Source organism: Vulcaniibacterium gelatinicum (genome assembly GCF_008033445.1).
Taxonomy (GTDB): domain Bacteria; phylum Pseudomonadota; class Gammaproteobacteria; order Xanthomonadales; family Xanthomonadaceae; genus Vulcaniibacterium_B; species Vulcaniibacterium_B gelatinicum.
Genome location: NZ_VNKO01000006.1, coordinates 56,786 through 106,500 on the forward strand (window position 1 = coordinate 56,786; position 49,715 = coordinate 106,500).

The 49,715-nt window shown below is 71.2% G+C and carries 46 protein-coding genes (1 of these 46 cut by a window edge); 20 read left to right on the plus strand and 26 right to left on the minus strand.

What is annotated here, in order from left to right; all coding sequences use genetic code 11:
- From FPV26_RS05205 to FPV26_RS05255, 11 genes are all read right to left on the minus strand, one after another.
- On the minus strand, positions 1-1,860 hold the 5' portion of the coding sequence (locus FPV26_RS05205) for an efflux RND transporter permease subunit (protein WP_147652660.1). The gene continues 1,323 nt to the left of window position 1, outside the view; only the first 1,860 of its 3,183 coding nucleotides appear in the window; the start codon lies at positions 1,858-1,860; the stop codon falls past the left edge of the window.
- A 10-nt stretch (positions 1,861-1,870) separates the two neighbouring features.
- Entirely contained in the window at positions 1,871-3,124 is a 1,254-nt protein-coding gene (locus FPV26_RS05210) for an efflux RND transporter periplasmic adaptor subunit (protein WP_147652661.1), read from the minus strand.
- Entirely contained in the window at positions 3,121-4,419 is a 1,299-nt protein-coding gene (locus tag FPV26_RS05215; RefSeq protein WP_147652662.1) for a TolC family protein, read from the minus strand. Before FPV26_RS05215 ends, FPV26_RS05210 begins: the two co-directional genes overlap by 4 nt.
- 56 nt (positions 4,420-4,475) lie before the next feature.
- Positions 4,476-4,865: a hypothetical protein gene (locus tag FPV26_RS05220; RefSeq protein ID WP_147652663.1), complete on the minus strand. Its 390-nt coding sequence runs from the start codon at positions 4,863-4,865 to the stop codon at positions 4,476-4,478.
- Between the two features lie 168 nt (positions 4,866-5,033).
- A complete protein-coding gene (locus FPV26_RS05225) occupies positions 5,034-7,115 on the minus strand; it encodes a copper-transporting P-type ATPase (protein WP_147652664.1) in 2,082 nt (693 codons plus the stop codon).
- Positions 7,116-7,256: 141 nt separating this feature from the next.
- Complete coding sequence (locus FPV26_RS05230) at positions 7,257-7,823, minus strand: DUF411 domain-containing protein (protein ID WP_147652665.1); 567 nt, start codon at positions 7,821-7,823, stop codon at positions 7,257-7,259.
- A gap of 10 nt (positions 7,824-7,833) precedes the next feature.
- Positions 7,834-8,352, minus strand: a complete 519-nt coding sequence (locus tag FPV26_RS05235) for a nuclear transport factor 2 family protein (protein WP_147652666.1) — start codon at positions 8,350-8,352, stop codon at positions 7,834-7,836.
- A 17-nt stretch (positions 8,353-8,369) separates the two neighbouring features.
- On the minus strand, positions 8,370-9,167 hold the full coding sequence (locus tag FPV26_RS05240) for a c-type cytochrome (RefSeq protein WP_147652667.1): 798 nt from the start codon (positions 9,165-9,167) through the stop codon (positions 8,370-8,372).
- A 15-nt stretch (positions 9,168-9,182) separates the two neighbouring features.
- A complete protein-coding gene (locus tag FPV26_RS05245; protein ID WP_147652668.1) occupies positions 9,183-10,082 on the minus strand; it encodes a copper resistance protein B in 900 nt (299 codons plus the stop codon).
- Positions 10,079-11,935, minus strand: a complete 1,857-nt coding sequence (locus FPV26_RS05250) for a copper resistance system multicopper oxidase (RefSeq protein ID WP_147652669.1) — start codon at positions 11,933-11,935, stop codon at positions 10,079-10,081. Before FPV26_RS05250 ends, FPV26_RS05245 begins: the two co-directional genes overlap by 4 nt.
- Positions 11,936-12,059: 124 nt before the next feature.
- Positions 12,060-12,488 (minus strand): CopL family metal-binding regulatory protein, encoded by a 429-nt coding sequence (locus FPV26_RS05255; protein WP_147652670.1) that lies wholly within the window; start codon positions 12,486-12,488, stop codon positions 12,060-12,062.
- A gap of 192 nt (positions 12,489-12,680) precedes the next feature.
- Between FPV26_RS05255 and FPV26_RS12620 the strand changes: the two genes are divergently transcribed.
- Genes FPV26_RS12620 through polX form a run of 3 tightly spaced genes read left to right on the plus strand, consistent with a single transcriptional unit; the run spans position 12,681 to position 15,216 of the window.
- Complete coding sequence (locus FPV26_RS12620; RefSeq protein WP_181952560.1) at positions 12,681-13,145, plus strand: host attachment protein; 465 nt, start codon at positions 12,681-12,683, stop codon at positions 13,143-13,145.
- 39 nt (positions 13,146-13,184) lie between these two features.
- Positions 13,185-13,433 (plus strand): hypothetical protein, encoded by a 249-nt coding sequence (locus FPV26_RS05265; protein ID WP_147652672.1) that lies wholly within the window; start codon positions 13,185-13,187, stop codon positions 13,431-13,433.
- Between the two features lie 31 nt (positions 13,434-13,464).
- Entirely contained in the window at positions 13,465-15,216 is a 1,752-nt protein-coding gene (gene polX / locus FPV26_RS05270; protein WP_147652673.1) for a DNA polymerase/3'-5' exonuclease PolX, read from the plus strand.
- Between the two features lie 23 nt (positions 15,217-15,239).
- Here polX and FPV26_RS05275 read toward each other — a convergent pair whose 3' ends face one another.
- Together FPV26_RS05275 and FPV26_RS05280 are read right to left on the minus strand one after the other, a co-directional pair.
- On the minus strand, positions 15,240-16,673 hold the full coding sequence (locus FPV26_RS05275) for an RtcB family protein (RefSeq protein WP_147652674.1): 1,434 nt from the start codon (positions 16,671-16,673) through the stop codon (positions 15,240-15,242).
- 7 nt (positions 16,674-16,680) lie between these two features.
- Positions 16,681-17,106: an archease gene (locus tag FPV26_RS05280; protein ID WP_147652675.1), complete on the minus strand. Its 426-nt coding sequence runs from the start codon at positions 17,104-17,106 to the stop codon at positions 16,681-16,683.
- Between the two features lie 15 nt (positions 17,107-17,121).
- Here FPV26_RS05280 and FPV26_RS05285 point away from each other — a divergent pair, with 15 nt between their 5' ends.
- The 4 genes from FPV26_RS05285 to FPV26_RS05300 all read left to right on the plus strand — a co-directional run bounded on the left by FPV26_RS05285 (position 17,122) and on the right by FPV26_RS05300 (position 20,389).
- Positions 17,122-17,316, plus strand: coding sequence for a hypothetical protein (locus tag FPV26_RS05285; RefSeq protein ID WP_147652676.1), 195 nt, complete (start codon positions 17,122-17,124; stop codon positions 17,314-17,316).
- A gap of 72 nt (positions 17,317-17,388) precedes the next feature.
- Entirely contained in the window at positions 17,389-18,507 is a 1,119-nt protein-coding gene (locus tag FPV26_RS05290; RefSeq protein ID WP_181952561.1) for a sensor domain-containing diguanylate cyclase, read from the plus strand.
- Between the two features lie 98 nt (positions 18,508-18,605).
- Positions 18,606-19,610 (plus strand): L,D-transpeptidase family protein, encoded by a 1,005-nt coding sequence (locus FPV26_RS05295; RefSeq protein ID WP_181952562.1) that lies wholly within the window; start codon positions 18,606-18,608, stop codon positions 19,608-19,610.
- A gap of 32 nt (positions 19,611-19,642) precedes the next feature.
- Complete coding sequence (locus tag FPV26_RS05300) at positions 19,643-20,389, plus strand: murein L,D-transpeptidase catalytic domain family protein (protein WP_147652678.1); 747 nt, start codon at positions 19,643-19,645, stop codon at positions 20,387-20,389.
- Here FPV26_RS05300 and FPV26_RS05305 read toward each other — a convergent pair.
- Both FPV26_RS05305 and FPV26_RS05310 read right to left on the minus strand, forming a co-directional pair.
- Positions 20,386-20,949, minus strand: coding sequence for a cytochrome b (locus FPV26_RS05305; RefSeq protein WP_147652679.1), 564 nt, complete (start codon positions 20,947-20,949; stop codon positions 20,386-20,388). The two genes, FPV26_RS05300 and FPV26_RS05305, sit on opposite strands and share 4 nt — an antisense overlap.
- 121 nt (positions 20,950-21,070) lie before the next feature.
- Positions 21,071-22,387 carry an alpha/beta fold hydrolase gene (locus FPV26_RS05310; protein WP_246109214.1) on the minus strand — a complete coding sequence of 439 codons (1,317 nt, stop codon included), beginning with the start codon at positions 22,385-22,387 and terminating at the stop codon, positions 21,071-21,073.
- Between the two features lie 150 nt (positions 22,388-22,537).
- Here FPV26_RS05310 and FPV26_RS05315 point away from each other — a divergent pair, with 150 nt between their 5' ends.
- Positions 22,538-25,072, plus strand: coding sequence for a cation-translocating P-type ATPase (locus FPV26_RS05315; protein WP_147652680.1), 2,535 nt, complete (start codon positions 22,538-22,540; stop codon positions 25,070-25,072).
- A gap of 65 nt (positions 25,073-25,137) precedes the next feature.
- A complete protein-coding gene (locus tag FPV26_RS05320; protein WP_147652681.1) occupies positions 25,138-25,497 on the plus strand; it encodes a hypothetical protein in 360 nt (119 codons plus the stop codon).
- 32 nt (positions 25,498-25,529) lie between these two features.
- On the opposite strand, the gene FPV26_RS05325 is transcribed toward FPV26_RS05320, so the two are convergent.
- Positions 25,530-26,303: an SDR family NAD(P)-dependent oxidoreductase gene (locus FPV26_RS05325; protein WP_147652682.1), complete on the minus strand. Its 774-nt coding sequence runs from the start codon at positions 26,301-26,303 to the stop codon at positions 25,530-25,532.
- A 232-nt stretch (positions 26,304-26,535) separates the two neighbouring features.
- Between FPV26_RS05325 and FPV26_RS05330 the strand changes: the two genes are divergently transcribed.
- Together FPV26_RS05330 and FPV26_RS05335 are read left to right on the plus strand one after the other, a co-directional pair.
- A complete protein-coding gene (locus FPV26_RS05330) occupies positions 26,536-26,850 on the plus strand; it encodes an ElaB/YgaM/YqjD family protein (RefSeq protein ID WP_181952563.1) in 315 nt (104 codons plus the stop codon).
- A 135-nt stretch (positions 26,851-26,985) separates the two neighbouring features.
- Complete coding sequence (locus FPV26_RS05335) at positions 26,986-27,702, plus strand: helix-turn-helix domain-containing protein (RefSeq protein ID WP_181952564.1); 717 nt, start codon at positions 26,986-26,988, stop codon at positions 27,700-27,702.
- Here FPV26_RS05335 and FPV26_RS05340 read toward each other — a convergent pair.
- From FPV26_RS05340 to FPV26_RS05375, 8 genes are all read right to left on the minus strand, one after another.
- Positions 27,699-29,675: a PAS domain S-box protein gene (locus FPV26_RS05340; protein ID WP_147652685.1), complete on the minus strand. Its 1,977-nt coding sequence runs from the start codon at positions 29,673-29,675 to the stop codon at positions 27,699-27,701. The genes FPV26_RS05335 and FPV26_RS05340 overlap by 4 nt on opposite strands.
- 9 nt (positions 29,676-29,684) lie before the next feature.
- Positions 29,685-30,434 (minus strand): response regulator, encoded by a 750-nt coding sequence (locus FPV26_RS05345; protein WP_147652686.1) that lies wholly within the window; start codon positions 30,432-30,434, stop codon positions 29,685-29,687.
- Positions 30,435-30,536: 102 nt separating this feature from the next.
- Positions 30,537-31,109, minus strand: coding sequence for a hypothetical protein (locus FPV26_RS05350; protein WP_147652687.1), 573 nt, complete (start codon positions 31,107-31,109; stop codon positions 30,537-30,539).
- A gap of 73 nt (positions 31,110-31,182) precedes the next feature.
- A complete protein-coding gene (gene crcB / locus FPV26_RS05355) occupies positions 31,183-31,587 on the minus strand; it encodes a fluoride efflux transporter CrcB (RefSeq protein ID WP_147652688.1) in 405 nt (134 codons plus the stop codon).
- A 25-nt stretch (positions 31,588-31,612) separates the two neighbouring features.
- Complete coding sequence (locus tag FPV26_RS05360) at positions 31,613-32,965, minus strand: replication-associated recombination protein A (RefSeq protein ID WP_147652689.1); 1,353 nt, start codon at positions 32,963-32,965, stop codon at positions 31,613-31,615.
- Positions 32,966-33,170: 205 nt separating this feature from the next.
- On the minus strand, positions 33,171-33,794 hold the full coding sequence (gene lolA / locus FPV26_RS05365) for an outer membrane lipoprotein periplasmic chaperone LolA (RefSeq protein ID WP_246109215.1): 624 nt from the start codon (positions 33,792-33,794) through the stop codon (positions 33,171-33,173).
- A gap of 87 nt (positions 33,795-33,881) precedes the next feature.
- Positions 33,882-36,188 (minus strand): DNA translocase FtsK, encoded by a 2,307-nt coding sequence (locus tag FPV26_RS05370; RefSeq protein ID WP_246109216.1) that lies wholly within the window; start codon positions 36,186-36,188, stop codon positions 33,882-33,884.
- A 173-nt stretch (positions 36,189-36,361) separates the two neighbouring features.
- Positions 36,362-37,435, minus strand: a complete 1,074-nt coding sequence (locus FPV26_RS05375; RefSeq protein WP_246109217.1) for an alanine dehydrogenase — start codon at positions 37,433-37,435, stop codon at positions 36,362-36,364.
- 242 nt (positions 37,436-37,677) lie between these two features.
- Between FPV26_RS05375 and trxB the strand changes: the two genes are divergently transcribed.
- From trxB to infA, 4 genes are all read left to right on the plus strand, one after another.
- Complete coding sequence (gene trxB, locus FPV26_RS05380; protein WP_147652692.1) at positions 37,678-38,631, plus strand: thioredoxin-disulfide reductase; 954 nt, start codon at positions 37,678-37,680, stop codon at positions 38,629-38,631.
- 140 nt (positions 38,632-38,771) lie between these two features.
- Positions 38,772-39,899 (plus strand): GNAT family N-acetyltransferase, encoded by a 1,128-nt coding sequence (locus FPV26_RS05385; protein WP_147652693.1) that lies wholly within the window; start codon positions 38,772-38,774, stop codon positions 39,897-39,899.
- Between the two features lie 4 nt (positions 39,900-39,903).
- Positions 39,904-40,641, plus strand: a complete 738-nt coding sequence (gene aat / locus FPV26_RS05390) for a leucyl/phenylalanyl-tRNA--protein transferase (protein ID WP_147652694.1) — start codon at positions 39,904-39,906, stop codon at positions 40,639-40,641.
- Between the two features lie 92 nt (positions 40,642-40,733).
- Positions 40,734-40,952 (plus strand): translation initiation factor IF-1, encoded by a 219-nt coding sequence (gene infA, locus FPV26_RS05395; protein WP_147652695.1) that lies wholly within the window; start codon positions 40,734-40,736, stop codon positions 40,950-40,952.
- A 69-nt stretch (positions 40,953-41,021) separates the two neighbouring features.
- On the opposite strand, the gene clpA is transcribed toward infA, so the two are convergent.
- Positions 41,022-43,301, minus strand: coding sequence for an ATP-dependent Clp protease ATP-binding subunit ClpA (gene clpA / locus FPV26_RS05400; RefSeq protein ID WP_147652696.1), 2,280 nt, complete (start codon positions 43,299-43,301; stop codon positions 41,022-41,024).
- Positions 43,302-43,396: 95 nt separating this feature from the next.
- Entirely contained in the window at positions 43,397-43,717 is a 321-nt protein-coding gene (gene clpS, locus FPV26_RS05405) for an ATP-dependent Clp protease adapter ClpS (RefSeq protein ID WP_147652697.1), read from the minus strand.
- Positions 43,718-43,823: 106 nt separating this feature from the next.
- On the opposite strand from clpS, the gene FPV26_RS05410 reads away from it, so the two are divergent.
- The 5 genes from FPV26_RS05410 to acnA all read left to right on the plus strand — a co-directional run bounded on the left by FPV26_RS05410 (position 43,824) and on the right by acnA (position 49,422).
- A complete protein-coding gene (locus FPV26_RS05410; protein ID WP_147652698.1) occupies positions 43,824-44,306 on the plus strand; it encodes a hypothetical protein in 483 nt (160 codons plus the stop codon).
- 1 nt (position 44,307) lies between these two features.
- Positions 44,308-44,772, plus strand: coding sequence for an NUDIX hydrolase (locus FPV26_RS05415; RefSeq protein WP_147652699.1), 465 nt, complete (start codon positions 44,308-44,310; stop codon positions 44,770-44,772).
- Positions 44,769-45,890, plus strand: coding sequence for a tRNA 2-thiouridine(34) synthase MnmA (mnmA, locus tag FPV26_RS05420; protein ID WP_147652700.1), 1,122 nt, complete (start codon positions 44,769-44,771; stop codon positions 45,888-45,890). The genes FPV26_RS05415 and mnmA overlap by 4 nt, the downstream gene beginning before the upstream one ends.
- A gap of 5 nt (positions 45,891-45,895) precedes the next feature.
- On the plus strand, positions 45,896-46,495 hold the full coding sequence (gene hflD, locus FPV26_RS05425; protein WP_425473061.1) for a high frequency lysogenization protein HflD: 600 nt from the start codon (positions 45,896-45,898) through the stop codon (positions 46,493-46,495).
- Positions 46,496-46,659: 164 nt separating this feature from the next.
- Positions 46,660-49,422, plus strand: a complete 2,763-nt coding sequence (acnA, locus tag FPV26_RS05430; protein WP_147652702.1) for an aconitate hydratase AcnA — start codon at positions 46,660-46,662, stop codon at positions 49,420-49,422.
- Positions 49,423-49,715 lie beyond the last annotated feature (293 nt).

Genomic DNA, 49,715 nt, shown 5'->3' on the forward strand with positions numbered 1-49,715 from the left:
CATCGGGTCGGTCGCCACCTCGGCGGTACCGAGTTTGCCGAACACGCGCTCCACTTCCGGGAACTGCTTGATACGCGCTTCCAGCGTGGCCTGCATGGTGATCGCCTGCTCCAGGCTGGTGCCGGGGATGCGCAGCGCATGCAGGGCGATGTCGCCCTCGTCCAGGGACGGGATGAACTCCGAGCCCAGGCGCGTGGCCAGCAGTGCACACAAAGCGACGCCGGCCAACGCTCCGCCGATCACCCAAGCTCTCCGACGCAACGCCCATGCCAGCGCCGGTGCATAGACACGCCGTGCCCACTGCATCACGCGCGTGTCCTTTTCCTCGACCTTGCCGCGCAGGAACAGGGCGACGGCTGCCGGTACGAATGTCAGCGACAGCGCCATGGCGCCGGTCAGCGCCAGCACCACCGTGATCGCCATCGGATGGAACATTTTTCCTTCGACGCCGGTGAGCGCGAAGATCGGCAGGTAAACCGCAGTGATGATGCCCAGGCCGAACAGGCTTGGCCGGATCACTTCGGCCGTGGCCGAGGCAGCAGCATCGAGCCGCTCCTCTTCGGTCAGTACCCGACCGAAGCGGTGCTGCAACTCACCGAACCGGCGCAGGCAGTTCTCGATGATGATGACCGCGCCGTCGACGATCAGGCCGAAGTCGAGTGCGCCCAGGCTCATCAGGTTGCCCGAGACGCCTCCGCGGACCATGCCGGTCACGGTGAACAGCATCGCCAGCGGAATCACCGCGGCGGTAATCAGGGCCGCGCGGAAGTTGCCCAGCAGCAGGAACAGCACCACGATCACCAGCAGCGCGCCTTCGACCAGGTTTTTCGCCACCGTCTTGATCGTGCGATCCACCAGCGCGGTACGGTCGTAGACCGGGTTCGCCGACACGCCGGGCGGCAGGCTCTTGTTGGCCTCGGCCAGCTTGGCGGCGGCCGCCTGGGCAACCTCACGGCTGTTGGCGCCGATCAGCATGAACACCGTGCCCAACACGACTTCGCGACCGTTCTGCGTGGCCGCACCATTACGCAGCTCGGGACCTTCACCGACTTCCGCCACGTCGCGCACGCGGATCGGTACGCCGTCTCGGCGGTCGAGCACGATGTCGCGGATAGCGTCGAGGTCGGCGACCTGGCCGGGTGCGCGCACCAGGAACTGCTGGCCGTTGCGTTCGATGTAGCCTGCGCCGACGTTCTGATTATTCGCCGCCACGGCCGCGACTACGTCGTGCAGCGTGAACCCCAGCGCGACCAGCTTGGCCGGATCGGGCGTGATGTGGATCTGTCGGGCGAAGCCGCCGATGGTGTTGACCTCAGTGACGCCCGGCGTGTTGCGCAGCTGCGGCCGGACCACCCAGTCCTGCAGGGTGCGCAGGTCGGTCGCGTTCCACGGCGTGCCGTCCTGCTTGCGGGCGTCCGGCTTCGCATCGACCGTGTACATGAAGATCTCGCCCATGCCGGTGGCAATGGGCCCCATCTCAGGTTCAAGCCCGTCTGGAAGCTGCGATCTGATCTGCTGCAGGCGCTCCGCCACCTGCTGGCGGGCAAAGTAGAGATCGGTTCCATCCTCGAACACGACGGTGACCTGCGACAGGCCGTAACGCGAGATGGAGCGCGTGTAGTCCAGGCGCGGCAGACCGGCCAGTGCGGTCTCGATCGGAAACGTCACGCGCTGCTCAGACTCCAGCGGCGAGTAACCCGGAGCCTCGGTGTTGATCTGCACCTGGACATTGGTGATGTCCGGCGTGGCGTCGATCGGTAGTTTGGTGAAGCTCCATGCGCCGATCGCGACCAGGGCCAGTGTCAGCGCCAGCATGAGCCAGCGGTGCGCGATGGCGAATCGGATGATTCTCTCGAGCATCGAGGCGTCCTCAGTGGTCGTGGGAGGCACCGGACTTTTCGATGTCCGCCTTCACCAGGTAGCTTTGTTCGACGACGACCTGGTCGCCGACATTCAATCCGGACAGCACTTCGACGCGTTCCGCATCGCGATTGCCCAGCTCCACAGGGCGCACTTCGTAGGTGTCGCCAACGCGGACAAACACCACATCCCAATCGCGGAAGGTCTGCAACGCGGCCAGTGGCACCACGAGCTTCGCGGGCTGCTGATCGACGGTGATGCGCGCCTTCACTGCAGAGCCGGGCCGCCACAGACCGTCGGTGTTGGCGATCGTGGCGCGGGCGACGGTGCTCTGGCTGGCCGTGGCGGTGCCCGGCAGCACACGTTCGAGCGTGGTCTGTGCGGTCGCGCCATCGCTCATGCGGGTGACGGTGACCGGCACACCGGGGCGGATGTGTTGGGCATCGGCACCGAAGATGTGCAGGTCGACCCAGAGCAAGGACAGATCCGCGACCTCGAACAGCGGCGCGCCCTCGGTGGCGACCGACCCCACGGCTGCGTTGCGTGCCAGCACCACGCCAGTGATCGGCGCGGTCACCGTGTAGGTAGTCAGGCTCAGGTTGCTCTCGATCGTGGCGAGCGTCTGGCCGACACGGACCGTGTCGCCGACGTTGGCGTTGAGGCGGCGCACCGGACCGGGAAAACGCGCCGCCACCTTGGCGATGCGGCCTTCGACCGGGGTCAGCAGGCCCTGAACCTCGTGCTCATCGGCGATCACCCCAGGCGCGGCGGGCGCGACGCGGATACCGGCGTCCTGCGCCACCTTCGCGGCAATCTGCGTGCGGCCCTCGTAGCTGGGGTACGCCCAGCGCAGGGCCGCGCCGTTGATCCGGGCAATGACTTCGACATCGAAGGAGTGCGGCTCGCCGACGATGGTGGATGCCATCAGGCTGCCGTCGGCTTGTGGTTTCAGCGTGTGATTCTCAGCGACATTGCCCAGGCGCTTGAGCCGCACCTCGACCGAGCCGGCCGACGGCGGCAAGGGCTTGCCGTCGCGGTACAACCAAGCCTGGTATTTCGGCGGCGTGCCGTCCTCGGCGATGACCAGTTCGACGGCAAAGCCGTTCTGTTCCAGCAGGCGGCCGCCGTGCTCGCCCTTACGCGGCGCTTCGGCCTTCGCATGTTCGCCGCCTTCGGCATGTTCGGTCCCGGAGGGGGCATCGCCGCCACAGGCGGCCAAGAGGACGGTCAGCGCCAGCACGGCGCTCAGGTGACGGACGTTCACGGCGAGGTTCCTTGTGCGGGGGAAGCGGCCGGGGCGGCGACGAATGCCTGGCCGGTGAGCCGCTGGATTTCGATCAGGGCGTGCTGGGCCTCCAATGCGGCTTCGAGCTGCTGCCTGCGAGTGGCGGTGTGCTCGGACTGCAACTGCGCCCATTCCAGGTAGCTGATGGCGCCGGCGCGGTAGGCGCGTTCCGCAGCGACTTCGGCCTTGGCCAGCTTCGGCAGCACGTCGTCCCGCAGGCGACGAACTTCCAGTTGCGCCGTGCGGTAGCGGCCGTGTGCCTCGGTCAGCGTGGAATACAGCGACAGCCCCTTGGCCTCGCGTTCGATCTCCAGCATCGCCAGCTCGGCTTCGGCCGCGCGGATCTCGGGCTGGGCACGACGTGCTGTGCCCAGCGGCAGCGACAGGCTGCCGACCAGTGCCACGTCGTCGGTGGCCTGCAGCCGCCGCACGCCGACCTGCCAGTCCAGGTCCGGCGACGCGTTCGTCCGCGCCAGTTGCAGGCGGGCCTCGCGGATGCGTTGCTGGTCGGCGAACTGGGCCAGCTCGGGCGTGCGTAGCAGCAACGTCTCCAGGGTGGCGAGGTCGTCGATGGCCGGCAATGCGGTCGGATCCGCGGCGACGATCTCGAACCCGGGGTCGCGCTCGCCCCACAGCGCCGCCAGGTGCTGACGCGCGGCCTGCTCGCGCTGTTCGACGCGGGCACGGTCGAGCTCGGCCCGGGCCAGCGCGGCCTGTGCAGCCAGCACCACCGATTCGGGCGAGGCCCCGGCGTGCAACCGCTGACGGGCGGCGGCGACCGTGCGCTCACGTTGGCCGACGTCTAGTTGGGCGATTTCTCGCTGCCGCCCGGCCGCTACTACCGCCAGGTAACGCCGGGCGACTTCGGCGAGCAAGTCCAGTCGGCGGATTTCGCGCTCGATGGCCAAGGCGTCGATCCGGCTCTGTGCCAGCGTTCGCCGGGCATCGAGCTTGCCGCCGCGCTCGAGCACCGAGGCCAGGCTCAAGGTCAGCTCGGCGGCCTGCGAACCGGTGAAGTCGCCGGTGCCGAAGACGTTCTCGACGGTTGCGCCGGCGACGAGTGCCGGGCGCAATGCCGCCTGATCGCGCTCTGCGGCCAGCACGTCTCCACGCGAACCGAACAGGCGCAGGTCAGGATGGGACTCGGCGACGCGCGCGAAAGCGTCGTCAAGGGTCAGCTTGTTGGGAGATACGGCAGGGCCGGCGGCCGCCGGGGACCAAGCCACGGCACAGGCCGCGACCCAAGCGGCCACGGCCGCGAGTCGCATACGCATGGGAGCGCTCCGAAAGGAACCGGGTAGACGATTCGCCGGCTTCAGCCGGCCGGACGTCAGGCCGCGATCGGAGGCCGGAAGGGAACGTTCGCCGAGAAAGCCGGGGCCAGGAGCGACACCAGCGGCATCTGCACGGCCGCAGGCAGGGCCATGGAAGGGGGTTCGAAGGCCCGCACCAGACCTACGGCATGGCCGCAGCAATGGGCGTAATGCAGCAGGAGATGCAGAGCGTCATTATCGGAGCCGGAGTCAGAATCGCCGGCCTGCTCGCCATCGTGGGGTGCCGCGAAATCCGCGTGCAATCCGGCCGATGCTGCATGGGCAGTGGATTCATGCAGCTCGCCCATCGCGCCAAACACGGGCTGCAGCGCCAGGGACAGTGCAAACGCCAGCAAGAGCAGCGTGCGGAGAGCCGGAAGCCAGCCGTGGCGCGAGCGTTGGATCATGGCTTTTCAGGCTAACCGATTTTCGAATACGGGGCAAATCGTCGCCACGGATCTTCTGCGCCGCACGCTGAAAGCGCCGGGCATGCGGCAGGGGCTTGTCCATCGCTGTGCCGAGCAATCGTTGGACGCGGCATGAGATGGGGGCAGGCTCCTGGGGTCCGTCGGTGCTCAGAACGATACCCTGCCCAGCCGCAGCGCATTGCCCACCACCGACACCGAGCTCAGGCTCATCGCCAGCGCCGCGATCATCGGGCTGAGCAGCAGGCCGGTGAAGGGGTACAGCACGCCGGCGGCGATCGGCACGCCCAGGGCGTTGTAGAGGAAGGCGAAGCCGAGGTTCTGGCGCATGTTGCGCACCGCGGCCGCGGAGATCGCGCGGGCACGGCCGATCGCGCGCAGGTCGCCCTTGACCAGCGTGACCTGGGCGCTGGACATGGCCACGTCGGTGCCGGTGCCCATCGCGATGCCGACGTCGGCCGCGGCCAGCGCCGGGGCGTCGTTGATGCCGTCGCCGGCCATCGCCACGCGCCGGCCCTGCGCCTTCAGCCGCCGCACCAGTTCCACCTTGTCCTGCGGCCGCACCTCGCCATGCACCTCGCCGATGCCGAGCGCCTGTGCCACGGCCCGCGCGGTCGTTTCGCCGTCGCCGGTGGCCATCACCAGGCGCACGCCGGCCGCCTGCAGTTCCTGCACGGCCGGCAACGCGGACGGCTTGATCGGATCGGCGACCGCCACCGCGCCGGCCAGGCGGCCGTCCACGGCCAGGAACATCACCGTCGCGCCCTGCTGGCGCAGCGCCTCGGCGTGTTCAGCCAGATCTCCGAGCCCACCGGCGACTTCGGCGATCAGCGCCGCGCTGCCCAGCAGCAGCTCACGGCCTTCGACCCGGCCACGCACGCCGCGGCCGGTGAGCGAGTCGAAGGCTTCGGCCTTCGCCAGCACGAGTCCGCGCGCGTGCGCTTCGGCGACGATCGCCTCGGCCAGCGGATGCTCGCTGCCCTGGTCGAGGCTGGCCGCCAGGCGCAGCACCTCGTCCGCGGCGAAGCCCGCAACCGGGATCACCTCGCGGAACGCCGGCCGTCCCGCGGTCAGGGTGCCGGTCTTGTCCACCACCAGCGTGTCCACCCTGTGCAGCAGCTCGATCGCCTCGGCGTTGCGGAACAGCACGCCGGCGTGCGCGGCGCGGCCGGTGGCCACCATCACCGACATCGGCGTGGCCAGCCCCAGCGCGCACGGGCAGGCGATGATCAGCACCGAGACCGCGTTGAGCACGGCGTAGGTCCAGGCGTGCTCGGGCGGGCCGAACAGGCCCCAACCCAGGAACGCCAGAAGCGCCACGCCGATCACCGCCAGCACGAACCAGTACGCCACCTGGTCGGCCATGCGCTGCATCGGCGCGCGCGAACGCTGCGCCTGCGCCACCAGTTGCACGATCTGCGCCAGCACGGTCTGCGCGCCGACCTTCTCGGCGCGGATGACGAGGCTGCCGGTGCCGTTCACGGTGGCGCCGATCACCTGGTCGCCCGCGGTCTTCTCCACCGGGATCGGTTCGCCGGTCAGCATGGACTCGTCCACGCTCGAGCGGCCTTCGAGCACGGTGCCGTCCACCGGCACCTTCTCGCCCGGACGTACGCGCAGGCGGTCGCCGACGTGCACGTGCGCCAGCGGGATGTCCTCCTCGCCGCCGTCGTCGCGCAGGCGCCGCGCGGTCTTCGGCGCCAGCCCGAGCAGCGCCCGGATCGCCGCGGAGGTCTGCGAGCGCGCCTTCAGTTCCAGCACCTGCCCGAGCAGGGTCAGCGAGACGATCACCGCCGCGGCCTCGAAATAGACGCCGACCCGGCCATGCTCGTGGAACGAGGCCGGGAACACGCCGGGGGCCACGGTCGCGACCACGCTGTAGCCGAATGCGGCCGCCACGCCGATCCCGATCAGGGTCCACATGTTCGGGTTGCGGTTGCGGATGGACTGCACGCAGCGGACGAAGAACGGCCAGCCCGCCCACAGCACCACCGGCGCGCTCAGCACGAGTTCGAGCCAGGTGCGTACGTGCACCGGCAACGCCGGCAGCCTCGGGCCGAGCATGGCCAGCGCCAGCGCGGCCAGGGTGAACGGCAGCGTCCAGCGGAACCGGCGGCTGAAGTCGCGCAGTTCCGGATTCTCTTCCTCCTCGACGCTAGGCAGCTCCGGCTCCAGCGCCATGCCGCAGATCGGGCAGGTGCCCGGGCCGGGCTGCCGGATCTGCGGATGCATGGGACAGGTGTAGACCGTGCCGGGGCCAGCCGGCGCGGCCGCGGCCGGCGCCGGATGGACCTGCGCCCCGGCGTCGTGCCCGTGACAGGCATGTGCGTGACCGTCGTGCGGATGCCGATGCATGCGGGGCCTTGTCCCGTGTCAGTGGTGCGCGAACGCAGTGGTGTTGCCGGACGGATCCACCAATTCCACCGTGTACGGTTGCACGGTGCCGTCAGGGACTTCCATGCCCGGCGAGCCGAGCGGCATGCCCGGCAGCACCAGGCCCTTCGCCTTCGGCCGCTGCGCCAGCAGGCGTTTGACGTCGCCGGCGGGCACATGGCCTTCGACGAAATAGCCGGCGACCTCGGCCGTGTGGCAGGAGCCCTTGCCGTAGGGGATGCCCAGGCGCTGCTTCACCAGGCCCAGGTCATCCATCTCGCGCACCTCGACCGGGAAGCCGGCCTGGCGCATGTGCTCCACCCACAGGCCGCAACAGCCGCAGGTCGGACTCTTGTGCACGACGACCAGGGGCAGCGCCGGGCTCGCGGGTGCGGCCGCCACCTGCGTGGCAGGGACCGCCGGCCGGGACGTTGCCGCCGACTGCACCGCGGGCGTGCGGGCCGCCGTCGCATCCTGCGCGACGGGCGCCGGCTCCCGGGCGCAGGCGGTCAGCGCCGCCAGCGAAACGCAGGCGAGCAATGCGCGGGGAATGGTGCTCGAGGTCATCGGATCCTCCTCACTGCCCCTTTTTCGGCCGCGAGGACCAGTGGATGTGCACGATACGCCAGCCCTCCGGCGTGCGCCGCAGCACCATCGTCTCGGTGCTCAGCAGGGTGAGCGGCTTGCCGTCCTTGCTGGCGTGCAGTTCGCTCTCGCTGCCGACCCAGGCCAGATCGCCTTCGACCCGCGCGCGCCGGCGCTTGAGCTGGCTGTGCGCCCCCTTCAGGAACTGCGCGTCGCTGATCGCATGGTGGCCGAGGTATTCGGCGCGGCTGCGTTCGGCGCCGCCGCTTTCGAGGATCAGCACATCGGCGTCGAGCAGCGACTCGACGGTCTTGAAGTCGGCGGCGGCCAGCGCCTTGCCGAACCGTTCGACCACGGCCACGGCCGGCGCCGCGGCCTCCGGCACGTCCGCCTGCGTGGCGGTCGCAGCCTCCGGATGATGCGCGGCATGGGACTGGTCCGTCTGCGCCATCGCGGGCAGGGTCGTGGCGATGGCCAGGGACAGCATCAGGGTGGGAGCGATGGATTTCATGTCGGGCTCCGGTGCGTTCAGTGTTCGTGCTCGTGGTCGTGCGCGGGTTCGGCTTCGGCCGGGGGCGTTTCCGGCGCGGGGTGCGCTTCGACGGTGCCATCGGCATGGCGATGCACGATCGTCTTCCCCTGCTCCGCCTTCGCCGGTGCGCTCCCGGCGTCCGCATGATCGTGCGGCGGCGCGCCGGGTGCATGCGGATGCGCCGCGGCGTCGTCATGCGGCTGCTCCGCCGCACCGCCATCGTGATGATCGCCTTCGCCATGCCCGTGCGGCATGGATTCGCCGCCGCCGTGCGAATGCCCGCCGCTGCGCGCGACCAGCGCCTGGTACTGCGCGGGGTCGAGCTTCGGCAACGCCTGCAGGAAGGCGACCATGTTCCAGATGTACTCGTCCTCCATGCTCCGGCCCCAGGCTGGCATGCCCGAGGCCTTGATGCCGTGCTTGATGACCCAGAACGCCCTGGCCGGATCCACCGTGGTCCGGGTCAGGTCGGGCGGTGCGGGATACAGCCCCTTGCTGAGTTCGGTCCCGGTCAGGCCGGGCTTGAGGTGGCAACCCGTGCACATCGCATCGTAGTTGCCGGCGCCCTGGACGATGCGCGCCGGGTCCTGCAGCGCCGGCACCTGCAGCTTGCCGGCGCGGGCCTCGATCGAGCGGTCGCGCGCGGTCTGCAGCAACGCGTAGACGGGACGCGTGTGCGGGGTGTCGGCGCCCACGTCGTAGATCCCCGACCAGACGAAGCCGGCCACACCCAGCGCCGGGATGCCCGCGAGCAACCCGACCGCCAACAACGTTTTCCTCGTGACGGATGACATGTCGTCTTCTCCTGTTCAAAACCAGATGCGCACGCCCGCCACGATGCGGGTATCGTCGGTGTCCTCGCCATGCGCGGCGCGGAAGTCGGCCGCGTCGCCGAAGACCCGCTCGCGACTCACGCCGACATACGGCGCGAATTCGCGCCGGATCTCGTAGCGCAGGCGCAATCCGGCCTCGACCGTGTTCAGGCCGGAACCGATGCCGCGCTCGGCGTCGTCCTTGCCGTAGAACTCGGCCTCGGCCTGCCATTGCAGGATCAGGCGGTTGGTGAGCAGGGTGTCGTACTCGACCTCGAAGCGCGCCGCCGTCTGGCCGGACTGGCCGAGATACGCGGTGGCTTCGACCTCGAACTTGTACGGCGCCAGGCCCTGCACACCGATCGCAGCGAAGGTCTGTGCATGCCCCTCGCCGAATTCGTGGCGGACGCCGCCGACCACGTCCCACCACGCCGAGATGGGACGCCCGTACAGCACCTCGAGGTCGCCCGCTTCGGTCGCGCCGCCCACGCGCTCGCCCTCGCTGCGCAGCCACAGGCGGTTCCGGTCCGTGCCGATCCAGCCCTGCGCTTCCCAGACGATGCCGGTGCCATCCGCGGCGCTCCACCTCTCCAGGCGGTCGAGCAGGAAGAACCCGTGGATCGTGTCGTCATGCGCCGCATGGCCGCCCGCTGGCTTCACCGCCGCCGCGCGGTCGGCATCAGTCGGTTCCGGGATCGGCGTGCGCGGCTGCCCGGTGTCCGCCTGCGGTGGAGAGTGGTGCGCATGCTCCTGCGCAGGTTGCTGCACGGCAGGCTGCTGGGTCTGGTGATGCGCGTGGTCCTGCGCCGAGGCGCCGAAGGAAAGCAGCAGGCCCGCGGCGAATACGGCACCGCGGGAGACCCGCGCACGCGGGGATTTCGACGGGTGCGGGATCATTCGTCCACCCTCACTTCGCGCATCATTCCGGCCTCCATGTGGTAGAGCAGATGGCAGTGGTAGGCCCAACTGCCGAGCGCGTCGGCGCGCACGCGGTAGCTGCGCCGGCTGCCCGGGGGCATGTCCACGGTGTGCTTGCGGACCAGGAAGTTGCCCTGCTCGTCCTCCAGGTCGCTCCACAGGCCGTGCAGGTGGATCGGGTGCGTCATCATGGTGTCGTTGACGAGCACGATGCGCATGCGCTCGCCGTAGTTGAGCCGCAGCGGCTCCACTTCGGAGAACTTCTGTCCGTTGAAGCCCCACACGAAGCGTTCCATGTGGCCGGTGAGGTGCAGCTCGATCTCCCGGCCCGGCTCGCGGCCGTCGGGGTCGTCGAACGTGCTGCGGAGCATGGCGTAGGTCAGCACCTTGCGGCCGTTGTCGCGCAGGCCGATGCCGGGGTCGTCGAGCTTCGGCACCGGGGCCATGGTCTGCATGTCCACGAACGGGTTGCCGGCTTCGCTGGCCGGGTGCGACTGCATGCCGCCACCATGGCCCGCATGCGGGTCCGCGGCCTGTTGCGCGCCGTGCCCCATGTTCGCGCCGCAGCCGCCTTCCATGCCCTTCATGCCCATGTTCGCGCCGCAGCCGCCCTCCATGCCCTTCCCCGCCGCGGCACCGTGGCCACCATGGCCGCCATGGCCGCCGTGACCCATGTCGTCCATGGTCAGCAGCGGCCGCGGATCCAGCGCCGGCACCGGCGCGCGCAGGCCCTCGCGCACCGCGAGCGTGCCGCTGACGTAGCCGGTGCGGCCCATGTCCTGGGCGAAGATGGTGTAGGCGTCCTGGCCGGAGGGCTCGACGATCACGTCGAAGGTCTCGGCCACGGCGATGCGGAACTCGTCCACCGTCACCGGATGCACGTACTGGCCGTCGGCGGCGACCACGGTCATCTTCAGGCCGGGGATGCGCACGTCGAAATAGGTCATCGCCGAACCGTTGATGAAGCGCAGCCGCACCTTCTCGCCGGACCGGAACAGGCCGGTCCAGTTGCCGAGCGAGGTGGTGCCGTTCATCAGGTAGGTGTAGGTGTGCGCGTTGACGTCCGACAGGTCGGTGGGCGTCATCCGCATTTCGCCCCACGCCTTGCGGTCGGCCAGCGCGGCGGCGAACCCGTCGCGCCGCATGTCGCGCAGGAAGTCGCCGACGGTGCGCTTGGAGTAGTTGTCGTAGTCCGACTTCTTCTTCAGCCGCGAGAACAGCGCCGCCGGATCCAGGTCGGTCCAGTCGCTCAGCATCACCACGTAGTCGCGGTCGTAACTGAAGGGTTCGGGCTCGATCGGATCAATGATCAGCGGGCCGTACAGGCCGGCCTGTTCCTGGAGCCCGGAATGGCTGTGGTACCAGTAGGTGCCGCCCTGGCGGACGTCGAAGCGGTAGTGGTAGGTCTCGCCGCGGTGGATGCCGGAAAAGCTCAGGCCCGGCACGCCGTCCATGTTCGCGGGCAGCAGGATGCCGTGCCAGTGGATCGAGGTGGTGTGGCCGTGGATCGAGCCCGGCGGCAGCGCGTTGGACACGCGCAGGTTGACCGTGGTGCCCTCGCGCCAGCGCAGCAGCGGCGCGGGGATCGAGCCGTTGACGGTGATCGCGGTGCGGGTGCGGCCGGTGAAGTTCACCGGCGTCTCGCCGATCACGAGGTCGAAGTCGGTGCCGGCCAGCACCGTGGATTGGGCGGGCGATTTCAGCGCCCAGCCCGGGCGCGGCCACAGGCCGAGCGCGGTGATCGCGCCGCCGGCGGCCAGCCCCTGCACGAAGCGGCGTCGGGAGGGCTGGAACGCGCCGTCGGCGTCGCGGCCGAATGCGTCGTGGGACATGGAAGTTTCCGGATGAGTGCGTGGAGAAGGCCGGCCCGTGACAGGGCCCGGCGGCAATGCCGGTACGCCGCGAGCGAGCGCCGCGGATGCATGCCGGCCGGCGCCCGATGGCGCCGTGGGACGCTCAGGCGATGGGAGGTCGGATCAGGTGCGGCAGGGGCGGCGCGGCCCGGCCCGGCGGCAGCGGACGGGTGCTGCGCGCGGGCACGAGCACCGTGGCGGCCGGCGCGGGCGGCGGCAGCATCGCCTGGGCAAGGTGGATGCAGGCGCACTGGCAGCTGCCGGGAGCGCAGCAGTCGTCCCCCACGGGCGATTCCGGCTCGGCCGCCATGCGGCCGGACGGGATGGACGCAACATCGGAGGGCGCTGCCGCCTGGGCGGCCTGGTAGCCGTGGCATGGCAGCTCCGCACGGGTCGCCGTCGCCGGGAGCATCGCGGCCTCCGGCGCCTCGTGGAACATCGGCACATGCACCCCCGCCAAGGCCGTGCCCACCCCGTTCAGGACGAGGCACAGGCTCAGCAGCAGGCGCAGCGCGATGGAAACCGGAGACATTTTTCTACTCTACCCGTCTCCGGCGGCCGACGGAATAGGGGAAAGATGAACCGGGGCCGGCTACCGCCGGGCCTGTCCGGGGAGCCGGTTCCGCACCCGCGCCCTGCCGCGTGCGCGGTGTTGACGGAGGTCAACACCACTGCGGTGCCATACTCCATCCTGCATATCGGTCGAACTTCCAGCGAGGGTGTCATGTCCACGACCTGGATCCTGGTGGCAGACCGTGCCAGGGCACGGTTGTTCGCGATGTCGGACGAGGATCGTTCGCTGCACGAGATCGAGGATTTCCTCAATCCCGATGGCCGCGCCGCCGGCCGCGAGATCGAGCAGGACCGGCCGCCGCGCACGCACGACCGCTTCGGCGCCAGCCGCCACGCGATCGAACCGCGCACCACCCTGCGCGAAAAGACCGCGCGGAATTTCGCCCAGACGCTGGATGCCGCGCTCGAACGCGGCCGCGCCGGCCACCGTTACGACCAGCTGGTGCTGATCGCGCCGCCGCAGTTCCTCGGCACGCTCAACAGCGTCCTCGACAAGCAGGTGCGCGCGTGCGTGGCGGCCGAAGTACCCAACGACCTGACCCTGGCCGATGCGGACGCGGTGCTGGAACACCTCCCCGCCCACTTGCGCCCGTCCGGCGCTGCGCGCCGGCACTGAGCGCGGCGCAAGCCACCCGCCCCCTTCAGGAGAACCGCCATGCCCAGGCTCATAGACCGTCGCACCGGCAGACATCTGTGCACGATCACCGAGGAGGAGTTCGTGCAACTGATGTCGCTGTTCGAGGAAACGGTGGGGGAAGGCCCGGCCGACGAGCCGCTGGCGCCGATAGACCCGGACCTGCTGGAGCGCCTGGCCGAGAGCGGTGCGTCCGAACGGGTGCTGGCGGTGGCGCAGCAGATCCTGCAGGGACGCGAGGACTTCGACCTGGGGTGGGAACCCGACTGAGCACCGGTCGGCGCCCGGCGGAGGACGCGCGATGACCGTCCGCAACGCCCAGATCGCCGCCGTCTTCGACGAGATCGCCGACCTGCTCGAATTGCAGGGCGCCAACCCGTTCCGGGTACGCGCCTACCGCAACGCCGCGCGCACGCTCGAGGCCTGGCCCGAGGAAATGGCCGAGTGGGCCACGCAGGGTCGTGACTTCGACGCGCTGCCGGGCATCGGCAAGGACCTCGCCGGCAAGATCGGCGAGATCCTGCAGCGCGGCACCTGCGCCCAGCTCGATCGCCTGCGCGCGCAGTTCCCGCGCGGCATCACCGACCTGCTGCAGGTCCCCGGCCTCGGCCCCCGGCGCGTGCACGCGCTCTACCACGAACTGGGGATCCGCACGCCGGCGCAACTGCTGGACGCGGCGCGCGCGGGCCGCATCCGCACCCTCCCCGGCTTCGGCCAGGCCAGCGAGCGGCGCATCGCCGAGGCCGTGGCCGGCCATCTCGAACGCAGCACGCGCTGGCCGATCGCGCACGTCGCCTCCGACGTCGAGGCCCTGCTCGCACACCTGCGCGCCGCGCCGGGCGTGTCCGAGGCAATGGTGGCCGGCAGCTACCGGCGCCGGCGCGACACCGTCGGCGACGTGGACATCCTGGTGGCGGCACCGCCCGGGCACGCCCTCGCCGACCGGCTGCAGTCCTTCGACCAGGTCGCGCGGGTTCTCGCGCACGGCTCCACCCGCGCCAGCGTGGTGCTCCGCAACGGCCTGCAGGTGGACCTGCGCGTGGTGCGCCCGGAGAGCTTCGGCGCGGCGCTGGTCTATTTCACCGGCTCGAAGGCGCACAACATCGTCCTGCGCGGCATCGCCCGCGCGCGCCGGCTCAAGATCAACGAGTACGGCGTGTACCGCACCGGCGGCCGCGGCGCCGGCACGCGCATCGCCGGCGAGACCGAGGCCTCGGTGTACGCCGCGATCGGCCTGCCGTACATCCCGCCCGAACTGCGCGAGGACCACGGCGAGATCGAGGCCGCGCGCGAAGGCAGGCTGCCCGTGCTGGTCGAACGCGCCGATCTGCGCGGCGACCTGCATGCCCACACCGATGCCAGCGACGGCCACGAGAGCCTGGAACGGATGGCGCAGGCCGCGCGCGAGGCCGGCCTGGAATACCTGGCCATCACCGACCACTCCGCCGGCCTGAAGATCGCGCACGGCCTGGATGCCCGACGCCTGCTCGCGCAGTGCGAGGCGATAGACCGCCTCAACGCCGGGCTGCGCGGCATCACCCTGCTCAAGGGCATCGAGGTCGAGATCCTGCCCGACGGCCGCCTCGACCTGCCCGACGACGTGCTCGCCCGCCTCGACCTGGTGGTCGGCGCCGTGCACAGCGCCTTCGACCTGCCGCGCGCGAAGCAGACCGCCCGCATCCTGCGGGCGATGGACCATCCGCACTTCAGCATCCTCGCCCACCCCAACGGCCGCCTGTTCGGCACCCGCGGCCCCTGCGACGTGGACATGGAACGCATCGTCCGCCACGCCCGCGAACGCGGCTGCGCCCTGGAACTGAACTCGCAACCCGAGCGCCTGGACCTGTTCGACCTGCAGTGCCGGATGGCCAGGGACGCCGGCGTCCCCATCGCCATCTCGAGCGACGCCCATCGCGGCGCCGACTTCCGCTGGCTGCAATACGGCGTGGACCAGGCCCGGCGCGGGTGGCTGGAGAAAGGAGACGTGCTCAACGCGTTGCCGTTGGGGAGGCTGTGGAAATGGCTGGCGGCGACGCGCACGCCTGGCTGCTGAGAATCCGCGTCGCCAGCGCGGACTTACCCCTTCACGCACACCTTGGGCCGCAGGAACGCGACCCGCCGCGCCAGACCCGCGCGCTCGGTGGCATCGGCCACGCGGTGCACGTCCTTGTACGCGCCCGGCGCCTCCTCGGCGATGCCGCGCATGGACGGACTGCGGATGTGGATGCCGGCGCCGGCCAGCTCCTCGATCACCTTGCGGCCCTGCCAGCGGCGCAGCGCCTGGTGGCGGCTCATCTGCCGGCCGGCGCCGTGGCTGGCCGAGGAGAACGAGCGCGCCTCGCTCTCGGGCACGCCGGCGAGCAGGTAGGAACCGGTGCCCATGCTGCCGCCGATGATCACCGGCTGGCCGACGGCGCGGTAACGCTCGGGCAGCGCCGGATGCCCGGGGCCGAACGCGCGGGTGGCGCCCTTGCGGTGCACGAACAGCGTGCGCGGCCGGCCGTCCACCACGTGCCGCTCCTCCTTGCAGGTGTTGTGCGAGACGTCGAACAGCGTCTCCAGCCGGCTGTGCGGGAACACGTGCGCGAACACGCGCCGGGTGAGGTGGGCGAGGATCTGGCGGTTGGCCAGCGCGCAGTTGATGCCGGCGCGCATCGCGCCGAGGTATTGCCCGCCTTCGGGGGAGCGGATCGGCGCGCAGGCCAGTTCGCGGTCGGGCAGCGCGATGCCCAGGCGCCCCGCCGCCTTGGCCAGCGACAGCAGGTAGTCGGTGCCGATCTGGTGGCCGAGCCCGCGCGAGCCGCAATGGATCGAAACCAGCAGCTGCCCCTCCTCGATGCCGAACGCGCGCGCGGCGTCGGCGTCGTGGATGCGGTCCACCACCTGCACCTCGAGATAGTGGTTGCCCGAACCCAGCGTGCCCATCTCGCCCAGCTGGCGTTCCTTGGCCAGGTCGGAGACGTGCTCGGGCCGCGCGTCGTCGGCGCAGCCATGGTCCTCGATGTAGTCCAGGTCCTCCGCCGCGCCGTAGCCGTGTTCCACCGCCCAGCGCGCGCCGCCGCGCAGCACGCGGTCGAGTTCCTGCACCGTCAACCGGATCCGCCCTTCGCTGCCCACGCCGGCGGGAATCTGCCGGGCCAGCGCATTGGCCAGGTCGCGCTCGTGCCCGGCGAGGTCGGTCAGGCGCAGGTCGGTGCGCAGGCAGCGGATGCCGCAGGAGATGTCGAAGCCCACGCCGCCCGCGGAGACGATGCCGCCCTCGTCGGCATCGAATGCGGCCACGCCGCCGATCGGGAAGCCGTAGCCCCAGTGCGCGTCCGGCATCGCCATCGCCGCGCCGACGATGCCCGGCAGGCGTGCGACGTTGCGGATCTGCTCCAGCACCTTGTCGTCCATGTCGGCGAGCAGTTCGCGGTCGCCGTAGAGCACCACCGGCGCGCGCGCCTCGCCGGAGGCGGGCGGGACGGTCCAGGCGCAGCCGTCGAGCGGTTGCAGCGACGAGATGTCCATGGCGACCTCACACGTCCACCACGCAACGGGCCTCCACGCCCTCGGGGCCCGAGCTTACGCGCAGCGCCGTGAGCGTGGCGCCCTTGACCTCCACGCCGCGCTCGATGCCCTCCCGCCAGCGTTCGCCGCGGGCCTGGCCATGCCAGTGCGCGCCGTCGCGGCGCAGGCGGAACTCGCACAGCACCAGCTCGCGGCGCTGCGCCTCGCCGAGCAGATGGTTGAGCCAGGTCGCCAGCGCCAGCTCGGCGTCGTCCTCGTCGAACGCCACCGACAGTGCCTGCTGCGGGCGCACCGTGGCCGGATCGGCCATCAGCGCGAACGTGGCGAGGGCCGCGTTCTCGAACGCCCGCTCGATGTCCTGGCCGCGGCCGATCACGCCGACGTCGGCGTCGTGGTCGAAATAGCCGTAGGCGCGGGTGTCGGGTTTGCTCATCGCGGCTGACCTGCCTTGGCCGGCACCCTGCGGCAAGTGATGTCGACCGATGTTGATCCGGGTCAACGGCAGGCCGTCTGCGGGACCGGCCGGATCGCGCCCGGGGTGCAGCTCGACATGCAGGCGGCCCTCCCGCGGCACATGGACAACGCCATTGCCAAGACCAACATCCTGCCCGGCGGCGATGGGCGTGGCATGGCCGGAACCTGAACCGGGTGCCGCGCCTTCCCCTCCCGACCGGCGGCGCGCAGGGCGACTCGGGCGCAGGCTTATGCTGGCTTCATGGCAGACCGCCCGACCACCGCGATGAACCACCAGCAGCGCCTGCAACGCCTGGTGTGCGCGATCCAGGAGCTGTCCCTGGCCCGCGACCTGGATGCCGTGGCGGCCATCGTGCGCCGTGCCGCGCACGAGCTGACCGGCGCCGACGGCGCCACCTTCGTGCTGCGCGAGGGCGACCAGTGCTTCTACAAGGACGAGGAAGCGATCGCGCCGCTGTGGAAGGGACAGCGCTTCCCGATGGAACGCTGCATCAGCGGCTGGGCGATGCAGCACCGGCAGGCGGTGGTCATCGAGGACATCTACTCCGACGAGCGCATCCCCGCCGACGCCTACCGTCCCACCTTCGTCGCCAGCCTGGTGATGGTGCCGATCCGCACCCTCGATCCCATCGGCGCGATCGGCAACTACTGGGCCACGCCGCACCGGGCCGGGGCGGACGAGGTGGCCGTGCTGCAGGCCCTGGCCGACTCGACCTCGGTGGCGCTCGAAAACGTGCGCATGTACGCCGAGCTGGAGCAGCGCGTGGCGGCTCGCACCGAACAGCTGGCGGAGGTCAACCGGCAGCTGCAGCAGGAGATGGTCGTGTGCCAGAACGTGCAGGAGGAAGAGCGGCGCCTGTCGGTGACCGACGAGCTCACCGGCCTGTGCAACCGGCGCGGGTTCATGACGGTGGCCGAGCGCGAGCTGGAGATCGCACGCCGGCACGGCCGCACCGGCGCGCTCGTCTTCCTCGACCTGGACGGGTTGAAGCTGTGCAACGACACCTACGGGCACGCCGCCGGCGACGCCCAACTGACGGCTGCCGCCGAAGTGCTCCGGGCGGCGTTCCGCCGCACCGATGTGATCGCACGCCTGGGCGGCGACGAATTCATCGTCATGGTGACCGAGGCCCGCGACGGCCTGCAGGCGGTGCTGTCGCGCCTGGCCGCGACCGTGGCCAGGGCCAACCTGCGGCGCGACGGCGGCCCGCCGCTCGCGTTCAGCGTCGGCGCGGTGGCCTTGTCGGGCGACGACGACCTGGAGCAGCTGATGGCACAGGCCGACCGCGCCATGTACGCGGACAAGCTGCGGCGGCGCTCCGCGGCGCACCCCATGATCGTCCGCGCCACCTCGCACTGACGACAGCGTTGCCGGGCTCCTGGCCGTCACCGGCGCAAGCCACCGCTGCGGGCGGTGCTAGTCTCGCGCCGATGCCCGCATGCCATCGCACCGCCGCGATGCCTGTCACGCCGGCCCGCCGCGCATGGCGGTGGTGCTGCGCGGCGCTGCTGCTGGCGGCGCTGTGCGGCGCCATGGCGGCACCACCGCCGCCGGAGCCTGCGCTGCCAGCCGGGGGCTACGTGTGGACGCCCGAGTTCTCGCCGCAGGGCCCGGTCCTGATCGTGATCGGGCTGGCCGAGCAGCGCGCGTACGTGTACCGGAACGGAGTGCGGATCGGAGCGTCGGCGGTGAGCACCGGCCGCCCCGGCTACGAGACGCCCACCGGCGTGTTCAGCATCCTCGAGAAGCGCAGGGAGCATTACTCCAACCTCTACGACGACGCGCCGATGCCGTTCATGCAGCGGCTGACCTGGGACGGGCTGGCGCTGCATGCGGGGGCGTTGCCGGGCCGGCCCGCCTCGCACGGCTGCGTCCGCCTGCCCTACGGCTTCGCCGAGCGGCTGTTCGGGATCACCAGCCGCGGCATGACCGTGGCGATCGTGGACCGGATCGCCACGCCCACCGTCGTCTCCCCGGGATTGTTCGCCACGGCGGCCGCCGCACCACCGGCCGGCACGGCATTCACGTGGACCCCCGAGCGCTCGCCGCAGGGGCCGCTGGCGATCGTGCTGAGCACCCGCGACCGCGAGGTCGTGGTGCTGCGCAATGCGGTCGAGATCGGGCGCGCGCCGGTCACCCTGGAAGACGGCGCGCTCACGCAGCCGCGCGCCTACGTGCTGCTGGCCGGCCCCGCGCCGGGAACCAGCGCCATGTTCCCGGACCGGCCCGCGCTGCGCTGGCTGGAATTGTCCTTCGGCGATGGCCCCCGCGCGGCCGGGGACGGCCTGCACGAGGCGGTCGCCCGCGGCCATCTGCGGGTGGACGGCGCGTTCGCGCGCGTGGTGTACGACGCCCTGGTGCCGGGAACCACGCTGCTGGTCACGGACGAGCCGATCCGGGCAGTGGCAACCTCCAAACTCACCGTGCTCGAGGCCGATGTCCCGCCCGAGCCACAAGACTAGCCTTAACCTACTGATTACATTAATATTTCCTGATGTCGCCGGCCCGCCTGTCGCAGCTCCCGACGCTCATCTTCCTGCTCCTGGCCGTCGCCGCGGCGCCGGCCGTGGACGGCCGCAACCGCGAGTCGGCGCCGGCCCCGATGCCGGCACTGTCGCTGGGCAACGCGCCGCTGCTGTCCCGCCTGCGCCTGGCGGCGCCGCAAGCCACCCCCGAAGCGCTCGCCCTGGCGCTGGAGGCGCGCGCCTGCGCGATCCGCAGCGGCGCCGTGGGCGACGCCGAGCGCCTGGCGGTGATCGACTACTCGCGGCCGTCCACCGAGCCGCGGATGTGGGTCTTCGACCTGCGTCGCGGGCAACTGCTGTACGCCGAACACGTGGCCCATGGCCGCGGCAGCGGCGAGAACCTCGCCACCGCCTTCTCCAACCGCGAAGGCAGCCACCAGTCGAGCCTGGGCCTGTTCGCCACCGCCGACACCTACATCGGCGGCAACGGCTACTCGCTGCGCATGGATGGCCTGGAGCCCGGCATCAACGACGCGGCCCGCGCCCGCGCCATCGTCATGCACGGCGCGCCCTACGTGGATCCCGAACAGGCCCGTCGGCAGGGCCGGCTGGGACGCAGCCTCGGCTGCCCGGCGCTGCGGCCCGCGGTGGCGCGCGAGGTGATCGACACGCTCAAGGGCGGGCAGCTGCTGTTCGCCTACTACCCCGACCGCGCCTGGCTGGAGCGTTCCCGCTTCCTGCGCTGCCGGGACGGCGACCTGGCCGCGGCGCGTTAGCGGCGCGCGGCCCGCGCCGGCAGCATCCGCCGCAGGGTGTCGTCGCGGACCAGATAGTGGTGGAACAGGGCCGCAGCCGCGTGCAGGCCCACCAGCCAGTAGCCCAGCGTGGCGATCGCCTCGTGCAGCTCCTCGGCGCTCTCCGCGAGCGATTCGTCGGCACCGACCAGCCCCGGCAGCGGCGCGCCGAGCAGGGGCAGCCGCACCTGCTCGCCCTCGGCGCTGAGCGTCAGCCAGCCGAGCAGCGGCATCGCGACCATGAACAGGTACAGCGCCAGGTGCATCAGCCCCGCCGCGCGCCGTTGCCAGAGGGCAGGCTCGGGATGGATCCGCGGCGCCGGCCCGCTCAGCCGGATCGCCAGGCGCACGAACACCAGCGCCAGCACGCCCAGCCCGAGCAGGTAGTGCCAGGACTTCAGCGCCTCGCGCGGATCGCTGCCGCGCGGATAGATCCCGCGCAGCTCCATGGTCGCGTACACCGCCACCAGCAACAGCAGCATCAGCCAGTGCATGGCGATGGACAGCGCGCCGTAGCGGTCCTGCGTGTTCCTCCAGTGCATGCCGTTCGTCTCCTCGCGGTCTGGTACGACAGTGTGCCGCAACCGGCATCGGATTGGCCCCGGCACGCCGCGATGCCTCGTCCCGCCGGGCTCGCATCGCGCCCCTGGTGACGCCGGCGCCTCATTGCCGCGGCTGCCGGGCCGCCCGCAAGAACCAGTCGGCCGCGAGTTCGGCGACTCGTTCCAGCGCCCCCGGCTCCTCGAACAGATGCGTGGCGCCGGGAATCACCGTGAGCTCGCCGTGCCTGCCCAGGATGGCCAGCGCCATGCGGTTGAGCGCCAGCACCTCGGTGTCCGCGCCGCCCACCAGCAGCAGCGTCGGCGCGCGCACCCGGGCCAGCACGCCCTCGCCCGCCAGGTCGGGCCGCCCGCCGCGGGACACGACCGCGGCCACTTCCTCCGGTCGCCGCGCCGCGACCATTAGCGCCGCCGCCGCGCCGGTGCTGGAGCCGAACAGCATCATCGGCAGGTCGCGCTGCGCCGATTCGTGCCGTGCCCAGTCCAGTGCGGACTCCAGCCGCTCGGCGAGCAAGGCGATGTCGAAGCGCATCGCGCGGTCGCGGTCCTCCTGCGGGGTGAGCAGGTCGAACAGCAGCGTGGCCAGCCCGTGGCGATTGAGGGTTTCCGCGACCTGGCGGTTGCGCACGCTGTGGCGGCTGCTGCCGCTGCCATGGGCGAAGATCACCAGCCCGCGCGGCGATTCCGGCGAGGTCAGGTCGCCCTCGAGCACCACGCCGCCGCTGCGCAGGCGGACCGCGTAGCTCGGAGGCCGCGACACCCCATGTCCGGGATTGCCGCCCTTGCCGGCGAGTGCCGCGACCACGTCGCGATCCTCCACCGGGCCGAAATCCCGGTAGTACAGGCCCACCGCGTGGAACGGGAACGGCGTGGCCAGGCAGACCACCTCGTCGGCCACGTCTTCGACCCGCGCCAGGCTGTCGTGGGCCGCCACCGGCACCGCGCACACCAGGCGCGCCGGATGCTGCGCACGCGCCGCGCGCAATGCGGCCAGCATGGTCGCGCCGGTGGCCAGGCCGTCGTCCACGACGATCACCGTCCGCCCGGCGAGCGCAATGCCCGGCCGGTCGCCGCTGTAGAGCCGGCGGCGCTCGCGCAGCAGCGCGAGCTGGCGGTCGGCCTCGCGCCGCACGTAGCCGTGGTCGGCGCCGAGCCATTCCGACACCGTGTCGTCCGTGGTGATCTCGCCGCGCTCGTCCACCGCACCGATCGCGAGTTCCGGGTTCCCCGGCGCGCCGAGCTTGTGCACCAGCATCACGTCGAGTTCGCCGTCCAGCGCATCGGCGATGATCCGCGCCATCGGCACGCCGCCGCGCGGGATCCCCAACACCACCGGGCGCATGCCGCGGAAGTGCGCCAGCGCCGCGGCGAGAAGGCGCGCGGCCTCGGCCCGGTCCCGGAACGGCAAGTGCATGTCCATCCGTTGCTTCCGCGAACGGGTTCACCTGCAGGGCATCATTCGCCGGGGAGTCCGGCGGGTCTTGACCTGGATCAACACTCCGCTTCCTCCCTGCCCGCGACAACGCGACAGGTACACCCGCACGGCCAGCGGGATGCCACACTCCGCGCCATGTCCGCAGCCCCTGCTCCGGCCTCCCTCGCTGCCGGCCTCAGCGCCGCGGAGGCCGCGCGCCGGCTGGCGCGCGACGGCCCCAACGTGCTGCCGCAACCGGATCGCCGGCGCTGGCCGCAGGTGCTGGCCAGCGTGCTGCGCGAGCCGATGCTGTTGCTGCTGCTCGCCGCGGTCGCGGTGTACGTGGCGCTCGGCGATCCGGGCGATGCCGTGGCGCTGGCGGTCTCGGTGCTGCTGGTGGTGGCGTTGACGCTGTACCAGGAGCTGCGCGCCGAACGCGCGTTGCAGGCGCTGCGCGAACTCGGTGCGCCGCTGGCGACGGTGCGGCGCGACGGCGTGTGGCAGCGCATGCCGGCCACCCTGCTGGTGGTGGGCGACGTGGTGAGGATCGCCGAAGGCGACCGGATCCCGGCCGACGCGCGCCTGCTCGACAGCGACGACCTGCACGTGGACGAATCGCTGCTCACCGGCGAATCGGCCCCGGTCGCGCACGCGGCCGGCGACGCCGGGACGACCGCGCAGGTGTACGCCGGCACGCTGGTGGTGCGCGGCCAGGGCATGGCGGAGGTGATCGCCACCGGCCCGCACACGGAGATGGGCCGGATCGGCGCCAGCCTCGGCACGTTGCGCAGCGGGCCCACGCCGCTGCAACGCGAGATCCGGCGCCTGGTGGGCTGGTTCGCCACCCTTGCCCTGGCCTCGTGCGTGCTGGTCGCCGTGCTGTACCTGTGGCTGCGCGGCGGCCTGCTGGACGCCCTGCTCGCCGGCATCACCCTGGCGATGTCCAACATCCCCGAGGAGTTCCCGGTGGTGCTCACCGTGTTCCTCGCACTCGGTGCCTGGCGGATGGCGCGGCACCGCGTGCTGGTGCGGCGGCCGCCGGCGATCGAGGCCCTCGGCGCGGTGACGGTGCTGTGCACCGACAAGACCGGCACGCTCACCGAGAACCGCATGGCGCTGGCCAGGCTGCAGCCGCCCCGCGCCGAGCCGCTCGCGCCCGACGCCGGGCTCGATCACGACGCGCGCGCGCTGCTGCAGTGCGCCGCGCTCGCCAGCGACGCCGACGGCCTTGATCCCATGGACCGTGCGATCCACGCCACCGCCGCGGCACGGACGGGAAGCGCCGCGCAGGCGCAGGCCGTGTGCCTCGAGCGCTATCCGGTGGCGCCGGGCCTGCCGGCCTATGCGGCGGCCTGGCGCCTGCCGGACCACGACACAATCCTGGTCGCCTGCAAGGGCGCGCCGGAAACCATCGCCATGCTGTGTGCGCTGGACGATGGCGAGCGGGCGCAGGTCCTCGCCCAGGCCGCCGCCATGGCCACGCAGGGACTGCGCGTGCTCGCGGTGGCGGAGGCACGGGTGGACGCCGACGCCGGGCCGCCCGCGGCCCTGCCGGGGCTGCCGTTCGTCTGGCGCGGCCTGCTCGGCCTGGCCGACCCGCTCCGCGCCGAAGTGCCCGCCGCCGTGGCCGAGGCCCGCGCCGCCGGCGTGCGCGTGATCCTGCTGACCGGCGATCACGTCGAGACCGCACGCGCCATCGCCGCCCAGGCCGGCGTGTCCGAACGCCCCGAGGTCGCGCTCGGCGCCGAACTCGAACGCCTGGACGACGACGGCCTGCATGCGCTGCTCTCGCGGGTGGACGTGTTTGCGCGGGTGCGCCCGGAACACAAGTTGCGCCTGGTGCAGGCGCTGCGGCGGTCCGGCGAAGTGGTGGCGATGACCGGCGACGGCGTCAACGACGCGCCGGCGCTGATGGCCGCGCACGTCGGCGTGGCGATGGGTGGGCGCGGCACCGACGTCGCGCGCGAGGCGGCCTCGATCGTGCTGCTCGACGACGACTTCGTCTCGGTGGTGCGCGCGATCCGGATGGGCCGCACCATCTACGACAACATCCATCGCGCCGCGCGCTACATCATCGCCGTGCACGTGCCGATCACCGGCCTGGCGCTGCTGCCGCTGCTGCTCGGCATGCCGCTGATCCTGCTGCCGCTGCACGTGGTGTTCCTGGAGCTGATCATCGATCCGGTGAGCGCGATCGTGCTCGAACGTGAACCGCCGGCGCCGGACCTGATGCGCCGCCCGCCGCGCGCGCCGGGCCGGCGCCTGGTGGACACGGCCACGTTCCTGGCCAGCCTCGGCTATGGGCTGGCCGTGTTCACCGCCGTCGCCACCGTCTATCTGCTGGGGCGCGGTTTGGCGCTGCCGCCGCCGCAGACGGGAGCGGCCGCGTTCGCGGCGCTGGTGGCGGGCAACCTCGGCCTGGTCCTGGTCCAGCGCGAGACCAGCGGCCCGCCCTGGCGTTCCCTGCTCCGCCCCAACCGCGCCTTCCAAGTCGTTTCGGTGTGCGCACTGGCCATGCTCGCCGTCATCGTCTGCACGGAGACGGCAGGCGCCTGGTTCCGTTTCGCGCCGCCGCCACCGTGGCTGGGCCTGCTCGCCCTGGCCTTGCCATGGCTGGTGCTCGCAGCCCTCTTCGCGGCTGTGCGCCGCTTCCGTGCCGCGACACCAGCAGGCCTGCGACGCACCCGTTGACCCACGTCAATATCGCGGTGCAGCTCCCGCGCTGGAATGGTTCCCGTGCGCGGCATCGAACCTCCATGAGCACCAACGCCGACCTGCTCGCCCACGCCCGGGACGTGGTGGAACGCAGTGCACGAGCGCTGGCGGAACTGCGCCTGCGCCTGCAGGTGTCCACGGCGTCCTCGGGGCCGCAGCATCGCCTGATCGTCGAAGGGGCCGTCCACGACCTCGCCCGGCGCCACGAGACCCTGCTCGGCCTGTACCGGGCGATGGAAGGGGCCGAGCCGGAGCGCCTGCCGGGCGTGTGGCAGGACTTCTTCGCCTGCTACGACGGCTTCCTCGATGCCCTGCGCCAGGCCCGGACGAGCATGGCCCGGGCCGAATCGCTGGCCCGGCACAAGCCCGACGACGGCACGCCCCCCGCCCAGGGGGAATGAGCGGCACCGCCCCGGTCCGCGCCCACAGCCCGTCAGCGCGCGGTATAGCCGCCGTCGATCACCAGCTCGGCGCCGGTGACGAAGCGGGACTCGTCCGAAGCCAGGAACACCACGCCCCACGCGATGTCGTCCGGTTCGCCGACATGGCCCAACGGGTGCAGTTTCCCCAACTCCTCGCGCGCGGCCTCGAGGTCGGTGGCGCCGCTGTCGCGCAGGTGGTTGGCGACCATCGGCGTCCAGATGTATCCGGGGTGCACCGAGTTCACGCGGATGCGGTCGGGCGCGTAGAGCAGCGCATCGGTCTTGCTCATCAACGTGACCGCGCCCTTGGAGGCGTGGTACGGCGGCACGTCCGGCGCACCGACCAGGCCGTAGATGGAAGACAGATTGACGATGCTGCCGCCACCGGCGCGCTGCATGTGCGGCACGGCGTGCTTGGTGCAGAAGAACACGCCCTTGACGTTGACCGCCTGCACCCGGTCCCACTCCTCCTCGCTGAGTTCGTGGGTGGGCTTGTTGGCGCCGGCGACGCCGGCGTTGTTCACCAGCACGTGCACCGCGCCGTAGTGGTTGGCCACGCCCTCGATCGCCGCCCGCACCGAACGCTCGCTGGCCACGTCCACGTGCCAGTAGCGTGCGGAGATGCCGCGCGCCTGCAATTCCTCGGTCAAGCGGCGCCCGGCCTCGTCGAGCACGTCGAACAGCGCCAACTGCGCCCCCTCCTCCCCCAGCCGCTGCGCGCAGGCCCGGCCGATGCCGAGCGCCGCGCCGGTGACGATGCAGGTCTTGCCCTTGACGCGATTCATGTCTGCTTCCTGCCGCGCTGCCGTGCAGCATGCGCCATTAGACGCGCCGGGGGGGCGACGGTATTGACCTGGATCAACGGCGTCGCCGCGCGGCGGAAGCTTGACCACGGTCAATGCGCGCGGCGGCCACAGGTCCAGAGTCGTCGGGGCGTCGAGGCGTCGCCTCGATGCATCGTCCCGCACCCATCGCACCGTCATGTCGAAATCCCTGCCTTCCGCCCATGAGGCCGCCATGAACCTTCCCCCGACGACCGACGGCGCCCGCGTGCGCCAGGACCTGCGCAGCGTCGTGCGCGACATCGAAAGCATCGTCCGCGGCCTGGGCGACGCCACCTCCGACCGCAGCGTCGAGCTGAAGTCGCGTGCGCTCATGGGCCTGGCCGACGCCCGCGACCGGCTCGATGCGATGGAGCACGGCGCCGCGGCCCGCCTGCGCATCGCCGGCCGGCACGGCCGGCAGTACGTGCGCGAGCGGCCATGGCTGCTGGTCGGCGCGGCGGCCGTGGCCGGACTGGCCCTCGCTGCGCTGCTGCGCCACCGCCGCTAGCGGCGGCCCGGGCGGCAATCCACCTCCCGGCGGGACGCCCTGCCGGGTGTTACATGCCGTTACAAATCGTTACCCCGGCAACATCGTGGTGCCGAATGCAGCGTCTAGCCTGCGGCCATGCTTCGGGAGGCCGCCATGCTCGACACCATCACCGCCAGCCGCAACGATGACGTCATCGCCCGGGAGTGGGCGGAAGCGTCCCTGGCCATCGTCGCCAGCCCGCGCCAGCCGGCCATCGAGAGCATGCTGCAGGGCGTGCCCGTGCAGCGCCGCGGCGTGCGCCGCAAGCAGACCCTGTTCTACGCCGGCCAGCCCTGCCATTCGCTGTTCCTGATCCATGCCGGCGTGTTCAAGACCACCGTGCTCAGCGAGGACGGCCGGCGCAAGATCACCGGCTTCCACCTGCGCGGCGACCTGCTCGGCATGGACTCGTTCGGCGCGCCGGTCCACGCCTGCGACGCGGTGGCGCTGGACACCGGCGAGGTCTGGGAGATCCCGCTGGCGACGCTGCGCGACCACGCGCCCGAGCTGCTGCCGCACGTCACCACCATGCTCGCCAGCGAAATTCGCCGCGACTGGAACTGGATGCTCACCCTGGGCACGCTCAACGCGGAGCAGCGCGTGGTCGCGTTCCTGCTCGACTTCGCGGCGCGGGTGGAGGCGCTCGGATTCAGCGCGCGACACCTGCTGCTGCGCATGACCCGCGCCGACATCGGCAACTTCCTCGCGCTGCAGCTGGAAACCGTGACCCGGATCCTGTCGCGGCTCGCCGCGACCGGGCTGATCGTGGTGGACGGCCGCGAAGTCCGGATCGAGGACGCCGGCGCGTTGCGCCGGATGCTGGTGCACTAACCCGCCAGGGTGCGCCGCACTGCGGCAGCGAGCTGCTCGCGCCGGTACGGCTTGCGCAGCAGTTCGAACTGCCCGGCCGCGTCCGCGGCCGGCGCGTCGTAGCCGGAGGTCAGCAGCACGCCCAGGCGCGGCCGCAACGCGCGCGCGGCCTGCGCCAGCTCCACCCCGTTCATCCCGCCGCCGAGCATCACGTCGCTGAACAGCAGCGCGATGCCGTCGTTCGCGGCAAGGTGCTCGAGTGCATCGGCGGCGCTGCCGACCGCGATCACGTGGTAACCCAACGAGTGCAGAAAGGCAGCGGCGATGTTGCGCACCTCCGCCTCGTCCTCGACCACGAGCACAGTCTCCGCCCCGCGCGAGTCCTCGGTCCGCCCTGGCGTCGGCGACGGAGTCGCCTCCCCCGTCGCGACCGGCAGGAACAGTTCGATCCGCGTGCCGTGCCCCGGCTGGCTGTCGATCTGCAGGTGGCCGCCGCTCTGGCGCACGAAGCCGTACACCATGCTCAACCCCAGGCCGCTGCCGCGCCCCATGGCCTTGGTGGTGAAGAACGGCTCGAAGGCGCGGGCGCGCACTTCGGGGGTCATGCCGTGCCCGGTGTCGGCCACGGTGAAGGTCACGTAATGTCCCGGGCGCTGCTCCGGGCGCGTCGGATCGGCGGTGACCCAGCGCTCGGCCGCGCCGATCCGGATCTCCCCGCCGTCGGGCATCGCGTCGCGCGCGTTGAGCGCGAGGTTCACCAGCGCGCTGTCCAGTTGCGACGGGTCGGCGAACACCGCCGGCAGGCCCGACGGACATTCGATCCGCAGCCGAACCCGGTCGCCCAGCGTGCCGCGCAGCAGCCGTTCCAGATCAGCCAGCATCGCCGCCGGATCCAGCGCGCGCGGCGAGAGCCGCTGCCGGCGGGCGAAGGCGAGCAGCTTCGCGGTCAGCTCCGCGCCGCGCTCCACCGAACGCAGCGCGCTGGCGATGATCTCGCGCGCGCCCGGCCGATCCGCGTACTCGGCATCCAGCAGCTGCAGGCTGCCGGACATCACCGTCAGCAGATTGTTGAAGTCGTGCGCCACCCCGCCGGTCATCTGGCCGATCGCATCCAGCCGCTGGGCGTGGGCGAGCTGTTCCTCGGTGCGCCGGCGCTGCACCAGGGCCGCGATCAGGTTCGCCACGGTCTGCAGCAACTGCAGCGCGTCGTGGTCGAAGCGGCGTGGCTGCGCCGCCAGGGCGAACAGCGCGCCCATGGGGCGGTCGCGGTCGAGCAGCGGCACGATCGCGCCGCTCGGCATGTCCGCCGGCCAGCCCGGCGGCGTGTCCACCTCCCCCGCCTGCTGCACCACCAGCGGCCGCTCGCGGGCCAGGGCGAGCCGCAGCGCGCCGCCGGCCAGCGCCTGCCACAGCGGGTCGTCGGGGTCCTGTGTGGCCATGCCGACCGCCGCACGGACTTCCGCCTGATTGCCCCGCAGCAGCGCCACCGCGACGACCGGGATCTCGAGCACCTCGGCCAGCAGGGCGGGCAGGCGCGCGATCACGCCGTCGTCGGCGGTCGAGGCCAGGGCCAGCTGGCCGATGTGCGCCACCACCGCGTCGTAGCGCGCGCGCACCAGCGCCTGGCGCGCGCGCTGGGTTTCGGAGATGTCGCGCACCGAGGCGAGGTAGTGCACGCCCTCCCCGGTTTCCAGCGGGCTCAGCGCGATCTCGACCGGGAACTGCTGGCCGTCGCGCCGTTGCCCGGCCAGTTGCATGTTGAGCCCGCCCATCGGACGCACCCGCGGGCTTTGCATGTAGTGGCCGCGATGCGCCCGGTGCCGCTGGCGCGCGTCCTCCGGCACCAGGTCCTCGATGGCCAGCCCGACCAATCCCTGCGGCGGATAACCGAACAGGCGCTCGGCATTGCCGTTGGCGAGCACGATGCGTCCCTCGCCGTCCACGACGATCAGCGCGTCGGGAACCGACTCGAACAGTTGCGGGAAGATGGCCACGGCCCGGCGTCAGCCCCGCTGCACCGTCGCGGCGAACAGATAGCCCGCGCCGCGCACCGACCTGATCAGCTGCGGCCGCGACGGGTCGAGTTCGATCTTGCGCCGCAACCGCCCGACCTGGACGTCTATGGCGCGGTCGAACGGCCCCGCTTCGCGCCCGTGCATGGCGGTCATCAGCTGGTCGCGGCTGAGCACCTGCCGCGGCCTGTCCAGCAGCACCTGCAGCAGCCTGAACTCGCCCTCGGTGAGGACGATCTCCGCGCCGTCGCGTCCGGTCAGGCGGCGGGTGCCGGGGTGCAGGCGCAGCCCGTCGAAGACGAGGGCCGCTTCCTCGGGCTCGTACGTCGCCACCGCAGGCTGCGCACGCCGCAGGACCGAGCGGATCCGGGCCAGCAGCTCGCGCAGGTCGAACGGCTTGCTGACGTAGTCGTCGGCGCCCAGTTCCAGCCCCACCACCCGTTCGACCGACTCGCCGCGGCCGCTGACGATGATCACCGGGCCGCTCCAGCGCGCGCGCAGCTCGCGCATCAGGGTCAGCCCATCCTCGTCCGGCAACCCCAGGTCGAGCAGCACCACGTCGAAATCCGGGGCGCGCATCGCCGCGCGCAACCGGGCCCCGTCCCCGGCGATGCGGACCTGCAGTCCCTGCGCCTGCAGGTAGCGTGACAGCAGCGCGCCGATCTCCGGATCGTCGTCCACCACCAGCACCCGCGGCGGCTTCGCCGCGGACGGATCGTGCGAATCGGCGATGGCCTGCATGCTCGCGCCGCTCCATTGCGGCCGCTCCGGGGCTCAGGCCCCGGAGCGGTCCATTCCATGCCCGAAGCCCAGTCTAACGCCGGGCGCCCGGCCTGGCGCCGCTCAGCGCCCCTTGCGCCCCAGCCACCACGCGATCGCCGATCCGGCCAGCAGCCAGCCCACGGCCTGTTCGATCAGCGAGCCCAGCGTGAAATCGGTCGGGAACAGGTACCAGTTCCAGTACGGCACGCTGACGTTGAGCCAGGCGAACAGGCCCATGCCGACCGCGATCAGCACGCGCCGGCCGAAGCCCCAGGCGCCGAGCGAGAGCACCCAGGCGGCCAGCAGCGCCGCGATCGTGTCGCTGACGAACTGCTTGATCAGGTTCGGCGTCATGTCCGCCACCGCCGGATTGCCGCCCGGCTGGTAGATCACGAACGCATACGGACTGCTCGCGTACTTCTCGCGGAAGCTCTGCATCGCCGCCTCGTCCTGCCATTGTTCCTGCGGCATGCCGGGCATCATGTACACGCCCTCGCCCTGCTGCTCCACGCCGCTCTGCAGGGCGGAGATCACCGCATCCTGCCCAGCGGCGAACTTCATCCCCATCTCGCCCAGCGGCAGCACCGTATGCGCCACCGCCCCCCACGCGAACATCACGATGCCGCCGATCAGGCCGGCGATCAGGACCCTCATGTGCGTTCTCCCCGGATGCATGCGGCCTTGCGCCGCGGGGCGAGGATGCGCCCGCCCGGGCGCCCGGGCAAGTTCAGAACGGCGGCCGGATCCAGGCCGCCAGCCGGGCCCCCAGCCACACCAGCAGCAGCCCGCCGGCCAGGGTCAGGCCCAGGTAGCCGGCCGCCAGCCCGGCGCGCTGCGAACGCTCCAGCAGCAGGCATTCGATCATCAGCGCCGACCAGGTGGTGAGCGCGCCCAGCACGCCAACGATCAGGAACGCGCGCCAGTACAGCGCCGCCGACCCGCGGCCCTCGAGCCAGATCGCCAGGAACCCCACCGCGAACGAGCCGAACAGGTTTGCGGCGAACGTGCCCCACGGGAACCCGTTGCCGAGGTGGCGCAGCAGCACGCCCCCGAGCCAGTAGCGCCCGGCCGCACCGAGCGCGCCGCCGAGCATCACCAGTACGAGCTGTTGCGACCACAGGTTCATGTTCATGCAGATTCTCCGGAATCGGCCGCGTTCAACGCCGTGGCTTGCGTGCCTGCTCGCGCGCCTTGCGCAGCGCGTCGAGCTTCTCCTTGAGCTTGAGCTCCGTGCCGCGCTCGACCGGCCGGTAGTACACGCGCTCGCCTAGCGCTTCGGGAAACCCGGCCTGATCCAGCGCCACGCCGCCCTCGACGTCGTGGTCGTACTGGTAGGCACGGCCGTAGCCGAGGGACCGCATCAGTCCGGTGGGCGCGTTGCGCAGGTGCAGCGGCACTTCCAATGTGCCGTGCGCGCGCACGTCGGCGCGCGCCTCGCCGAAGGCGACATGGGCCGCGTTCGACTTGGCGGTGCTGGCCAGGTACAGCGTCAGCTGCGCCAGGGCGAGCTCGCCTTCGGGGCTGCCCAGCCGGTCGTAGGTCTCCCAGGCTGCGATCGCCATCGGCAGCGCGCGCGGATCGGCCAGGCCGATGTCCTCCACCGCCATGCGGGTGAGCCGGCGCGCCAGGTAGATCGGATCGCAGCCGCCGTCGAGCATGCGCGCCAGCCAGTACAGCGCCGCGTCCGGGTTGGAGCTGCGCACGCATTTGTGCAGGGCCGAGATCTGGTCGTAGAACTGTTCGCCGCCCTTGTCGAAGCGGCGGGTGCGGTCGGCCAGCACCTGCCCGAGCACGGCGTCGGTGATCTCCCCGCCCTCGCCCACCAGGTCGGCGGCGATCTCGAGGAAGGTCAGCGCGCGCCGCACGTCGCCGTCGGCGGCTTCGGCGATGGTGTGCAGCGACTGGTCGGCGATCCGCAACCCGCGTCCGCCCAGTCCGCGCTCGGCGTCCTCGAGCGCGCGCCGCAGCGCGAGCGCGATGTCCTCGGCCGACACCGCCTCCAGCACGTGGACGCGGCAGCGCGAGAGCAGCGCCGAGTTCAGTTCGAACGAGGGGTTTTCGGTGGTGGCGCCGACGAACAGGATCGTGCCGCGTTCGATGTGCGGCAGGAACGCGTCCTGCTGGGCCTTGTTGAAGCGGTGCACCTCGTCCACGAACAGCACGGTGCGTTCGCCCTGCTGGAAGCGCCGCTCGGCCTCGGCCAGCACCTGGCGCACCTCCGGCAAGCCGGACAGGACGGCGGAGATGGCGCGGAACCCGGCATGGGCGTATTCGGCCAGCAGCAGGGCGAGCGTGGTCTTGCCGCAGCCGGGCGGCCCCCACAGCACCATGGAGTGCACGTGCCCGGCCTCGATCGCGCGCCGCAGGGCCGACCCCGGCGCCAGCAGCCGGCGCTGCCCCACCATCTCGTCCAGCGTCCGCGGCCGCATCCGGTCGGCCAGCGGCCGCAGCGCGTCATGCCCTGCCCCAAGCAGGTCGGGTTCGGCGGACGATGGCGGTTTGCGCGGCATCACGCCGCATTGTAGGCGGCCTGCGTGGCGGCCTGGTGGTGCGTGTGCGTCTGCGCGTGTCGGTCACTCCGGGCTGGGGCGCCTGTGTGTCTGTCGCGCGATGCAGGCGTGCGTCAATTGCTTCAGGCGGGGGCGCCGGTATGCCCGGAGCGGGGTTCGCCGCGTGGGCTCCGCGTCCGGCTCCGACACGCGGCCTGCGCGCGAGTCACCCCTCCCCCACCACATCCACTCCCTTGCCCGGCGTGTAGCGGAAGGTGTCGCGGGCGAAGGACGGATTGCGCTTCCACGCCTCGAACGACAGCTCCGTGCGCTGGCCGAGCTGGTCCACGATCAGCATCCGGCGCAGGCCGCGGCCGTCGAACCCCAGGCGCGCGGACTGGAAACCGGCCTCCTCCCCGCGTTGCGGCGTCAGCACCAGCCACTCCAACCCGCCTTCGCTGCCGCCCTCGCGCACCACGAAATCCCGGTCCAGCCGCGACGGGTCCATCAACGCCGCGAGCGGACTGTTCTGCTCCTCCGGCCCCTGCGGCCGCACCGTCGCCTGCTTCAGGTCCGGGTCGTACACCCACACCTTGTTCCCGTCGGCCACGATCAACTGTGGATACGGCGTCACGTACTCCCAGCGGAACAGGCGCGGCGCCGAAAGCGCCACGCGCCCCGACGAGGTTTCCTTGCGCTTGCCGCTGGCGTCGTACACCTGCTGCGTGAAGCGGCCGTCCAGGCCTTTCAGGCCCTTCGTGAAGGCATCGAGCTTTTCGCGCGCCCCGGCCGCGGCGTGGCCGGCCATCGCCAGGGCGGCACCGAGCATGACGAAGCGGAGGATCCGCATCCTGTGACTCCTGCTGGGGTTCATGACGCCGCAGTCTGCGCCCCTGCGGCTGAATACGTGCTCACGGCCGGCGCAACGGACGATGAATCACTTCGGCGGCGGCGGCGCGAGCACCGTACGGTCGCCGTTGTGTTCCGGCGCGGACACCACGCCCGCGGCTTCCATCGCCTCGATCAGGCGCGCGGCGCGGTTGTAGCCGATCTTGAGCCGGCGCTGCACGCCGGAGATCGAGGCGCGGCGGGTCTCGGTGACGATCCGCACCGCCTCGTCGTAGAGCGGGTCGGACTCGTCGCCGGAACCGCCTCCGCTCTCCGGCAGGCCGGTGGCGCCGACCACCACGCCCTCGCCGAGGGTCTGCACCTCGTCGAGCACGCCTTCCACGTATTCCGGCCCGCCGATCTGCTTGAGGTGCTCCACCACGCGGTGCACCTCCTCGTCGCTGACGAACGCACCGTGCACGCGCTCGGGCATCGCCGTGCCCGGCGGCAGATAGAGCATGTCGCCGTGGCCGAGCAGGGTCTCGGCGCCGCTCTGATCGAGGATCACACGCGAGTCCATCTTGCTCGACACCTGGAACGCGATGCGGGTCGGGATGTTGGCCTTGATCAGGCCGGTGATCACGTCCACCGACGGCCGCTGCGTGGCCAGGATCAGGTGGATGCCGGCGGCGCGCGCCTTCTGCGCCAGGCGCGCGATCAGCTCCTCCACCTTCTTGCCGACGATCATCATCATGTCGGCGAATTCGTCGATGAACACGACGATGTACGGCAGCGCCTCCAGCGGCCGCGGCGCCTCGCCCAGCTCCGCATTCGGCTTGAACAGCGGATCCATCAAGGGCTGCCCGGCGTCGACCGCGTCCTTGACCTTCTTGTTGAAGCCGGCCAGGTTGCGCACCCCGACCGCGCTCATCAGCTTGTAGCGGCGCTCCATCTCCGCCACGCACCAGCGCAGGCCGTTGGCGGCCTCCTTCATGTCGGTCACCACCGGCGCCAGCAGGTGCGGAATGCCCTGATAGACCGACAGCTCGAGCATCTTCGGGTCGATCATCAGCATCCGCACGTCCTTGGCGGAGGCCTTGTAGAGCAGCGAGAGCACCATCGCGTTGACCGCGACCGACTTGCCCGAGCCGGTGGTGCCCGCGACCAGCAGGTGCGGCATGCGCGCCAGGTCCGCCACCGTCGGCCGGCCGGCGATGTCCTTGCCGAGCGCGAGCGTGAGCGGGCTGGGCGACTTGTCGTATTCCTTCGAGCGCAGCAGCTCGCTGAGGTAGATCATCTCCCGGTGCGAGTTCGGGATCTCCAGGCCGATCACCGACTTGCCCGGGATCACGTCCACCACGCGCACCGACTTCACCGACAGTCCGCGCGCGATGTCCTTGTCGAGCGAGCTGATCTGGCTGACCTTGATGCCCGGCGCGGGCTCGATCTCGAAACGGGTGATCACCGGCCCCGGATAGGCGCCGACCACCTGCGCGTCGATGCGGAAGTCCTTGAGCTTGAACTCGATCTGGCGCGAGAGCGCCTCGAGCGTCTCCTCGTCGTAGCCCTTGGGCTGCGGCTTGGGGTCGTCGAGCAGCGCCAGCGGCGGGATGCCGCTGCCGTCGCCGACGTGGAACAGCGGGATCTGCTGCTCGCGCCGCGCGCGTTCGCTCTTCTCCACCACCGGCGCCGGCGGCGGCTCGATCTTCACCGGCGCGCGTTTGGCCCGCAGCTCGTTCTCGATCTTGCGCGTCTCCTCGCGCTCCTCGCGCAGCGCCCGCGCCTGCTGCCACTCCCCGGCCTCGCGGGTCTTGCGCCGGAACAGTGGGCCCAGCGCCAGCACCCAACCGCCGAGCCGGTCCATCACCGCCAGCCAGGACAGGCCGGTGGCGAGCGTGGTCGAGATCAGCAGCAGCGTGACCAGGAACAGGTTGGCGCCGAGCGGGCCGAAGGCGCGGAACAGCGAGCGTCCGACCAATTGTCCGAGGATGCCGCCGCTGCCGGCCGAGAATTCCGGCACCCCGCCCAGGCGCAGGTGCAGGAAGCCGGTGGCCGCCACCAGGAAGCCGACGATGCCCACCAGGCGCAGGGCCGGGCCGAGGTCGGCCTCGCCGTCGCCGTCGCTGTCCATGCCGAACAGCGCGATCCAGGCAACCAGCCCCAGCATCAGCGGCAGCAGGAACGCCACGTACCCGCACAGGTAGATCAGCACATCGGCGAGCCAGGCGCCGACCCGGCCGCCGACGTTGTGCAGCTCGCCGGTGACGGCGCCCGAATGCGACCAGCCCGGATCGGCCGGCGAATAGGTGACCAGGCTCGCCAGCAGGTACAGCAGCAGCGGCGCGATCGCGATCAGGGCGAGGTCGCGCCACAGCCGCTGGCGCCGGGGCGAGGCCGCCGCCCGTTCCGCCTTCACCTTCCTGCGCGTTGCTGCCGGGGCTTGCGCCACTGTGAGGTTCTGCCTGAGCTGGGTTCCGTTAGTCTTTGAATATACGGGATTCCGGACGGGAGATCCGGAATCCGCTCAGCGGGCGGGCCGCCCCGGTCACGGGGCCGCCCCTCCCGGATCGCGAACCTCCGGCCGCAGCCTCAGAGCTTCATGCCCTGCAGGGCCGGGTGCACCAGGCGCCCGCCCTCGACGTTGATACCACGCACCAGCGCCTGGTTGTCGCGCCACTGGCCGGAGGCGAGCTTGTTCACCCACGGCAGGATCGCCGCGCAGATCGCCTGCGAGGAGGTCTGCGGCACCGCGCCGGGCATGTTGGTCACGGCGAAGTGGGTCACGCCCTCCTCGACGTAGGTCGGCTCGGCCCAGGTGGTCGGGCGCGAGGTCTCGAAGCAGCCGCCCTGGTCGATCGAGATGTCCACCACCACGCTGCCGTCGGCCATGCCCTTGAGCATCTCGCGGGTCATCACGTGCGGGGCGACCGCGCCGGTCACCAGCACCGCGCCGATCACCAGGTCGGCCGAGGCGACTTCCTTGGCCACCAGGTCTTCGTACGGGTACAGCGCGGTGACGTTGTTGCCCAGCCGCATCATCTCGTCCATGCGGTCCTGGCGCTTCTCGAACACCACCACGTTGGCGCCGCCGGCCGCGGCCAGCGCGGCCGAGTTGCCGCCGGCCTGGCCGGCGCCGAACACCACCACCTTGCCGCGCTCGGTCGAAGGCAGGCCGCCGAGCAGCTTGCCCTTGCCGCCCATGGGCTGGTGCAGCAGGTGGGTGCCGACCTGCACGCCGATCTTGCCGGCGATCACCGACATCGGCGCCAGCAGCGGCAGCGAGCCGTCCTCGAGTTCCACGGTCTCGAACGCCACGCCGGTCAGGCCGATGTCGAGCAGGCGCCTGGTCAGCTCCGGCAGCGGCGCCAGGTGCAGGTAGCAGAACAGCAGGTGGTCGCGGCGCAGGTGCTGCAGGTCGCCCTCGATCGGCTCCTTCACCTTCACGATCAGCTCGCCCTTCTCGTACAGGGCGGCGGCATCGGGCGCGATCCTGACCCCGAGCCGGGTGTACTCCTCGTCGCGGAAGCCGGACTTCAGGCCGGCGCCGGCCTCGATCCAGACCTCGTGCCCGCGCTTGACCAGGTCGCCCGCGGCGGCGGGAACGAGCGCGACGCGGCCTTCGAGCGTCTTGGTTTCCTTGGGTACACCGATACGCATTGCCATTCTCCAGATCAGTGGGGACCGAAAAAAACGCCGCATCGGCGGCGCCCTCGGACGATTGCCGGGTTGTCCGCGCGCCGCGGAACGCTGTCGTGCGGCCACGCGCCTTGTTTCGGGACGGTCGCGCCTCCAAGCTATGCGCGGGCCGCCGGCGGGCCGGTTTCACCCCCGTCCCGCGCGGCCCTTTCCGTGACGGCCGCACCGCGCCTGCGCCGTCCTGTCTTCCAAACCATTCGATTATACCGATGACCACTCCGAAGCATTGCCGCCTGCTGATCCTGGGCTCGGGCCCCGCCGGCTGGACCGCCGCCATCTACGCCGCCCGCGCCAACCTCAAGCCGGTGGTGGTCACCGGCCTGCAGCAGGGCGGCCAGCTGATGACCACCACCGAGGTGGACAACTGGCCCGGCGATGCGCACGGCCTGCTCGGCCCCGACCTGATGGCGCGCATGCAGGCGCATGCCGAGCGCTTCGAGACCGAGGTCGTCTTCGACCACATCCACACCGCCGACCTGTCGCGGCGCCCGTTCCGGCTCAAGGGCGACTCCGGCGAATACACCTGCGACGCGCTGATCATCGCCACCGGCGCCACCGCCAAGTACCTGGGCCTGGAATCGGAGCAGAAGTTCATGGGCCGCGGCGTCTCCGCCTGCGCCACCTGCGACGGCTTCTTCTTCCGCGACCAGGACGTGGCGGTGATCGGCGGCGGCAACACCGCGGTGGAGGAAGCCCTGTACCTGGCCAACATCGCGCGCAAGGTCTACCTGGTCCACCGCCGCGACACCCTGCGCGCGGAGAAGATCATGCAGGACAAGCTGTTCGCGAAGATCCAGTCCGGCAGGATCGAGGCCGTCTGGCACCACGTGGTGGACGAGGTGCTCGGCGACGACAGCGGCGTCACCGGCCTGCGGCTGAAGTCCACCCAGGACGGCACCACCCGCGAGATCGCCGTCCAGGGCATGTTCGTGGCGATCGGCCACACCCCGAACACCTCGCTGTTCGAGGGCCAGCTCGAGATGCGCAACGGTTACCTGGTGATCCGCAGCGGCCTGGAAGGCAACGCCACCCAGACCTCGGTCCCGGGCGTGTTCGCCGCCGGCGACGTCGCCGACCAGGTGTACCGCCAGGCCGTGACCTCGGCCGGTTTCGGCTGCATGGCCGCGCTGGATGCGGAGAAGTTCCTCGACCAGGAGGGGTGACTCCTTTGCCACGGATGAACACGGCGGATAAAGTTTTTGTTGGCAAAAGGCCGCCCGGGATCCCGCTTCTGCAGGGAGACATCCCCGGCCCTTGCTCATGGATGCCTTATCCGTGGCCATCCGTGCCCATCCGTGGCTGAATGCCCACCGCGCGCCTCCACGACTCGCTGGAACAGATCCCGGCCGCGCAGTGGGACGCGCTGCAGGACGGCGGCAACCCGTTCGTCGCCCATGCGTTCCTGGCGGGCCTCGAACGGCACGGGTGCCTGCGGCTGCATTACGGATGGACGCCCTGCCACATCGCGTTGTGGGAGGGCGACGCGCTGGTGGCGGCGGCGCCCGGCTACCGCAAGACCAACTCGCACGGCGAGTTCGTGTTCGACCACGCCTGGGCGCAGGCCTATGCCCGGCACGGGCTCGATTACTTCCCAAAGTGGCTCGGCGCGGTCCCCTACACGCCGGTGACCGGGCCGCGGCTGCTGGCGCGCGATGGCGCCGCACGCCGCGCGCTGCTCGAGACGATCGTCGCGGCCACGGCGGAGGCCGGCTGGTCCTCGGCGCACGTCAACTTCGTCCGCGAGGACGAGGACGAGGCCTTCGACGCGCGCTGGCTCGCGCGCGACGACGTGCAGTACCACTGGCGCAACGATGCCGGCTGGCGCGACTTCGACGACTTCCTCGCGGCGATGGACCACCGCCACCGCAAGAACATCCGCCAGGAACGCGCCCGGCTGGCGCGGGCCGGGGTGCAGTTCCGGATCGTGCACGGCGACGAAGCGTCGAGCGCCGAGATCGCCACCATGCATGCGTTCTACGTGCACACCTTCCGCGCGCACGGCAACACGCCGGCCCTGACCGAGGCGTTCTTCGCCCATCTGGCCCGGGTCCTGCCGCGGCAACTGGTGCTGATCCTGGCCGAGCGCGAGGGACGCACGATCGCCGGCGCGCTGTGCCTGCGCGGCGGGGACACGCTCTACGGCCGCTACTGGGGCGCGCACGAGCACGTGCCCGGCCTGCATTTCGAGACCTGCTATTACCAGGGCATCGAGTACTGCCTGCGCGAGGGCCTGCGCCGGTTCGAGCCCGGCGCGCAGGGCGAGCACAAGCTGGCGCGCGGCTTCCTGCCGGTTTTCGTGCGCAGCCGGCACTGGATCGCCGATCCGCGCTTCGCCGACGCCCTGCGCCGCTGGTGCGCGGAGGAGCGCGAGGCCGTACGCCGCTACGCCGCCGCCCTGGCCACCCACTCGCCGTTCCGCGCGGCACACTGAGCGCATGCGGCTGCCGCTGCTCGACGACGATCCGCAGGCCCCCTTCCCGCCCGGGCAGGCCGCCCTGCGCGAGCCGAACGGCCTGCTCGCGGCCGGCGGCGACCTGGCTCCGGTGCGCCTGCTCAACGCCTACCGGCACGGCATCTTCCCCTGGTACTCGCAGGGCCAGCCGATCCTGTGGTGGTGCCCCGACCCGCGGGTGGTGTTCCGCACCGACGGCGTACACCTGTCCACCCGCTTCCGCCGCACCCTGCGCAGGAGCCGCTGGGAGGTCCGTGCCGACACCCGTTTCGCCGAGGTGATCGCCGCCTGCGCGCAGACCCCGCGCCCCGGCCAGCGCGGCACCTGGATCACCCCGGCGATGCGCACCGCCTACACGGCCCTGCACGCGCTCGGGCACGCGCACAGCGTCGAGGTGTTCGACGGCGCGCGCCTGGTCGGCGGCATCTATGGCGTGGCGCTGGGCAGGATGTTCTTCGGCGAGAGCATGTTCAGCGCCGAATCGGGCGGCTCGAAGGTGGCGCTGGCGGCGCTGGCGCGACGCCTGCACGAGTGGGGCTGGCCGCTGATGGATGCCCAGGTCGGCAATCCGCACCTGAACCGCCTGGGCGCCGAGGCCTGGCCGCGCAGCCGGTTCCTGGCGGCGGTGGCGGAGCTGACCGCAATACCCGAACCGGCCGGCGCCTGGACCGCGCGCTTCGGCACCCTGCCCGCCGCCGCGCTCGCCGCCAGCCCGGCGTGACCGGGCGCCCGCTTTGCGCCCGCCGAGGCCGCCGTGCCAGAATGCGCGACTTTCGGGCGGCCCGGACGCCCTGCCCACCCCTCAGGACACGCATGGCCAAAGACGACGTCATCGAATTCGAAGGCACGGTCACCGAGACCCTCCCGAACACCATGTTCCGGGTGAAGCTCGAGAACGGCCACGAAATCATCGCCCACATCTCCGGCCGCATGCGCAAGAACTACATCCGCATCCTCACCGGCGACCGGGTGAAAGTGGAAATGACGCCCTACGACCTGACCAAGGGGCGCATCACGTACCGCATGAAATGAGTTTGGTAACCGATTGAAAAGAAAGGCGGCCAGCGGCCGCCTTTCTCGTTTCCGGCAGGGCGGCGCCCGTTACGCCGTGGCCGGCAGCAACCGTTCCGGCTCGGGCTGCGCCTCCACCACCAGCTCGCCGTCGCGCACGTCGATGGTGACCCGGCCGCCGCCCACGAGCTTGCCGAACAGCAGTTCGTCGGCCAGCTGCCGCTTGATGCGGTCCTGGATCACCCGCGCCATCGGCCGCGCGCCCATCAACGGGTCGAAGCCGTGCTGCGCCAGCCATTCGCGCGCCAGCGGCGTGGCGACCAGGGCGACATGCTTCTCGTGCAGCTGCACTTCCAGCTCGATCAGGAACTTGTCCACCACCCGCAGGATGTGCTCGAAGGCCAGCGGCTGGAACTGCACCACCGCGTCGAGCCGGTTGCGGAACTCGGGGCTGAAGGTGCGGCGGATGACCTCCATCGCGTCGGTCGAGTGGTCCTGGCGGGTGAAGCCGATCGAACGGCGCGCGGCCTGCGCCGCGCCGGCGTTGGTGGTCATCACCAGGATCACGTTCTTGAAGTTGGCCTCGCGCCCGTTGGTGTCGGTGAGCACGCCGCGGTCCATCACCTGCAGCAGGATGTTGAAGATGTCCGGGTGCGCCTTCTCCACCTCGTCCAGCAGCAGCACGCAGTGCGGCGTCTTGACGATCTTCTCGGTCAGCAGGCCGCCCTGGTCGAAGCCGACGTAGCCCGGCGGCGCGCCGATCAGGCGGCTGACCGAGTGCGGCTCCATGTACTCGGACATGTCGAACCGCACCAGCTCGATGCCGAGCTGCAGCGCCAGCTGGCGGGTGACCTCGGTCTTGCCCACGCCGGTGGGGCCGGCGAACAGGAAGTTGCCGATCGGCTTGTCCGGGTTGCCCAGGCCCGAGCGGGCGAGCTTGATCGCCGAGACCAGGGTCTCGATCGCCGGATCCTGGCCGAAGATCACCATCTTCAGGTTGCGCTCGAGGTTGCGCAGCACGTCGCGGTCGGAGGCGCTGACCTGCTTGGCCGGGATCCGCGCCATCTTGGCCACGATGGTCTCGATCTCCTCGACGTCGATCAGGCTCTTGCGCTGGCCCTCCGGCAGCAGCCGCTGGCGCGCGCCGGCCTCGTCGATCACGTCGATGGCCTTGTCCGGCAGCAGCCGGTCGCCGATGTGCTTGACCGACAGGTCCACCGCCGCCTGCAGCGCCTCGTCGGCGTAGGTCACGCCGTGGTGCTGCTCGTACTTGGGCTTGAGGCCCTGCAGGATCTCGACCGTTTCGCCCACGGTGGGCTCGACGATGTCGATCTTCTGGAAGCGGCGCGCGAGCGCGCGGTCCTTCTCGAAGATGCCACGGTATTCCTGGAACGTGGTCGAGCCGATGCAGCGCAGCTCGCCGGAGGCCAGCACCGGCTTGATCAGGTTGCTGGCGTCCATGGTGCCGCCGGACGCGCTGCCGGCGCCGATGATGGTGTGGATCTCGTCAATGAACAGGATCGCGCCCGGCTGCTTCTTGAGCTGCGCCAGCACCGCCTTCAGCCGCTTCTCGAAGTCGCCGCGGTACTTGGTGCCGGCCACCAGCGCGCCCAGGTCGAGCGCGTAGATCACCGCGCCCGCCAGCACCTCCGGGACGTTGCCCTCGACGATCCGCCGCGCCAGGCCCTCGGCCAGCGCGGTCTTGCCCACGCCGGCATCGCCCACGTAGAGCGGGTTGTTCTTGCGCCGGCGGCACAGCACCTGGATGGTGCGCTCGACCTCGTCGGCGCGGCCGACGAGCGGGTCGATCCTGCCGGCGAGCGCGAGTTCGTTGAGGTTGGTGGCGAACTCCGCCAGCGCGTCGCCCTTGTGCTCGCCCTCGCCCGCCTCGCCGTGGCGCGGCGCGTCCTCGGCGCCGGGACGGTCCTCGCCCTCGCCCTGGCGGGTGATGCCGTGCGAAATGTAATTGACGACGTCGAGCCGGGTGATGTCCTGCTGGTTGAGAAAATAGACCGCGTGCGAGTCCTTCTCGCCATAGATCGCCACCAGCACGTTGGCGCCGGTGACCTCCTTCTTGCCCGAGGACTGCACGTGGTACACGGCGCGCTGCAGCACCCGCTGGAAGCCGAGCGTGGGCTGGGTGTCGCGGCCGTCGTCGTCGCCAAGCCGCGCCACCGAGGTGGCGATCACCTGCTCCAGGTCGTGGCGCAGCCTGGGGATGTCCGCGCCCACGGCCTTGAGCACGGCTTCGGCGGAGGGGTTTTCGAGCAGTGCCAGCAGCAGGTGCTCGACGGTCATGAACTCATGACGCGCCTCGCGGGCCCGCTTGTAGCACTGGCCGATGGTCTGCTCGAGGTCTTTGCTGAACATGGGACGCCGGACTCCTGACTATGCCGACGGATATGGGGGCGCCGACCGGCCTTTCCAGGGCCGCCCCGCGCCGTGCCGAGCCCGTCGTCCCGTGTTTACGCCTTTTCCATCGTGCACAGCAAGGGGTGCTGGTTGAGCCGTGAATATTCGTTCACCTGCGCCACCTTGGTCTCGGCCACCTCGCGGGTGTACACCCCGCACACGCCGCGCCCCCGGGTATGGACGTGGAGCATGATCTGGGTGGCCTTCTCCAGGTTCATGCCGAAAAAGCGCATCAGGACCTCGACCACGAAGTCCATGGGCGTGTAGTCGTCGTTCAGGAGCAGGACGGAGTACAGCGGCGGCCGCGCCAGCTCCGGCTTGCCCGTCTCGACCAGGGCGCCCTGATCCCGGTCGTGTTCGGTCTTGCGGCTCATGGCCGCGATTATAGCGGGCACCCGTGCGACGGCCGGTCGGCACGGTGGCGTGGACTGCGCCGCACGGGCCCGCGCACAATGCGTCTTCCACCCCGAGGGATCCCCCATGCCGCGTCTGCTCCTGCCCGCCCTGCTCTCGCTCGCCGTGCTGCCCGTCTCCGCCCAGGAAGCGGACAGGCCCAAGCCCGATCCGCTGGTGGAGCGCCACCTCAAGCAACTCGACTACACCTACGAGGTGGACGAGGACGGCGATTACAAGCTGGTCTTCGAGCTCGACGGCGGGCGCAGCCAGCTGGTGTATGTGCGCTCCCCGGTCGAGGAGTTCGGCGCCCATCGCGTGCGCGAAATCTGGTCGCCCGGTTACCGCTCCGACACCGAGCAGTTCTCGGCCAAGGTGGCCAACCGCCTGCTCGAGGCCACCCAGGACAACAAGCTGGGGGCGTGGGCCAAGCAGGGCCATTTCGCCGTGTTCGTGGTCAAGCTCCCCTCCGACGCCAGCGCGCAGGCGCTGGAGGACGCGATCGACGCCGCGGTCCGCAGCGCCGACGAGATGGAGAACGAGCTGACCCCGGGGAAGGACGACCTCTGACGTGAGCGGCCGCGCGGGACGCTTCTGGCAGCCGGACGTGACCGTGGCCACGGTGGTGGTGCGGGACGGCCGGCTGCTGATGGTCGAGGAATCGGTGGGCGGCCGGCTGGTGCTCAACCAGCCGGCCGGGCACCTGGAGCCGGACGAGAGCCTGCTCGCCGCCGCCGCCCGCGAGACCCGCGAGGAAACCGGCTGGGAGGTGCGGCCGACCGGATTCGTCGGCGCCTACCAGTGGACCGCCCCGGACACCGGGCAGCAATTCCTGCGCTTCGCCTTCGCCGCCGACCCGGTGCGGCACGACCCGGCCCGCCCCCTGGACGAAGGCATCGTCCGTACCCTGTGGATGACCCCGGCCGAGCTCCTGGCCGAACGCCACCGCCACCGCAGCCCGCTGGTCTGGCGCACCGCGGCCGACCACCTGGCCGGGCGCCGGCACCCCTTGTGCCTGCTGCAGCAACTGGCATGAGCGCCCCGCGCATCATCGTCGGCGTTTCCGGCGGCGTGGATTCGTCCGTGGCCGCCCTGCTCCTGCGCGAGGCGGGCGAGGTGGTGGCCGGGCTGTTCATGCAGAACTGGGCCGACGACGGCAGCGGCGAGTGCCGGGCCGAGGAGGACCGCCGGGATGCGGTCGCGGTCTGCGGCCGGCTCGGGATCCCGATCCATTTCCGCGATTTCTCGCGCGAATACTGGGACGGCGTGTTCGCCCACTTCCTGGCCGAGTACGCGGCCGGGCGCACGCCGAATCCGGACGTGCTGTGCAACCGCGAGATCAAGTTCAAGCACTTCCTGGACGCGGCCCGGGAGCTGGGCGCCGAGCGCATCGCCACCGGCCACTACGCCCGGCTGGCACACGCGGGCGGCCGCTGGCGCCTGCTGCGCGCGGCCGACCGCGGCAAGGACCAGAGCTATTTCCTGCACCAGCTCGGCCAGGCGCAGCTCGCCGCGACCCTGTTCCCGCTCGGCGCGCTGCCCAAGGAGCAGGTCCGGCGCATCGCCCGCGAGGCGGCCCTGCCCACCCACGCCAAGAAGGACTCCACCGGGATCTGCTTCATCGGCGAGCGCGATTTCCGCGAGTTCCTGGCCCGCTACCTCCCGGCCCGGCCCGGCGAGATCCGCGACCCGCAGGGGCGGGTCCTGGGCGAGCATCCGGGGGTCTTCTACTTCACCCTCGGCCAGCGCGCCGGGCTGCAGATCGGCGGCGTGCGTGGCGGCACCGCCGCGCCCTGGTACGTGGTCGGCAAGGACGTGGCGGGCAACGTGCTGACCGTTGACCAGGGCCACGACAGCCCCTACCTGATGTCCCAGGCGCTGTGGTCGGAACCGGCGCACTGGGTGGCCGGCAGTCCGCCCGCGCGGCGCTTCGCCTGCGCCGCCCAGACCCGCTACCGCCAGGCCGCGGAGGCCTGCGAGGTGACGGTGGCCGAGGACGGCACCCTGGCGGTGCGCTTCGCCCGCCCCCAGCGCGCCGTGACCCCCGGGCAGTCGCTCGTGCTCTACGCCGGCGACGAATGCCTGGGGGGCGCAGTCATCGCCCACACCGACGCGCCGCTGGAGCGGCGCCTGCACGGAGAAGTTGCCGCATGAGCGACATGGACGACCGCATCCTCGCCCTCGCCGGCCTGGTCCAGGCCCTGCGCGAGGTGCGCCAGATCGCCGAGACCGGCCAGGCCGACGCCGCCGTGGTCGGCACCGCCCTCGACAGCGTGTTCCGGGTGGACGCCGCCTCCACCGAGGAGGTGTACGGCGGCGCGCAGGCGCTGCGTCCGGGCCTGCGCCTGCTGCGCGAGTACTTCACCAACCAGGCGCGCGACGAGCTGCTGCCGCGCCTGGCGCTGGCGGTGATGCAGCTCGAGCGCCGCTTCGTCCGCGACCGCGAGACCAGCGCGCGCGTGCACCAGGGCATCCTCGCCGTGGCGCCGGAGGCGCAGCGCCTGGGCAGCACCCACCCGGACGTGCTCGGCGCGCTCGGCAAGCTCTACGCCGAAACCATCAGCCACCTGCGTCCGCGCGTGCTGGTGCAGGGCAACCCGCACTACCTCGGCCAGGGCAGCGTGGTGGCCGAGATCCGCGCGGTGCTGCTCGCCGCGCTGCGTTCGGCGGTGCTGTGGCGGCAGATGGGCGGCAGCCTGCTCGACTTCCTGTTCCGCCGCCGCGAGATGCTGGCGGCGATCGAGGCGCGCCTGGGCTGAGGGCCGGCACCGGCCCGGCATGCCCGCCCGCTGCGAGCGGGCGCTCCACGCCAAGCCGAACGGGTGCCGGGGGCCCGGCTTTGCGGCATAATTTTGCGGTTTCGCAGCGGCGTTCGCGCCGCCACCGCCCGCATCCCCAGCCCGCAGCCACGGAGCCTCCCCCAATGGCCGACTCCTTCGCCACCCGCGCCCGCCTCGACGTCAACGGCAAGTCCTACACCTACTACAGCCTGCCCAAGCTCGGCGAGCGCTTCGACCTGGCGAAGCTGCCGTACTCGATGAAGATCCTGCTGGAGAACCTGCTCCGGCACGAGGACGGCGTGACCGTGCTGCCCGAGCACATCGAGGCGGTGGCCACCTGGGACCCGAAGGCCGAGCCCGACACCGAGATCGCCTTCATGCCCGCGCGCGTGGTCCTGCAGGACTTCACCGGCGTGCCCTGCGTGGTGGACCTGGCCGCGATGCGCGACGCCGTGGCCCGGCTCGGCGGCGACCCGAAGCGGATCAACCCGCTGATCCCCTCCGAGCTGGTGATCGACCACTCGGTGCAGGTGGACGTGTTCGGCCGTCCCGACGCGCTCGACCTCAACAGCCGGATCGAGTTCGAGCGCAACCGCGAGCGCTACAGCTTCCTGCGCTGGGGCCAGAAGGCGTTCGACAACTTCAAGGTGGTGCCGCCGAACACCGGCATCGTGCACCAGGTCAACCTCGAGCACCTGGCGCGGGTGGTGTTCGAGCGCGAGGTGCAGCATGCCGATGGAAGCAGCGAACTGCAGGCGTTCCCCGACACCGTGTTCGGCACCGACAGCCACACCACGATGATCAACGGCATCGGCGTGCTGGGCTGGGGCGTGGGCGGCATCGAGGCCGAGGCCGCCATGCTCGGCCAGCCGTCCTCGATGCTGATCCCGCAGGTGGTCGGCTTCAAGCTCACCGGCAGGCTGCCCGAGGGCAGCACCGCCACCGACCTGGTGCTCACCGTCACCCAGATGCTGCGTGCGCTGGGCGTGGTCGGCAAGTTCGTGGAGTTCTACGGCGACGGCCTGCAGCACCTGCCGCTGGCCGACCGCGCCACCATCGCCAACATGGCGCCCGAGTACGGCGCCACCTGCGGCATCTTCCCGATCGACGCCGAGGCGCTGAACTACCTGCGCCTGTCCGGCCGCAGCGAGGAGCAGATCCGCCTGGTCGAGGCCTACGCCAAGGCCCAGGGCCTGTGGCACGCCCCGGACTCGCCGCATGCGCACTACTCGGCCACGCTCGAACTCGACCTCGGCGAGGTCCGGCCGTCGCTGGCCGGCCCCAAGCGGCCGCAGGACCGCGTGCTGCTGGAGAAGGTCAAGGAGAACTTCCGCACCAACCTGCAGGGCCTGATCGCCAACCGCAAGCCGAAGAACGACGAGCCGGCGCGGATGGATGCCGAGGGCGCCGCGCAGGCGCACGGCGACCACCTGGTCGCCGAGCCGGTGTCGAAGATCCGCATCCGCGACCAGGACGCCGAGCTGCGCGACGGCTCGGTGGTGATCGCCGCGATCACCTCCTGCACCAACACCTCCAACCCGGCGGTGATGCTCGGCGCCGGCCTGCTGGCGCGCAACGCGGTCAAGCGCGGGCTCAAGGTCAAGCCGTGGGTCAAGACCTCGCTCGGCCCGGGCTCGCTGGTGGTCACCGACTACCTGAAGAAGGCCGGCGTGCTCGGCGACCTGGAGCAGCTCGGCTTCTACGTGGTCGGCTACGGCTGCACCACCTGCATCGGCAATTCCGGTCCGCTGCCCGAGGAAGTGTCGAAAGGCATCGCCGAGAACGACCTGGTGGTCGCCTCGGTGCTCTCCGGCAACCGCAACTTCGAGGGCCGCGTGCACCCCGAGGTGAAGATGAACTACCTCGCCTCGCCGCCGCTGGTGGTGGCCTACGCGCTCGCCGGCACCGTGGACATCGACCTCACCAGCGAACCGCTCGGCCACGACGAGGCCGGCAACCCGGTGTACCTGCGCGACATCTGGCCGTCGAACCAGGAGATCGGCGACGTCATCGCCGCCACCGTCAGCCCCGAGCTGTTCGCGCAGAACTACGCCGACGTGTTCAAGGGCGACTCGCGCTGGAACCAGATCCCCGCGCCGGAAGGCGAGGCCTACGCCTGGGATCCAGCCTCGACCTACATCAAGCACCCGCCCTACTTCGAGGGCATGACCATGCAGGTCGGCCGGATCGAGGACATCCACGGCGCGCGCGTGCTCGGCCTGTTCGGCGACTCGATCACCACCGACCACATCTCCCCGGCCGGCAACATCAAGAAGGACTCGCCGGCGGGCCGCTACCTGCTCGAGCGCGGCGTGCAGCCGGCCGACTTCAACAGCTACGGCAGCCGCCGCGGCAACGACGACGTGATGGTGCGCGGCACCTTCGCCAACATCCGGATCAAGAACCTGATGCTGGGCGGCAAGGAGGGCGGCTACACCCTGCACTTCCCCGACCGCAGCGAGATGACCATCTACGACGCGGCGATGAAGTACAAGGCCGAGGGCGTGCCGCTGGTGGTGATCGCGGGCAAGGAATACGGCACCGGCTCCTCGCGCGACTGGGCCGCCAAGGGCACCAGCCTGCTCGGGGTGAAGGCGGTGATCGCCGAGAGCTTCGAGCGCATCCACCGCTCCAACCTGGTCGGCATGGGCGTGCTGCCGCTGCAGTTCAAGGACGGCGAGAACGCGAAGTCGCTCGGCCTGGACGGCTCGGAGGTGTTCGAGATCACCGGCCTGCAGGACGGCGCGGCCAGGACCGCCACCGTGGTCGCGCGCAAGGCCGACGGCAGCGAGGTGCGTTTCGAGGTGCGGGTGCTGCTGCTGACGCCGAAGGAAGTCGAATACTTCCGCCACGGCGGCATCCTGCATTACGTGCTCCGGCAGCTGGCTTCGAAGCGCGCAGCCTGACCGCTTCGGCTGGGGCGGAAGCCCGGCCCTCGCGCGGCACGCGCGAGGGCGCTCAGCGGCGCACGCGGCGGTGCCGCGTCAGCGCGCCGCTTCGCCCGCCACGGCGGCATCCTGCATTACGTGCTCCGGCAGCTGGCTTCGAAGCGCGCAGCCTGACCGCTTCGGCTGGGGCGGAAGCCCGGCCCTCGCGCGGCACGCGCGAGGGCGCTCAGCGGCGCACGCGGCGGTGCCGCGTCAGCGCGCCGCTTCGCCCGCCACGGCGGCATCCTGCATTACGTGCTCCGGCAGCTGGC

Excerpts from the sequence above, each read along its gene's own strand:
- lolA (WP_246109215.1), bottom strand. The coding sequence starts at position 33,794 with ATGCGGATCCTCCGCTTCGTCATGCTCGGTGCCGCCCTGGCGATGGCC.
- FPV26_RS05305 (WP_147652679.1), bottom strand. The coding sequence starts at position 20,949 with ATGCACTGGAGGAACACGCAGGACCGCTACGGCGCGCTGTCCATCGCC.
- FPV26_RS05330 (WP_181952563.1), top strand. The coding sequence starts at position 26,536 with ATGAACCTTCCCCCGACGACCGACGGCGCCCGCGTGCGCCAGGACCTG.
- FPV26_RS05325 (WP_147652682.1), bottom strand. The coding sequence starts at position 26,303 with ATGAATCGCGTCAAGGGCAAGACCTGCATCGTCACCGGCGCGGCGCTC.
- FPV26_RS05245 (WP_147652668.1), bottom strand. The coding sequence starts at position 10,082 with ATGATCCCGCACCCGTCGAAATCCCCGCGTGCGCGGGTCTCCCGCGGT.
- FPV26_RS05290 (WP_181952561.1), top strand. The coding sequence starts at position 17,389 with ATGGCAGACCGCCCGACCACCGCGATGAACCACCAGCAGCGCCTGCAA.
- FPV26_RS05375 (WP_246109217.1), bottom strand. The coding sequence starts at position 37,435 with ATGGCAATGCGTATCGGTGTACCCAAGGAAACCAAGACGCTCGAAGGC.
- FPV26_RS05265 (WP_147652672.1), top strand. The coding sequence starts at position 13,185 with ATGCCCAGGCTCATAGACCGTCGCACCGGCAGACATCTGTGCACGATC.
- FPV26_RS05345 (WP_147652686.1), bottom strand. The coding sequence starts at position 30,434 with ATGCAGGCCATCGCCGATTCGCACGATCCGTCCGCGGCGAAGCCGCCG.
- FPV26_RS05360 (WP_147652689.1), bottom strand. The coding sequence starts at position 32,965 with ATGCCGCGCAAACCGCCATCGTCCGCCGAACCCGACCTGCTTGGGGCA.
- clpA (WP_147652696.1), bottom strand. The coding sequence starts at position 43,301 with ATGTTCAGCAAAGACCTCGAGCAGACCATCGGCCAGTGCTACAAGCGG.
- aat (WP_147652694.1), top strand. The coding sequence starts at position 39,904 with ATGCGGCTGCCGCTGCTCGACGACGATCCGCAGGCCCCCTTCCCGCCC.
- acnA (WP_147652702.1), top strand. The coding sequence starts at position 46,660 with ATGGCCGACTCCTTCGCCACCCGCGCCCGCCTCGACGTCAACGGCAAG.
- polX (WP_147652673.1), top strand. The coding sequence starts at position 13,465 with ATGACCGTCCGCAACGCCCAGATCGCCGCCGTCTTCGACGAGATCGCC.
- FPV26_RS05350 (WP_147652687.1), bottom strand. The coding sequence starts at position 31,109 with ATGAGGGTCCTGATCGCCGGCCTGATCGGCGGCATCGTGATGTTCGCG.
- FPV26_RS05295 (WP_181952562.1), top strand. The coding sequence starts at position 18,606 with ATGCCTGTCACGCCGGCCCGCCGCGCATGGCGGTGGTGCTGCGCGGCG.
- FPV26_RS05310 (WP_246109214.1), bottom strand. The coding sequence starts at position 22,387 with ATGGACATGCACTTGCCGTTCCGGGACCGGGCCGAGGCCGCGCGCCTT.
- FPV26_RS05225 (WP_147652664.1), bottom strand. The coding sequence starts at position 7,115 with ATGCATCCGCAGATCCGGCAGCCCGGCCCGGGCACCTGCCCGATCTGC.
- FPV26_RS05385 (WP_147652693.1), top strand. The coding sequence starts at position 38,772 with ATGCCCACCGCGCGCCTCCACGACTCGCTGGAACAGATCCCGGCCGCG.
- clpS (WP_147652697.1), bottom strand. The coding sequence starts at position 43,717 with ATGAGCCGCAAGACCGAACACGACCGGGATCAGGGCGCCCTGGTCGAG.
- FPV26_RS05280 (WP_147652675.1), bottom strand. The coding sequence starts at position 17,106 with ATGAGCAAACCCGACACCCGCGCCTACGGCTATTTCGACCACGACGCC.
- infA (WP_147652695.1), top strand. The coding sequence starts at position 40,734 with ATGGCCAAAGACGACGTCATCGAATTCGAAGGCACGGTCACCGAGACC.
- FPV26_RS05235 (WP_147652666.1), bottom strand. The coding sequence starts at position 8,352 with ATGAAATCCATCGCTCCCACCCTGATGCTGTCCCTGGCCATCGCCACG.
- FPV26_RS12620 (WP_181952560.1), top strand. The coding sequence starts at position 12,681 with ATGTCCACGACCTGGATCCTGGTGGCAGACCGTGCCAGGGCACGGTTG.
- trxB (WP_147652692.1), top strand. The coding sequence starts at position 37,678 with ATGACCACTCCGAAGCATTGCCGCCTGCTGATCCTGGGCTCGGGCCCC.
- FPV26_RS05215 (WP_147652662.1), bottom strand. The coding sequence starts at position 4,419 with ATGCGTATGCGACTCGCGGCCGTGGCCGCTTGGGTCGCGGCCTGTGCC.
- FPV26_RS05320 (WP_147652681.1), top strand. The coding sequence starts at position 25,138 with ATGAGCACCAACGCCGACCTGCTCGCCCACGCCCGGGACGTGGTGGAA.
- hflD (WP_425473061.1), top strand. The coding sequence starts at position 45,896 with ATGGACGACCGCATCCTCGCCCTCGCCGGCCTGGTCCAGGCCCTGCGC.
- FPV26_RS05250 (WP_147652669.1), bottom strand. The coding sequence starts at position 11,935 with ATGTCCCACGACGCATTCGGCCGCGACGCCGACGGCGCGTTCCAGCCC.
- FPV26_RS05410 (WP_147652698.1), top strand. The coding sequence starts at position 43,824 with ATGCCGCGTCTGCTCCTGCCCGCCCTGCTCTCGCTCGCCGTGCTGCCC.
- FPV26_RS05255 (WP_147652670.1), bottom strand. The coding sequence starts at position 12,488 with ATGTCTCCGGTTTCCATCGCGCTGCGCCTGCTGCTGAGCCTGTGCCTC.
- mnmA (WP_147652700.1), top strand. The coding sequence starts at position 44,769 with ATGAGCGCCCCGCGCATCATCGTCGGCGTTTCCGGCGGCGTGGATTCG.
- FPV26_RS05275 (WP_147652674.1), bottom strand. The coding sequence starts at position 16,673 with ATGGACATCTCGTCGCTGCAACCGCTCGACGGCTGCGCCTGGACCGTC.
- FPV26_RS05220 (WP_147652663.1), bottom strand. The coding sequence starts at position 4,865 with ATGATCCAACGCTCGCGCCACGGCTGGCTTCCGGCTCTCCGCACGCTG.
- FPV26_RS05335 (WP_181952564.1), top strand. The coding sequence starts at position 26,986 with ATGCTCGACACCATCACCGCCAGCCGCAACGATGACGTCATCGCCCGG.
- FPV26_RS05240 (WP_147652667.1), bottom strand. The coding sequence starts at position 9,167 with ATGTCATCCGTCACGAGGAAAACGTTGTTGGCGGTCGGGTTGCTCGCG.
- FPV26_RS05230 (WP_147652665.1), bottom strand. The coding sequence starts at position 7,823 with ATGACCTCGAGCACCATTCCCCGCGCATTGCTCGCCTGCGTTTCGCTG.
- FPV26_RS05315 (WP_147652680.1), top strand. The coding sequence starts at position 22,538 with ATGTCCGCAGCCCCTGCTCCGGCCTCCCTCGCTGCCGGCCTCAGCGCC.
- FPV26_RS05300 (WP_147652678.1), top strand. The coding sequence starts at position 19,643 with ATGTCGCCGGCCCGCCTGTCGCAGCTCCCGACGCTCATCTTCCTGCTC.
- crcB (WP_147652688.1), bottom strand. The coding sequence starts at position 31,587 with ATGAACATGAACCTGTGGTCGCAACAGCTCGTACTGGTGATGCTCGGC.